The following is a 57,671-nucleotide window of genomic DNA, read 5'->3' as shown; positions in this document are numbered from 1 at the left end:
ACGGCCGGGGTGGCGGCGGCGAGTGCAAGTGCGAAAGCACCCGTAGCGGCGGCCGTCGTCAGCATCGTGCGAGTCATGAGGTGCCTTCTCCTGTGTGCAGAGGCTCTGGTCCGTCCAGAAGCACTGTTATGTGATATTGTACTATCTCTCTGTAGTCAAGTCGTCGCCCATCTGAATGGAACGGGTCCGGTTGGCGTGGACTCGGTACGTGGAATCGGAACGTTCCGATCGCGCGCGAGCCGTGAAGATCCCTTCCCGCAGCATCCCGGCATGGGCAAGGCCCGTCGTTCCAGGACCGCCGCCAGGTGAGGTGCCCGGGCGATCCTCCGCGGTCGTTTCGCCCGCCGGACCGAGGTCGGTGAAGACCGCCTCACGGAACGAGACGTACCACTCGGCGGCATGACACGGTGCAGCGGCCGGCATTGGTTCCTGGAGGCCGGGCGGCCGACCCCCGTCCCGGCCGGCGCGCGGCAGCTTCGGCGCCGTACCGGGGCTGCCAAGAGCTCTCAACCCGACAGCACCCGGGTGCGGCAAGGGGCGCGACAGACCTCGCGAGAGGGGCGGCAGAGCCTGGCCCGGGGAGCGGTCAGGTCGTCTGGACCTTGACGACCGCGTCCCCTGCCTCGGCAGCAGCGGCGTAGAACTCCCTGACCGCGGCCAGATCCGCCACGAGCTCAGCTGCCCACTCGGAGTCCCAGGAACCGGGGATCCCCCGCTCGGCAGCTTCCTCCGCCAGATCGGCATCGAGCCGCCCGACCAGTTCGTCGAACGCGATGCCCTGGAGGAAGGCGGCGACTTGGCGTACCTCCTGCGGGTCGACCGTCCAGATCCCGAACTCACCGTCATAGGGCACGTGCGCGGTGCCCGCGTACACCGCGAGCTGGGCATGCCGGAGCACGGGCGGCTCCGCTTCCATCAGCACCGAATGCATCAGGGCGGGGTGGCGTTCCACGCCCAGGATCGAGCCGGCCGCGAGCAGCCGACCGAACTCGGCGTCGAACCAGTGCGGCACCAGCGCACGGATCCGGTCCGGGTCGAGCCCGTCCGTCGCACCCGCCTCCACCCGCCGCCAGAAGAAGTCCACGCTCACCGCTGCCTCCACGTCCACACGTCGATCCGGCGCTCGACAGCCGGCCGGGCCAGAGGCTAACCGGTCACCCCGACAGGCCTCCGTCCCAGCTCACAGCGCCCGCCGCGCACGCGGCCGTCCGACCCGGCCGACCGTCCCACGCCCCGGTCCGCGGCCGGGTCGAGGCGGCGTGCTGCACCCCCAGCCCCCACGGGTCGGACGAGGTGGAGACCCGGGCGGCCGGCCACTCCCGCCGGGTGGGCAACGGCAGCACCACCAAACCCCGCTTCTTGTCTCTGCGGGTCTTCTCGCGGTGAGGGCGTTCCGTCCGGCTCGGGCCGACCCTCTCGGTCAGCTCCGGCGGGGAGCCTCCCTCCCGCCGATCGGGCCGTGGCGGGTCCAGCACGGGCGCAGCTTCGCGTTGGCCGCGCGGGCCTGGGCTTCCACCGGCAGCGACCGCCCCGGCGGCCTGCCACGCCTACCGGACCGTGTGACCCCGTGCCCCCGGCGCCCCCGCCCGATCGGCGGATCAGGCCGACGGCCGCGAGAGGGTGAAGCCGGTGTAGCCGTTGCGCGCCGAGGCGTCACATGCTTCGCGGTAGCGGTCGGCGCCGCCGACGTAGGCGAGGAAGACCCGTGGCTTGCCCGGCACGTTCGCGCCCAGGTACCAGGAGTCGGCGGCCGGATAGAGGGTCCCGGCGGCGAGCTCCGCGACGTGGGCCGTCCAGGCCGCCTCGGCCTCGGGCGTGGCGTCGATCTCCGTGACGCCGCTGCTGAGCAGCTGGGCGATGCAGTCGGTGATCCACTCCACGTGCTGCTCGATGGAGACGACCATGTTGGTGAGCACCGACGGGCTCAGCGGCCCGGTGACGGTGAACAGGTTGGGGAATCCTGCCGAGACCAGGCCCAGCTGGTTCACCGGCCCGTCCGCCCACTTCTCGCGGAGGGTGACGCCGCCCTTGCCCACGATGTCCGGGGCGAGCAGCGAGCCGGTGACGGAGTCGAACCCGGTGGCGTGGACGATCACGTCGACGAGGTGTTCCCGGCCGTCTGCGGTCCGGAGCCCCTTCGGGGTGATCTCCTCGATCGGGGTCTCGCGCAGGTCGACCAGCGTCACGTGGGACTTGTTGTACGTGGCGTAGTAGCCGGTGTCGAGGCAGGGACGCTTGGTGCCGAAGGGGAAGCCGCGCGGCGAGAGCCGTTCGGCGGTGGCCGGGTCAGCGACGATCCCGGCGATCTTGGACCGGATGAACGCGGCGACCGTCTCGTTGGCCTCCGCGTTCACCAGGATGTCGGTGTACGAGCGGAGTATCGCGCTCAGCAGCCCCTCCTGCCAGGCCGCCTCGTAGGCGGCGGTCCGCTCCTCCTCGCTCACCTCCAGCGCGGAGCGGGTCGGCATCTCGCAGACGCTGCCGCCCTTCGACCGCCGCTGGGCCGCCCGGAACTCCGGGTAGCCCGCCTTCCACTCGGCGACCTCGGCGGCGGTGAGCGGGCGGTTGTGGGCCGGGAGCGCGTACGCCGGTGTCCGCTGGAAGACCGTCAGCTCGGCGGCCTGCTCGGCGATGAGCGGTATGGCCTGGACGCCGGAGGAACCGGTACCGATCACCGCGACCCTGCGGCCGGTGAAGTCGGTCTTCTCGTGCGGCCAGCGGGCAGTGTGCAGCACAGGGCCGGCGAAGGTGTCGGCCCCGGGGAACTCCGGTTCCTTCACCGTGGAGGAGCAGCCCGACGCCATCACGAGGAACCGGCTGGTGACGCTCTCGCCGGTGTCGGTGGCGAGCAGCCAGTAATGCCGCTCCTCGTCGTACACCGCCCGGATGACCCGGGTGTTCAGCGTGATGTCCCGGCGCAGGTCGAACCGGTCGGCGACATGGTGGAGGTAGCGCAGGATCTCCGGCTGCGTCGCGTACTTCTCGCTCCACACCCACTCCTGGTCCAGCTGGGGGGAGAAGGAGAACGAGTACGACATGCTCTCGATGTCACAGCGGGCGCCGGGATAGCTGTTCCAGTACCAGGTCCCGCCGACATCGGCACCCGCCTCGAACACACGCGTACGCAGACCGAGTCCGCGCAACCGGTGGAGCTGGTAGAGGCCGGCGAGACCCGCCCCGACGACAACGGCGTCGAGCGAGGGCGCGTCCGTCGCTGACACGTCGACCGGCCGGGCGGTGGACTGCGGGGTGGTGGGCTGCTCGGCGGCGTTCATGGGAGAGGTCCTCCTGGGTCGCGGTGTGCAGGGGAGTCGCGTCGGCCCGGTGCGGAGCACACCGGCCCGGCCGACCCGGCCGGGATGACGCGCCGCCCGGGTGTGCTTCTCGCGAAACGGAATCCTTGTCCACCGGGAGTCACTTGGGAAGACCGCCTCCACGGGCTCGGTGGGCTTGTTCCTCCCGAACAGCTTCCGCTCCTTCACCACGGGCACCGGCAGCCACAACGGGCCGAGACCCTCCTCCTGGCATACCGCCGCACGGTCCGGACACCCCCCACCCCCACCCCCGCCTCGATGCACTCGGAGCCGAACCGCCCGCCGAGCGGCCCCTTGCACGTCCAGCACGGCAGGCGCCGCGCCTGCGCGGCCCGGCCGGCGGCCCAGGCCTCCTGCTCCTCCCGCGTGGCCTGGGCGGCCTCGCGCTTCTGGTGGCAGGAGTGGCAGGTCCCGCCCTCGCGGGACGACAGGCACCCGCCCTTCTCGCGAATGGAGACCTGCGCCCGCTCCGGGACCGCGCCGCAGTCCACATACGCCGGCAGCATCATCGCCTCCCGGTGTCGGCTTCCTTCTCGGCCCGGCGCTCGGCCCGGCGCAGCTCGTAGGCGGCGCCGGGCCTTCGAGTTGTCGAGAGCGTCGGTCAGGGAGCGCAGGCCGGCCCGGCCGGGGCGCCACCACAACTCGCCCACCAGCCCGAGTCCGCCGACTCGTGTCAGCAGCGGGTCTCGATCCGCAATCCTCCCCCGTGGTCACCCGGCGGATGGGCCCGCTCGCCAGCAGGTCGTGCGGCCCGCCGGGGGCGCCCCGGTCCGCCGCGTCGAGCCGGGCCAGTTGAGCGTCCGTCAGCTCGACCGCCAGGCACCCAGGTTGTCCTCCGACTGAGCGGGACCCGGCCTCCGCATCGTCCAGGCCAGCGCCACCTGGACCGGCTGTGCGCGCAATGACCGGGCCCGACCCACGGTTGGTGACAAGAAGCCTGACCCGTAGGGGCAAGAAGCACAGCCGACCAACCCTCACCGAGGCCGCCGCAGACGGGTGACGACCACTACGCCTCGCGCGCTGCTGGTGACGAGGCAGCGCGCCGAACCGTTGACAATCGCCCTGCTTCCCCCGCATGGCGTCGCAGTTCGGCAGGCGCTCCCGGTGAGGACCGTCGTGCCTCGGCCCAGTGGGGGGCCGCAGTCGGATCGGGCGGACGCCGGCACGTCGGCGCCAGGCACCGTGTCGACAGGTGGCCGTGCACGGGAAGGGCTGCTGTCCCAGGCGCTGGAGACGACGCAGTGGGCCCGGAGGCCCTGCATACACCGGCTGACCGGCGGCACGGACAAGACGGTGGGCGAGGCGGTCACCGGCCGGTGGCCGGGTGGTCGGCGTCATCGGGCAGGACTGGCAGCGGCCACGCGGGATCGGGAGACCATGCGGGCCAGCCACCGGCGAAGGGACCGGCGCGGTCGTCGAGCATGGCGACCACCCGGTCCTTCGCCTGCTCGACCTGGCGGTGGAGGTAGTCGTCGATCACCCCGAGGCGGCGCAGCTGGGCGTACTCCTCGCGGTCCTTCCAGTGGTGGCCCGACAGGTCGGGGGTAACGACCAGGTCCAGGCACAGGTCCAGGGTGTCGATCCCGGCCGGACGGCGGGTGTAGGGCTTCTCGAAGTTCACGTACCAGCGCAGCGGGTCACCGGTGGCGGCGTCCTGGAAGCAGTGGATCGAGAACCACTCCCCGGCCAGGAAGTGGGAGAGGAGCGCGGTGCCGGTCCAGCGGTGGCGGCCGAGCGTCCAGGTGCCGGCCGCGAGGTCGGCCAGCATCCCCTCACGCGCGGCCTGGTCGCCGGTTGTGGTGGAGTCGATCCAGGTCCTCGGGGCGAGGCTCTCGATCCCCGGCCAGTAGGCCAGGGTGAGCACGTGGCCGGTGTCCGCGACCACCCGTTGCGGCATCGCGGTCCACACCCGCCCGGCGTGGACGTCGCGGCGCACCACCGTGGTACCGGGCTGGAAGGGCAGGTCGGTATCGGTCACCGCAGGAGCCTTCCCGGCCGAGGCGGCGGGAAGTCCGCTCGAAGGTGTGACAGCGTGCCAGGCCCGGGCCGACTCCAGCCCCTGTCAGCAGGCTCAGCCCCCGGTCGCCCGGCCGAGCGTGGCCCGTGCGCCGTTCAGAACGCGGACCCGGATCGTGGCGCCTGCCGCCTCACCCACCCCAGGCGCACGGCCGCCAGCGATCAGTACGTACACCGATGAGCGTGTCCTCCGCCGGCACCCGCACCGCCTGGAAGGCTCCGCAGTCGAGCGCGGGCCGGGCTCGAGAGCGCAGCAGCACCAACGGGAGGCCGGGCGCCTCAGCTCGGCTCACCCGGTCCGATAGCCCGCTTCGGCGAGGATCCTGACGACCGCCGAGTCTGCACTGGCTGCGTCGCTTCCCGCGATGTCCAAGTCGTAGGTGGCGAGGATGAGGGCGAGGTATGCGTTGGTGTCGAAGGGCCGCTGGTCGACGGCAGCCAGGCATGTGCGGCCCCCTTCACGTGCACCGGTTCCGAACTTGTGCCAGTCCGCTTGGGCATCGGTGTCGGGGACACGGAAGTAGTAACCGTCCTCCCACGCACCAATCGCCGCGATGTCGACGCAGAGTGCCCGGATACGGCTCAGCGAGAGGTCGCGTTCCGCGGACGTGCCGTTCATCGGGACCTTCAGGACTCGCAGTTGGTCGGCGTACCGGATGGCGTTCGCCAGAAGGTACTGGCCGCCGTGGTCGTACCAGGCACGGACCTGTCTGGCTCGCGTCTCCGCAGAGACCGGTGGCTGTTGGACCAGCAGCCTCTGCACCTGACGCTGCGCCGTCGCGTAGTCGGGGCGAGAAGTCTGGTAGCCGGACAGGACCACAGGTTCACCTACTGCCAGCACGAGCACCATCGACGCGGATGTGGCTACGGCCGACCAGCGCGCGATCGGCCGCGCGGAGGACAGCTTGACGGGGTTCGCCTCGGTTCTGCGGTGAATCCTGCCTGCCACCTGCTGAAGGAACGCGGCCACGACGGCGGCCGAGCAGGCGACGAGCAGAACGGCGTTGACGAAGCCGAACACTTCGAACTTGGGGAAGACCCGCCACGCGGGGTGCCAGCCGCACGTGCTGCCACGAGAGCTCAACGGTGCGAGGCAGCCGTCGAAGGAGACGAGCAGACCCGAACCGACCAGGCCGACCGCAGCGGTGGTCTGCGCTGCGATGAGGGGTGCGAGGGGATGTCGGGCGCCGATCGCTGCCAGCGCCGCGAGAGCTGTCGGCCCGACCACGGCTGGGAACAACCCGCTCTCCACACGCACTGCCCAGTTGCCGCTGGCGCCCGCCTGCCACCCCTGCCCGGCGTGGAAGTAGGCCAGCACACCTGCGGCTGCGAACCAGCTGACCACACCGGCCACGAGGCCGGGCATCAAGGCCCGGCGCAGCGTCGGCGGGGCCTCGGAGCCGACGAGCCGGCCCGTGCCGGCGGGCCTCGCTCGCGCCGCCCAGCGGGGAGGGTTGGCGGGCCGTCCGAGCGCGAGGGCCAGCGTGGGAACCATCCAGGCGGCAGCGGCTGCCGCAGCGAACATCGGCCAGGTCATCGAGGTAGCCACCAAGGGGAGCACCGTGGCAAGGACGAAGACAGTGGCTGACCCCGCCTTCGGACCACCCGGGTACAGCTGTTCGATCAGATGGCGCCGATCGGGTGCGATCGTGCGGAAGTACTCCTCATAGGCGCCCTGCGGTGTCAGCCAGGCGAACCAGACCGCCGCCACGACGAAGGCGCCGACCAGACACAGGAGCAGGGCGGGCCGGAGTGACCGTCCACGCCACACGCCGACCCACAGGCGGGCACACAGGGTGAACCACACGGTGAACACGACGGCGGAAGCCGCGACCGTCGCCAGTCCGACGAAGCTGCCGCCCAACCACTGCGCGGACCCGGCGCCCCTACCGCCGACGAGGGATCCCGCAGCGAGCCCCACCCCCAGCCACCCGCCGGTACGCATCCCGATCGGAGGCCGAGCTCCCGTCAGTGCCGCGTAGGCCACCGATCGCCACAGCGCAGTTCCGAGCACACCGCAGACCAGCAGGGCAGGAAGCAGCGCCGCACCTTGGTAGACCCAGGGGATGAGTGGGCGGTACGCGCTCAGGGCGCCTATGAGGTTGACGTGGATGAGAACCGCGCTCACTCCCGTGAGCAGGGCCGGCGCTGCGTGCTGAGCGAAGACGGGCGCCGGGTCGGTGAGGGCCGAACGGCGGACCTGTGACTCAGGGTGGGTGCTCCACAGTGCCTTCACCGGGGCAAAAGTCCGACGGAGACGTCCGGCAACCGGCTGCTGGGCCGTGATGACGGCGCGGTGGAGGTCTGCGCCTGCGCGGATCGCCGTGAGGTCAGCGTGGATCTCCCGCACCCGCAGCACATCAGACCGTGCCAGGCCGACGAGTCCGGCCAGGACGAGGGGCAGCAGCAACGTCCGGACGTCCAGCGGCGACAGCTCCAGCCAGGCCGTCGCTCCGAAACCACTGATCTCGTAGCCGGTCCACACCAGGTACGGCAGCAGGACGAGCACGCCGAAGGTCCGCCACAGAGCCACGGTGGCGTAGGTGATGGTGATGTCCCGGTTGGAGATGTGGGCGAACTCGTGCAGCAGCACGGTGCGAAGGTGCGCGGGATCGCTGCTCCGACGGGCGATCAGGCCGCCGTGCAGGACGAGGACCGGTCGGCGGGTGCGGCCGAAGATCGCTGCCCCGGCCGTCGGTGCGGCCCGGTCGACGACGACACGCGGGACACGGACCAGTCCGGACACTGCCGCAGCCTCGTCGACCAGCCGGAGGAGGGCACCGTCGGAGTCGACGGTCTGCAGGCCCACCAGGCGCCGGCGGCGGATCTTCCATGCCGGCAGGAGCAGGAAGAGCAACGCGGCCACGGCCGCGAGCAGGCATGGGGCGACGGCAGCCTGCCACCAGGGCGGGACTGGCACGTACCGGTCCATGCAGGCCCAGAAGGGGAGCCACTGGCCGGACAGGCGGACGGATTCCGCGGACGTGCCGGCCCGCTCCGGGGCCCCGCCGGCCGCAAGGACGCAGCCGACTCCGTCAGCAGCGTGCAGAAGCCACAGGACGCTCAGAGCCATCGCCCCGGTGGTGACCAGCATGAGCACGAGCAGTACGGCGAAGCGCGCGCCGGTCCCGGCTCCGACCACCCTCTCGTCGACCGACGGCTGCGAGACCGCAGCACTCACTGTGGGGCACCAGCGGTCGGGTCCTCCCCCTCCGGCGGGTCCGAGGGGGGCGGATCCGCTGCAGCCAGCACCAGCGCCGCGACAACGGCGTCCGCGAGTTCCCGCGCGTCTTCGGCGGCGGACCCCCGCCGGACGGCCTCGGCAAGGACACGCTGGTGGACCTCCGCCAGCTGGTCCCGGCCCAGCGGCGGCAGGACGGCCGGCGGGGACGGACGGCGCAGGACCCGCCTGAGCCAACGGCTCGACCGTCGGGCAGCACCGGCTGCCGCCGCACCAGCGAGAGTCGACGCCATCTGGTTCAGCACCAGCCACACCACGGGCGTGACCAGGGCGGCAGCCTCGGCCAGACCGAACCCCAGTGGATCCTGCTTGTCACGCCCTGACAGCCGCCGCACAGCAGCGACGTCGTCGAGGACGCACAACCCCTCCACCAGGACGACCTCATCCGGAGCCACGCGTGCAGCGACGTCCCGGACGACGTCCCGGACGAGACGCTCACCTGACAACGCACCCGTCGAATCCATCCCCCACCCCCATGACGGACTGTCAAAGACAGGCACTCACCATGGCATGGCACGGGTCGTTGCACCATCCCGCCTGCCGGTCAGGTCCGGCGCCACCGGGCACTGGTGCGCTCCGCCTCCACGACGGCCCGCTCGCACTCGGCGGCCTCCGCGCCTGCCGGTCGGCCGCGCACCGTGAGTCGCCGAGCTCTCAGGCTGCCCCGGCCCTGCCCCACGCCCTCCCACCTGCGGCCGGTGACCGCCGCCCTCGCCCAGTTGCCTCCTGACGGACGATGGCGGGCGGCGCAGTCGAACCGGATGTGCCTGGCGCCTCTCCAGGCCCCGCGCAGGCGCCCTCCTGGCGCGCCGTCAGTGTTCGGGGGGAGCGTCAGTCCGGAGGAGCCGGCGATGTGATCGGCGACCTGCGGGATCGTGAGGTGTTTCCGGCGGCGCGGCGGCGGATCCGGGTGCGGGCCCCTCACCGAGCAAGCCCTCCTCGGAGTCCTCGCTCACCTCATCGTCCGCAGCCGTGCCGTGGTTCTCGACCCGACGCATCGGCAGGCGGGGCGGCAGCCTGTGCTGCCGGGTCGCGTAGAGACCGAGACGGGCACCGTCGACCTGACGGACGATCAAGTGGCCTTGGTGGAGCCGCTGCTCCTCCCGACTCGGGTGGGTACGAAGGACGGTCGGCGAGCGGAGCCGGCCCTGGTCCGCCACCGGGCCGACGTGCACACCGTGACCCGCGGCGCCGCGCCGTGACACACCGTCGGACCAGCCCCGGTGGCGCCGACCCACCCGGACAACGGCACCCCGCCGAACTCCCGCCCGGCGCCCGGCCTCCCACTGCCGAGGGCTCCACCCGCCGCAGCCCCCGCCCCGACGGACCGTCAGCCGCCGTACGCCGCCGCGCGTTCCGGCTTGCACCGCGACCGTGCCCCCACCGGCGGAGTCGGCCATGACCACCCTTCTACTTAAGATAGCCTTACCTAACTTGATGGCGGGTCGGCGGCACGCTCCACGACCCCCTAGCGCCGGGGGGCGACCAGTGGCACCCGTTGAACCCGCCGACCGGACCGTGCCCACGGCCGGCCCCCACCCCGACCCCGCCGCTCCCGCGCCGCCCTCCCGCCCGGGGCCGGGGCACCGGCGCGGCCACGTCCTGCGGGCGGGCGGTCTCGTGGTGGCGGTCCTGGTCCTGCTGCTCACCACGGCGGTCAGCATCGCGGTGGGCACCAAGTCCATCCCCCTCGCCGTCGTGCTGGACGGCCTGTTCGCGCCCGACGGGTCGGAGAACGCCGTCATCGTCCAGGACTACCGCCTGACCCGCACCCTGCTCGGCCTCGCCGTCGGCGTCGGCCTGGGCCTGGCCGGGGCCCTGATGCAGGCGCTCACCCGCAACCCGCTGGCCGACCCCGGCCTGCTCGGCGTCACCTCCGGCGCCTCCGCCGCCGTGGTGCTGTCGATGTGGGTGTTCGGCGTGACCGGCCTCAGCGGGTACGTCTGGTTCGCCTTCCTCGGGGCCGCCGTCACCTCGCTCGCGGTGTACGCCCTCGGGACCTCGGGGCGCGGTGCCGCCTCGCCCGTCCGGCTGGTGCTGGCGGGCACGGCGGTCAACGCCTCGCTGATCGCCGGGATCTCCGCGCTCACCTTCCTGGACCGCGACTCCTTCCAGGAGCTGCGGATCTGGTCGATCGGCAGCCTGGCCGGCCGGGACCACGCCGTCCTGGTCCAGGTGCTGCCGTTCCTCGGCGCCGGCGCCCTGCTCGCCCTGGCCCTGGCCGGGCCGCTCAACGCGCTGGCGCTCGGCGACGAGCTGGGCAGTGCGCTGGGCGCCCGGGTGGTGCGGACCAGGGTGCTCGGCGCGGTGGCGATCACCCTGCTCTGCGGGGCGGCCACCGCCGCCGTCGGGCCGATCGGCTTCCTCGGCCTGATCGTGCCGCACGCCGTCCGCCTGGTCACCGGGCCGGACCAGCGTTGGCAACTCCCGTACTGCCTGGTGCTCTCCCCCACCCTGCTGCTCGCCTCGGACGTCCTGGGCCGGGTGCTGGTCCGGCCGGACGAGCTCGCGGTCGGCATCATGACCGCCGCCCTGGGAGCACCCGTTCTGATCGCCCTGGTCCGCCGCAGGAAGGTTCCGCAGCTGTGACAGTCACCGCCCCGACGGCCGAGGGGCCGACCGCCCCGGCCGCACCCGCGCCCGTGCTGATCCCCGGGATCCGGGTGCGCGTCGGCAGCTCGGTCCGCCTCCGGATCGCCCCCCGGAGCGCCTGGACCGGCCTCGGGCTGCTGGCCGCCCTGATCGCCGTCGCCGTCACCACCCTGGGCACCGGCGACTTTCAGGTCTCCCCCGCCGACGTGGTCCGGGCCCTCGCCGGACAGGGCACCCAGGCGACCGACTACGTGGTCAACACCCTGCGCCTGCCCCGCCTGCTGGTCGGCATCGTGGTCGGCGCGGCGCTCGGCCTCAGCGGCGCGGTCTTCCAGAGCCTGGCCCGCAACCCGCTCGGCAGCCCCGACCTGATCGGCTTCGAGACCGGCGCCGCGACCGGCGCGCTGCTCCAGATCCTGGTCTTCGGCGGCGGCGCCTTCGCGGTGGCGGCCGGCGCGGTCGGCGGCGGGTTCGCCACCGCGCTGGTGGTCTACCTGCTGGCCTACCGGCGCGGGGTCCACGGCTACCGGCTGATCGTGGTGGGCATCGCGGCCGGCGCGCTGCTCTCCTCGGTCAACGCCTACCTGATGACCGAGGCGTCCATCGACGAGGCGCACGCCGCCTCGGTCTGGCTCACCGGCTCGCTCAACGGCCGGGGTTGGACCCAACTGGGCCCGGCCGCGCTCGCCGTCGGCCTGCTGCTGCCGGTGGTCCTGGTGCTCGGCCGCCACCTGCGCATCATGGAGACCGGTGACGCCGCCGCCAAGGCCCTCGGCGTCCCGGTGGAACGCTCGCGGCTGGTCCTGGTGGTGGTCGCCGTGCTGCTCTCGGCCGTGGCCACCGCCACCGCCGGCCCGATCGGCTTCGTCGCCCTGGCCGCACCGCAGTTGGCCCGTCGCCTGGCCCGCGCCCCGGGGGTGACACTGCTGCCGTCCGCCCTGATGGGCGCGGTCCTGCTCTGCCTCGCCGACCTGGCGGCGCAGCGGGTACTGGCCCCGGTCCAACTCCCGGTCGGCATCATGACCGCCGCCATCGGCGGCGTCTACCTGGTCTGGCTGCTCACCCACGAATGGCGGGCCGGCCGCCGCTGAGGCGAGTCCGACGATCCGTCAGGTGGCCGGAGCAGGGCGGTCGGTCGCCCGCTCGCCGCGCTGCTGGGGCCCCGGCCGGGGCTCTCGCCACCTCGGCGAGACCGACGGCCTCGTCCGCCTTCTAGAGGATCCCGTCGAGGTCGGCGGTCACTGCCATCGGGTGGGTCCCGTCGGGAGGTGTCTCCCCCGGCCGATCGGCCGGAGCGCGGACCCGCACCCCGGCGCGACACCGCCCCACCTCCCCCGGACACGGCCGGGGAAGGTGGGGCGGCGGGCTGTCGGGGCGTCAGGCCTTCTCGGGCTGCGGGCCGTCCTCGTCGTCGTCCTCGTCCGGCTCGTGGTGGTCGAGGTTGACGGTGCCGCGCTTCCAGTAGCCGTCCACGTCGGTGTACTCGCGGTCCAGGCCGAGGCCGCGCAGGTAGCGGCGGATCGGGCGCAGCTCGCCCGCCTCGCCGGTGATCCAGACGTACGGCTGGCCGGGCGGGAACTCCAGGGCCTTGATCGCCTCGAAGAGCAACTCGCCTTCGCCGTGGGCGAGTCCGTTGCGGTAGAGCCAGGTGATCTCGGCATCGGCCTTGGTCGCCAGGTCCTCCACCTCGCCGGCGTCGTCGACCTGGACGAACGCCTTGGCGACGGCGCCCTCGGGCAGCGACTCCAGCCAGCGGGCCAGGCCGGGCAGGCCGGTCTCGTCACTGGCGAAGAGGTACCAGTCGAAGTCCCTGGGCACGAGCACCGAGCCGCGCGGACCGGCCAGGCCGAGCAGGTCACCGGGCTGCGCGTTGGCGGCCCAGGCGGTGGCGACACCGTTGCCGTGCAGCACGAAGTCGAGGTCCAGCTCGTTCGCCTCGCGGTCGAAGCGGCGGGTGGTGTAGTCGCGGGTGATCGGGAAGGGCGGCTCGGTCGGCATCACGATGCCGTCGCCGTCCGGGTCCACGCCGGGCAGCACCGGGATCCGCTCCCCCGGCACCGGGAAGAACGCCTTCACGTGGTCGGCGGGGCCCTGGTCGATGAAGCCGGCCAGCTCGGGCCCGCCCAGGGTGACCCGGACCATCCGGGGCGTGGGCCTGGTCACCCGGAGCACCTCCAGGGTGCGGAGGGTGATGTCGTGGTAGACGATCTCGATCGGCTCGGTGTGGATGACGGCCATCGGTGTTCTCTCCAACTCTCTTGCGCAGAAGGGTGTTCGGCAGGTCGCGGGGTCAGACGCCCGGCGCGGCGGCGATCAGGCTCTTGGGCCGCAGGTCGGTCCACTCCCGCTCGATCAGCTCCAGGCAGCCGGCCCGCGGGGTGTCGCCGAGCCGGACCTCCCAGCCGCCGGGCACGTCGAGCCAGGCGGGCCAGAGGGAGTACTGGCCCTCGTCGTTGACCAGGACGTGGTAGTTCTGGGTCTCGTCCTCGAAGGGGTTGCTCACGGTCGTTCGCCTCTCGTCGGTGTCGTCGGTGGTGTCAGTGGTGTCAGTGCTGCCGATCCGGGTGGAGTGCCCGGTCGATCAGGGGGCCGATGACCGCGAGGGCCTCGGGGGTCATCAGCTGGTCGTGCGTCAGGTCGAGCACGTGCTCGGTGAGTTCGCCGTCCAGGAAGGGCGGCCAGACCTTGCCGGGGGCGTCGTCCGCCCCGGTGGTCCGCGCGGCGGTGAAGAACAGCACGTCGCCGCCGTGGGCCGGGGTGCGGCTGGCCGCCAGCAGGCGGACGCAGTGCAGGTTGGTGTCGACGATCGCGCCGAGCAGCTCCTCGTCGAAGCCGGCCAGCATGCCCTGACTGCCCCGGATGGCGGCGATCGCCTGCTCCCGGCTGACCGTTCCCCTCGCGGAGCCCGGAGAGCCCAGCGAGTCCGGGGCGCCCGCGACGTCCGCGCTGCCGAGCCCGGCCACCCCGAGCAGGAACTCGGCCTCCTCCGCCGCGAGTCGCTCCCGGAAGCGCGGGTCGTCGACGAAGGCCCAGTCCTCGTTCTCCGGCGGGTAGGCGTCGATCAGCCCGAGGAAGGCGACCCGCTCGCCGGCCTCCCGGAGCAGCGCGGCCATCGCGTGGGCGACGGTGCCGCCGAAGGAGTAGCCGAGCAGGTGGTACGGGCCCGCCGGCTGGACCTCGCGCAGCTCGGCGAGGTAGAGCGCCGCGAGCGCGTCCACGTCGGCCACCTCGGGCAGCTCGCCGCGCAGACCGGGCGACTGGATGCCGTACACGGGGCGGTCCCGGTGCAGGTGGTGCAGCAGCCCGGCGTACTGCCAGGCGAAGCCGGAGGCCGGGTGGACGCAGAACAGCGGGGCGAGCGTGCCGCGCTGACGCAGCGGCAGGACGGTGCGCAGCGCGTCGCGGCGGGCGTCGGTGCCGATCCGGGCGGCGGTGTCGGCCACGGTCGGGGCGGACATCAGGGTGGCCACCTGGACCGGGACGTTGAGCTCCTCGCGGATCCGGCCGGCCAGCCGCATGGCCAGCAGGGAGTGCCCGCCGAGGTCGAAGAAGTTGTCGTCCACGCCGACCCCGGGCAGGCCGAGCACCTCGGCGAACAGCCGGCAGAGCAGTGCCTCGCGGGCGTCGGCGGCGGGCCGCGAGCTCCCGGCCGAGGCCGGGTCGGGCCCGGGCAGCGCGGCCCGGTCGACCTTGCCGTTGACCGTGAGCGGCAGCGCGTCCAGCGGGACGAAGGCGCCGGGCACCATGTACTCGGGCAGCACGGCGGCCAACCCGGCGCGCAGCGCGGCCGGTTCGGCGCCGCCCACGGTGTGGGCGAGCAGCCGGCCGCCCCGGACGGTGACGGCGGCGGCCGTCACCCCCGGGAGGGCGAGCAGCGCGGCCTCGACCTCGCCGGGCTCGATCCGGTAGCCGCGGATCTTCACCTGCTGGTCGGTCCGGCCGAGGTAGTCGATCACGCCGTCGGGGCGCAGCCTGACCTGGTCGCCGGTGCGGTACATCCGGCCGCCGTTCGCCGCGAACGGGTCGGCGGTGAACCGCTCCGCGGTCAGGCCGGGGCGGTCGTGGTAGCCCCGGGCCAGGCCGTCGCCGGCCAGGTAGAGCTCGCCAGGGACGCCGGGCGGCACCGGGCGCAGCGCGGTGTCCAGCACGTAGGCGCGGGTGTTCATGACGGGGCGTCCGACGGTGGCGGTGGGGCTGTCGGGGACGGCCGCGCCGAGCGCGTTGATGGTGTACTCGGTCGGGCCGTAGAGGTTGTAGCCGGTGGTGCCGGGGGTGCGGTCCAGCAGCTGCCAGAGCGGCTCGGGGACGGCCTCGCCGCCGAGCAGCACCAATGCGGGCCGGTGCCGGTCGGGGTCCAGCAGCCCGGCCTCGACGAGCTGTTGGCCGTAGGAGGGAGTCACGTTGACGACGTCGATCCGCTCCCGGTCGTAGTGCGCGGTGAGGGCCGCCGGGTCCATCCGCAGCCGCTCGCCGATGACGTGCACCTCGTGCCCGTCGACCAGCCAGAAGAACTCCTCCCAGGACATGTCGAAGGCGAACGAGACGGTGTGCGCGATCCGCAGCCGCCGCCCGCCGGCCGCCGCGACGGCGGGGGCGAAGATCCGCTCGCGGTGGTTGGCCAGCATGGTGGTCAGGCCCCGATAGGGGACCACCACGCCCTTGGGCCGGCCGGTGGAGCCGGAGGTGTAGATCACGTAGGCGGGGTGGTCGAGGTGACGGGGCGCCAGCAGTTCGTCCTCGGCGAGCGGTGCGGCGGAGTACCCGGCCAGCTCCTCGGCGAGCCCGGCGGCGTCCAGCCGCAGCGGTGCGTCGGTCAGCCCGTCGGCCAGGCCGGCGACGCCGATCAGCAGGGCGGGCACCGCGTCGTCGAGCATCGCGGAGAGCCGTTCGGCCGGGTGGTCGAGGTCCAGCGGCAGGTAGGCGGCGCCGGTCTTGAGGACGGCCAGCAGGGCGATGACGAAGTCGGCGGTGCGCGGCAGGGCCAGCGCGACGGTGCGCTCGGGGCCGATGTCCCGGGCGATCAGCGCGCGGGCCAGGCGGTTGGCCCGGCCGTCGAGTTCGGCGTAGCCGAGCCGCTGCCCGTCGAAGACCAGCGCGGTGGCGTCCGGAGTGCGGGCGGCCTGCTCGCCGAACAGCTCGACCACCGTGCGTGCGGGCACCCGGTGGCCGCGGTCGTCGCCGAGCGCGAGCAGCCGGCCCCGCTCCTCGGCGCCCAGCGGGTCGAGCCGGCCGACCGGGGCGGCGGCGTGCGCGGGCAGCGCGCGGACCAGGGCGGCCAGCCGGTCGGCGATCCGCTGCGCGCCGTCCGGGTCGAACAGGTCGGGCCGGTACGCCACGCTCAGCTCCAGCTCCCGGTCGGGGGTGACGGCCAGGGTGAGCGGGTAGTGGGTGCCGTCCACGCTGTGGGTCCAGCCGATCGCGTGCCGCTCGGTGGCGGCCTCACGGGCGGTGTCGTCCAGCGGGGTGTTGCGGAAGACGTAGAGGGTGTCGAAGAGCCGGCCGACGCCGCCGCCGCTCTGGATGTGGCCGAGGCCGACGTGGTGGTGCGGCAGCAGGGCGGCGTGTTCGCGCTGGAGCCGGACCAGGAAGTCCCGCACCGGCTCGTGCGGGTGGAGGGTGACCCGGAACGGCAGGGTGTTCATGAACATCCCGACCATCCGGTCCACGTCCGCGATCTCCGGTGGCCGGCCGGAGACGGTGGCGCCGAAGACCACGTCGTCCCGGCCGGTCAGCCCGGCCAGGGTGAGCGCCCAGGCGCCGCTGAGCACGGTGTTGAGGGTGACGCCGCAGGCGCGGGCGAAGGCCCGCAGCCGGTCGCTGTCGGCGGTGTCCAGCAGCACCGGGCACACCTCGGCGAGCACCGGCTCGCGGGCCGGGTCGGCGGGCGAGACCAGGGTGCCCTGGTCCAGGCCGGCCAGGTGCGCGCGCCAGGCGGCGGCGGACGCCTCGCGGTCGGTGCCGGCCAGGAGCCGCAGGTACTCCCGGTACGGCGTCACCGGGGGCAGCGCGTCCAGGTCCCCGCCGTGCTGGTAGAGGGTGAACAGCTCCTCGAAGAACAGCGACTCCGACCAGCCGTCGGTCAGGATGTGATGCTGCGTCACGCAGAGCACGTACCGCTCGGCGGCGAACCGGTAGACCGTGACCCGCAGCAGCGGCGGGGCGGCCAGGTCGAAGCGGGTGGCGCTGTCGGCCAGCGAGAACCCCTCCAGCGCCGCGTCCTGCGCCGCCCGGTCCAGGTGGCTCAGGTCGACCTCCCGCCAGGGCAGCCGCCACTCCCCCGGCACCAGCTGCACCGGCCCGTCGAAGCCCTCGTGCCGGAAGCCGGCCCGCAGGTTGGGGTGCCGGCGCAGCAGCGCGTCGAAGGCGCGGCGCAGCGCGGCGGTGTCCACCGCGTGCAGCAGCTCGGTGAAGTTCTGCATCAGGTAGACGTCGAGTGCGCGGTCGTCGTAGACCGCGTGGAAGTACAGGCCCTCCTGGAGCGGGGCGAGCGGGAGCACCTCCTCGACCGAGGGGCAGAGCTCGGCGGCCAGCTGCTGCTGACCGGCCGTCAGGACGGGCAGCTCACGGCGGGGCCCGGCGGGCTGCTCGGTGCGCTGGGCGCAGGCGGCGGCCAGCCGCTCGGGGGTGCGGTGCTCGAAGACCTCGCGCGGGGTCAGCACCAGCTGCTCCTTGCGGGCCCGGGTGACCAGCCGGATCGAGCTGATGCTGTCGCCGCCCAGGGCGAAGAAGTCGTCCTCCACCCCGGCGTCGGTCAGGCCCAGCACCTCGGCGAAGACCCGGCAGAGCGCGGCCTCCCGCTCGTCCCGGGGCGGGCGGGAGCCGGCCGTGCCGCCGAGCTCGGGGGCGGGCAGCGCGGCCCGGTCGAGCTTGCCGTTCACGGTCAGCGGGAGCGCCTCCACCGTGACCAGCGCGGCGGGCACCAGGTGGTCGGGCAGCGTGGCGGCCAGCGCCCGGCGGGCCGCTGCCGGGTCGGCGGTGCCGGTCAGGTAGCCGACCAACCGCCGGACGCCGGGCGCGTCCTCACGGACGATCACGGCGGCGGTGGCCACCCCGGGCAGGGCGGTGAGGGCGGCCTCGATCTCGCCCGGCTCGATCCGGTGGCCCCGGACCTTCACCTGCTCGTCGGCGCGGCCGAGGTAGTCGATGACCCCGTCGGGCCGCAGCCTGGCCAGGTCGCCGGTGCGGTACATCCGGCCGCCGTCGCCCGCGAACGGGTCGGCGGTGAACCGCTCCGCCGTCAGGCCCGGCCGGTTCAGGTAGCCCCGGGCCAGGCCCGCGCCCGCGAGGTACAGCTCGCCGGGCACCCCGGGCGGCACCGGGCGCAGCGCGGCGTCCAGCACGTACGCCGTGGTGTTGCCGATCGGGCGGCCGACCACCGGCAGCTCGCTGTCGGCGAGGTCGGCGGCGAGCGCGTCGACGGTGTACTCGGTGGGGCCGTAGAGGTTGACCGAGCGCACCCCGGGGGTGGCCCGGACGGCGGCCCACTGGGCGGCGGGGACGGCCTCGCCGCCGAGCAGCAGCAGCGCCGGGCGGTGCCGGCCGTCGGCCAGCAGGCCCCACTCCAGCAGCTGTTGGGCGTAGGTGGGGGTGAGGTCCAGCGCGTCGATCCGGTGCCGGTCCACGTAGCCGGTGACCAGTTCGGCGTCCCGGCGCTCGATCTCGTCCAGCACGTGCAGCTGGTGACCGGCGATCAGCCAGAACAGCTGCTCCCAGGAGGTGTCGAAGCTGAACGAGGCGGTGTGCAGTGCCCGCAGCTGCCGCCCGGCGGCCTCCGCCGTCGGGTCGAGCAGCGCGGCCCGGTGGTTGGCGTACAGGTTCGCCAGGCCCCGGTGGGTGAGCACCACGCCCTTGGGGCGGCCGGTGGAGCCGGAGGTGTAGATCACGTAGGCCGGGTGCTCGGGGTCCGGGACCACCGGCGTACGACGCGGGGCCTCCGGTCCGTCCAGCAGGAGCACCGGCGGGCCGTCGGCGGGCAGCGCGGGGGCGGTGGCCGCGGTGGTGACCAGGCAGACCGGGGCGGCGTCGGCCAGCATGTACGCCAGCCGCTCCGCCGGGTGGTCGAGGTCCAGCGGCAGGTAGGCCGCTCCGGTGCGCAGCACCGCGAGGATCGCCGCGACGGTGTCGGCGGAGCGCGGCACGGCGAGCGCCACCACCGACTCCGGGCCGACCCCGGCGGCGGCCAGCCGGTCGGCCAACCGTTCGGCGCGGGCGTCGAGTTCGGCGAAGGTCAGCCGCTCGCCGGTGGTGACCACCGCGAGTGCACTTGGGTGCGCGGCGGCCTGCTCCGCGAAGCGGTCGGCGACCGTCCCGGCGGGCGCGGGGAAGCTCGCGCCCCGCGCGCCGTCCAGCAGGCGCCGGCGCTCCTCGGCGCCGAGGGTGCGCAGCCGGCCGACCGGGGTCTGCGGGTCCTCGGCGAGCTGACCCAGCAGGTCGGCCAGCCGGGCGCCGATCCGCTCGGCCTGACGGGCGGTCAGCACGTCGGCGCGGTGCTCCAGGTGCAGGGTGAGCCGCTCGCCGAGGTCGGCCGCGACGGTCAGCGGGTAGTGCGTGGCGTCCCGGGCGGTGACGCCGGTGACGGTGGTGCCGCCGGTCAGCGCGGCCCGGGCGGCCGGGTCCACCGGGTAGTTCTCGATCACCAGCAGGGTGTCGAACAGCTCGCCGCCGCCGGCCTGCTGCTGGATCGCGTGCAGGCCCAGGTGCTGATGGGCCAGCAGTTCGTTCTGCTCGTCCCGGAAGCGGCGCAGCAGGTCCGCGAAGGGCTCGGCCGGGTGGGTGGCGACCCGGACCGGCAGGGTGGTGATGAACAGGCCGATCATCGACTCCACCCCGGGCAGCTCCTCCGGGCGGCCCGAGACGGTGAGGCCGAAGACCACGTCCTGACGGCCGGTCAGCGCGCCGAGCAGCAGGCCCCAGGCGCACTGGAGCAGGGTGCTGGGGGTGGTGCCGAGGCGGCGGGCGGTGGCGGTGAGAGCCGCCGTCCGCCGCTCGTCCAGTTCGACGGTGTGCACGGCGGGCCGCACCGCCGGCCCGCCCGGGCCGCCGGGGCCGAGCAGGGTGGGGCCGTCCAACCCGGCCAGCGCCCGCCGCCAGGCGGCCTCGGCGGCCGGCCGGTCCTGGGCGCCGAGCCACCGCAGGTGGTCGCGGTAGGGGCGGACGGCCGGCAGCCCGGCCTCGTCCCCGGCCGCGTCGTAGAGCGCCAGCAGGTCGCGCACCAGCAGCGGCATCGACCAGCCGTCCACCAGGATGTGGTGCACCGTCACCAGCAGCCGGTACTCGGCCTCGTCGAGCCGGGCCAGCACCAGCCGCAGCAGCGGCGGCCGGTGCAGCTCGAAGCGCTCGGCCAGGGCGGCCCGTTCGAGCTCGGCCAGCGCCTCGGCGGCGGGGCGCCCGCGCAGGTCGGCCTCGGTGACCGGGAGCCCGAGCTCGGCGGGCACGAACTGCACCGGCTCGGGCACGTTCTCGTGCCAGAACCCGGCCCGCAGGTTGGCGTGCCGGCGCAGCAGGGCGTCGGCGGCGCGCCGCAGCCGCTCGGCGTCCACCGGCCCGGCCAGGCCGACCGAGACCTGCACGGTGTAGACGTCGACGGCGTGCTCGTCGTAGCCGGAGAGGAAGAGCATGCCCTGCTGGAGGGGGGAGAGCGGGAGGAGGTCCGCGAGGCGTGCCTGGTTCACTGCTGGGCCTTCCACATCTGTTCGAGCATGGCGATCTGGTCCTGGTCGAGGTCGATCAGGTCGAGGTCCGACGGGGTGTGGCCGCCGCCGTCCCCGCCCCGGGCCCAGGCCGCCAGCCCGTCCAGGGCATCGGTCCAGGCGTCGGTGAGGGCGGTGACGGTGGCGGACGGCAGGGCGGCGGCGGCGACGATCCAACGGGCCGTCAGGCGGGGTCCGCCGGGCCCCGGTTCGACCCGGGCCACCACCTCCAGCGGGTGGGAGAGCGGGGCGTCCGGCTCCGGGCCGACCGCCAGCGCGTCCACCTCGGGGGCCGGGCCCCAGTCGGTGTCCGGGGCGGCGGCGGTCCGGCCGAGGTAGTTCCAGAGGATCTCCGGGGTGCCGTCCGGGTCGAACAGCCGCGCGGTGGCGGCGTTGGCGTGGCGCAGCAGGCCCGCGCCGAGCCCGCCGTCGGGGACGGCCCGCAGTTGCTCCTTGACCGCCTTCAGGGCCGCCCCAGCGTCGGCGCCGCCTGCCGCGCCCGGGGCCACCGGGCCCGGGTCGAGCCGCACCGGGTAGAGCGAGGTGAGCCAGCCGACGGTGCGGGACAGGTCGGCCCCCGGCAGGTGGTCCTGCTCGCGGCCGTGGCCCTCCAGCTCGACGGTGAGGGCCCGTTGGCCGCAGACCCGGGCGGCGGCCAGGGCGAGCGCGGTCAGCAGCACGTCGTTGACCGAGCCGTGGACGGCGGCCGGCACGGCGTCCAGCAGCGGCGCGGTCCGCTCGGCGGAGAGCGCCACGCGCACCTCCCGGGCGGTGGCGGCGGTGTCCACCGCCGGGTCGAGCGGACGGCTGCCGAGCGGGCGCCCGGCACCCCGGGTGACCTCCGGCCAGTGGGCGGCCTCGGCGGTGCGGCGGGCGGTGTGCGCCTCGGCGAGCAGGTGCGCGGTCCAGGCCCGGAGCGAGGTGCCGACCGGCTCCAGGGCCGGTGCGGCCCCGCGGGCCACCGCTTCCCAGGCGGCCCGCAGGTCGCCGAGCAGGATCTGCCAGGAGACCTCGTCCACCACCAGGTGGTGCGCGACCAGCAGCAGCCGGCCGGGCTCGCCGGGGCCGAGGTCGAAGTGCACGCCCTGCACGGTGCGGCCCTCGGTGGGGCGCAGCCGCGCGGTGGCGGCGTCGGACTCGACGGTCACCGCCTCCCGCAGCGCGTCGGCGGGCAGGCCCGCCACGTCGACGGTGCGCAGGCAGTCGGCCGCCGTCAGCGCACCGACCGGCCCGGTCTCGGCGCTCCACACGCCCGGCCTGGCGATGGTCAGCCGCTGACGCAGCCCGGCGTGACGGTCCAGCACCGCCTGGAGGGCGGTGACCAGTTCGGCGTACCGGGCACCCGGCGGGAGCCGGAGCAGGCGTGCCTGCGCGAACCGGTCGACGGGGCCGCCGCGTTCGGCGAACCAGTGCGCGATCGGCGGCAGCGGCAGGTCGCCGACGCCGTCGTCCGGCGGCGCGGCTGCGGTGCCGGTGGCGGGGAGCGGGCCGAGCTCGGCGGCGGCGGCCAGCGCGGCCGGGGTGGCGTGCTGGAAGACCTGCCGGGCGGTGAGGGTGATCCCCGCCCTGCGGGCCAGCGAGACCAGCCGGATCGAGACGATGCTGTCGCCGCCCAGCTCGAAGAAGTTGCCGTCGGGCGGGACGGCCGGCAGGCCGATGGCCTCGGCCATCAGGGCGGCGATCAGCGCCACCGGGTCGGCGGACAGGGCGGGTTGAGGACCGGCGGACGGCACCTGGCCGCCCGGCCCGCCGATTACCGACGGCGCGGCGGCAGCTCCGGCCCGGGCCGGACCGCCGGGCTCGCGGTCGGCCGGTGCGGGCGAGGCGGTCGGCGCCGCCCGATCGGCCGGGGCCACGGGTGGCGCGGCGGTCGTCCCACGCACCGTCACCGGATCGGCGGGCGCGGCGGGTCGGGGTGCTGCCCCGGCCGGGGCGGGCAGGGCCCGGCGGTCCAGCTTGCCGTTGACCGACAGCGGCAGCCCGTCGAGCGCGACCACCACGGCCGGGACCATGTACGCGGGCAGTTGCTCGCCCGCCAGCCGGCGCAGCTCCGCCGGATCGGGTGCGGCGCCGCGCGCGGCGACCACGTAGCCGACCAGCCGGGGCCGGCCCGGCACGTCCTCCCGGACCGTGGCGGCGGCCTGGGCGACCCCGGGTGCGGACGCCAACACCGCCTCGATCTCGCCGAGTTCGATCCGCAGCCCGCGCAGCTTCACCTGCCCGTCGGCCCGCCCGAGGTAGTCCAGCCGGCCGTCCGGCAGCCACCGGGCCAGGTCCCCGGTGCGGTACATCCGGGTGCCGGGCGGCCCGTACGGATCGGCGGTGAACCGCTCCGCCGTCAGCCCCGGCCGCCCCAGGTAGCCCCGGGCCAGCTGCTCCCCCGCCAGGTACAGCTCCCCCGCCACCCCCACCGGCACCGGCCGCAGCCCCGCGTCCAGCACCCGGACGGCGGTGTTCCAGACCGGACGGCCGATCGGCACGCTGCCGCCCGCCGGGCCGGGCCGGTACCGCTCGTAGGTCACGTCCACGGCGGCCTCGGTCGGCCCGTACAGGTTCTCCAGGGCGACCGGCAGACCGGCCGCCGAGGCGGTGAACCGCTCGGCCAGCTCCACCGGAAGGGCCTCGCCGCTGCACACCACCAGCCGCAGGCCGGGGCAGTCGGCGATCCGCTCCTCCGCCAGGAAGGCGCGCAGCATCGAGGGCACGAAGTGCAGCACGGTGACCGCCTGACGGCGGATCAGCCCGGCCAGGTAGTGCGGGTCCTGGTGACCGTCCGGGCGGGCCACCACCAGCGGCACGCCCTCGGCGAGCGGCCAGAACAGCTCCCAGACCGACACGTCGAAGCCCGCCGGGGTCTTGTGCAGCACCCGGTCACCGGCGGTCAGCCAGTGGGCGTGCTGCATCCAGCGCAGCCGGTTGACGATCGCGCCATGGCTGACCTGGACGCCCTTGGGGCGGCCGGTGGAGCCCGAGGTGAAGATCACGTAGGCCGGGTGGCCGGGCCGCAGCGGTGCGATCCGGTCGGCGTCGGTCACCGACTCCGCCGAGAGCCCGGCGAGTTCGGCCTCCGCCGAGTCCAGCACCAGCCGCGGCGCGGTGGCCGCCGTCGGCAGCCGCTCGGCACCCGCGCGGTCGGTGAGCAGGCAGACCGGCCGGGCGGTCTCCACCAGGTAGGCCAGCCGCTCGGCCGGGTGGTCCAGGTCCAGCGGCAGGTACGCGCCGCCGGCCCGGACCACGGCGTGCACCGCCACCAGCAGGTCGGCCGAGCGGGGCAGGGCCACCGCGACCACCGACTCGGGGCCGACGCCCCGTCCGATCAGCAGCCGGGCCAGCCGGTTGACCCGCTCCTCGAAGGCGGGCCGGGTCAGCGCGTGGTCGTCCAGCAGCAGGGCCGGGCCGGTGGCCCGGGCGGCGCCCTCGGCGACGAGGTCGGCCAGGGTGCCGGGCGGCACCGGGTGCGCGGTGTCGTTCCAGGCCGTCAGCCGGTCCTGCTCCTCGGCGGAGAGCAGGTCGAGTTCGGCGAGCGGCCGGTCCGGCTCGGCGACCGCCGCGCCGATCAGCCGCACCAGGCGGTCGGCCAGCGCGCGGGCGGTGGCGGGCTCGAAGCGGTCCAGCGCGTAGCGGACGCCGCCGAGCAGACGGCCGGAGCCGTCCGGAGCGGCGCCGAAGGCGAACTCCAGGTCGAACTTGGCGCCCCCGGCGTCGAGTTCGACCTCCTCGGCGGGCAGGCCGAGCAACCGGGCCGGGCTGGCCGGCGCGGAGTGGAAGGTGACCATGGTCTGGAACAGCGGGTGCCGGGCCGCCGAGCGGGCCGGCGCGACCGCCTCCACCACCTGCTGGAACGGCAGGTCGGCGTGGTCGAAGGCGGCCAGGTCCGCCGCCCGCACCCGGCCCAGCAGCTCGGCGAAGCCGGGGGTGCCGGACAGGTCGGTGCGCAGCACCAGGGTGTTGAGGAAGAAGCCGACCAGGCCGTCGAGTTGCTCCTCGCCGCGCCCGGAGACCGGGGTGCCGACCACGATGTCCTCGCCCGCGCCGAGCCGGTGCAGCAGCGCGGCCACGGCGGCGTGCACCGTCATGAAGACCGTCGCCCCGTGCTCGCGGGCCAGGGCGGCCAGCGCCTCGGCGGTGGCCGCGGGCAGCTCGAAGTGCGCGACCGCGCCCCGGTGGCCGGGCAGGGCCGGCCGGGGGCGGTCGGCGGGCAGCGCGATCTCCTCCGGCAGTGCGGCCAGCGCCGCCCGCCAGTGCTCCCGCTGTCCGTCCACCGGCAGCTCCGCCTGCCAGAGCGCGAAGTCCGGGTACTGCACCGGGAGTTCCTCCCACTCCGGGGCGTGACCGGCCAGTCGGGCGGCGTAGCCGCGGTCCAGATCGGCCAGCAGCGGGCCGGTCGACGCCTCGTCACCGGCGATGTGGTGCAGGGCGATCACCAACAGGTGGTCCTGCGGGCCGACCCGCAGCAGTGCGGCCCGCAGCGGCGCCTCGGCGGCCAGGTCGAAGGCGGGGGCCAGCACCGCCCGGGCCGCCGCGTCCAGCTCCCCCTCGGCACAGTCGGCCACCGTGAGCCGCACGCCCGAGGCGCCGGCCGGCAGCACCCGCTGGCACGGCTCGCCGTCCCGCTCTCCGTAGACCGTGCGCAGCGCCTCGTGGCGGTCGACGACGTCGGTCAGCGCCGCGCCGAGGGCCTCGGCGTCCAACTCGCCGCGCAGCCGGACGGCCAGCGGGATGTGGTACGCCGCTCCGGTGTCCTGCACCTGGTGCTGGAGCCAGACCATCCGCTGCGCGGCCGACAGCGGCAGCGGGTCGGGACGGACGGCGGCGGGGGCCAGCGGCGGGCGGTCGTTCCCGGTCCGGTCGGCCAGCCGGGCGGCCAGGGCCGCCACCGTGGGCGCCTCGAAGACGTCCCGCACCGCGACCGCCACCCCGAGCACCGCGCGGATCCGGCCGGCCAGCCGGGTGGCGAGCAGCGAGTGCCCGCCGAGGGCGAAGAAGTCCTGGTCCGCCCCGACGGCGGCGAGGCCCAGCAGCTGGGCGTAGACCCCGCAGAGCAGTTCCTCCCGCGCGTCCCGGGGTGCCCGGCCGCCCTCGGCGGCCAGCGGCCCCGGTGCGGGCAGTGCGGCCCGGTCCAGCTTGCCGTTCACGGTGGTCGGCAGGGTGTCCAGCACGACCACCGCCGAGGGCACCAGGTGCTCGGGGAGTTCGGCGGCCAGCGCCCGGCGGAGCAGGGCCGGGTCGGCGTCGCCGGTGACGTAGGCGACCAGCCGGGGCAGCCCGGGGGTGTCCTCGCGGACGGCGGCCACCGCCGCGTCCACCAGCGGACGGCGGGTCAGCGCGGCCTCCACCTCGCCGAGTTCGATCCGGAAGCCGCGCAGCTTCACCTGGTCGTCGGTGCGGCCCAGGTACTCCAGCAGCCCGTCGGCCCGGCGCCGGGCCAGGTCCCCGGTGCGGTACATCCGGGTGCCGGGCGGCCCGTACGGATCGGCGGTGAACCGCTCCGCCGTCAGCCCCGGCCGCCCCAGGTAGCCCCGGGCCAGCTGCTCCCCCGCCAGGTACAGCTCCCCCGCCACCCCCACCGGCACCGGCCGCAGCCCCGCGTCCAGGACGTGGGCGCGGGTGTTGTCCAGCGAGCGGCCGACCACCGGGGTGGCGGCGTCCCCGATCCGGGCCACCAGGGCGTCGACGGTGAACTCGGTCGGGCCGTAGTAGTTCACCACCTCCACCTCGGGGTGCCCCGCCAGGGTCTGCCAGAGCGCGGGCGGCACGCCCTCGCCGCCGAGCAGCAGCACCCGGGGGCGGGCCTGCGGCTCCAACAGGCCGCAGGCGAGCAGCTGTTGGGCGTAGGACGGGGTCACGTCCAGGGCGTCCACGGCGTGCCCGGCGCAGTAGGCCACCACCGCCTCGGCGTCCCGGCGGTCGGTCTCGTCCAGCACGTGCAGCTCGTGGCCGGCCACCAGCCAGAGCAGTTGCTCCCAGGAGGAGTCGAAGGAGAACGAGGCGGTGTGCAGCGCCCGCACCCGGCGGCCGAGCCGCTCGGCGACCGGGCGGTAGAGCGTCCGGTCGTGGTCGTGGAAGAGGTTGGTCAGGCCGCCCTGGTCGAGCAGCACGCCCTTGGGGCGGCCGGTGGAGCCGGAAGTGTAGATCACGTACGCGGCGTGCCGGGGGTCGGTGGCCACCCGCACCGGTCCTTCTCGCCCCTCCGCCAGGGCCGTTCGGACCGCCGGTGCGTCCAGCACGATCCGGGCCGGGCCGTCTCCGGCGGCGGGCAGCAAGGCCTCCGTGGCGGTGGTGGTGAGCAGGCAGTGCGGCGCGGCATCGGCCAGCATGTACGCCAGCCGCTCGGCCGGGTGGTCCAGGTCCAGCGGCAGGAAGGCCCCGCCGGCCCGGAGCACCGCGAGGGTGGCCACCACGGCCTCGGCCGACCGGGGCAGCGCGAGCGCGACCACCCGGTCCGGGCCGACCCCGCGATCGGCCAGCAGCCGGGCCAACGCCTCGGTGCGGACGTCGAGTTCGGCGAAGCTCAGCCGCTCCTCGCCGCAGACCAGCGCGGTCGCGCCGGGGGTGCGAGCCGCCTGGGCGGCGAACAGCTCGGCGATCGAACCCCCGGGCACCGACCGGGCCGTGTCGTTCCAGGCCGCCAGCCGGTCGTGCTCCTCGGCGGAGAGCAGGTCGAGTTCGGCGATCGGCCGGTGCGGATCGGCCGTGACCCGGCGCAGCAGCCGGACCAGACGCTCGCCGAGCGCGGTGACGGTGGCGCGGTCGAACAGCGCCTCGGCGTACCGGATGCCGCCCGCCAGCTCCGTCCGGCCGGGGATCCGGCGCAGCAGGACGTCCAGGTCGAACTTGGCGGTGCCCGGGTCGACCACCAGCTCGGCGGTCTCCAGCCCGAACACCCGGCGGGTGTCGGGCCCGTCGGCCTCGAAGGCCACCATGGTCTGGAACAGCGGGTGGCGCAGCGGCGAGCGGGCCGGGTTGAGCGCCTCCACCACGCGGTCGAACGGGGCGTCCGCGTGCTCCAGCGCCGCCAGGTCCACCGTCCGTACCCGGTCCAGCAGTTCGGCGAAGCTCGGGCGGCCGGACAGGTCGGTGCGCAGCACCAGGGTGTTGACGAAGAACCCGACCAGTCCGTCCAGCGCCGCCTCCCCGGCCCGGCCCGCCACGGGGGTGCCGAGCGGGATGTCGTCCCCCGCGCCGTGCCGGTGCAGCAGTGCCGCGACGGCGGCGTGCACCAGCATGAACAGGCTGCTGCCGCGCTCGTGGGCCAGCTCCGCCATGGCCGCCGCCACCTCGGCGGGGACGGTGAACTCCACCTCGCCGCCCCGCCGGTCGGCGGCGGCCGGCCGGGGCCGGTCGGCGGGCAGCGCGATCTCCTCCGGCAGTCCGGCCAGTGCCGTCCGCCAGTGCTCCAGCTGTCCGTCCACCGGCAGCTCCGCCTGCCAGAGCGCGAAGTCCGGGTACTGCACCGGGAGTTCCTCCCACTGCGGGGCCCTACCGTCCAGCCGGCCGGCGTAGGCCTGCTGGAGGTCTGCCAGCAGCGGCGCGGTCGACCACTCGTCACCCGCGATGTGGTGCAGCAGCAGGAGCAGCAGCTGATCGCCGTCGGGGGCGTTCAGCAGGGTGACCCGCAGCGGCACCTCGGTGGCCAGGTCGAACGCGTACCGGGACGCCTCGACGGCCTCGGCCGTCAGCCGGTCCTCGGCCACCTCGGCGACCGCGAACGGGACCTCGGCCTCCGCCGGGGTGAGCACGCGCTGGTACGGCTCGCCGTCGCGCTCGCCGAAGACCGTCCGCAGGCTCTCGTGCCGGGCCACCACATCGGCCACGGCCGCCCGCAGCGCCGCTGCCTCCAGGCCACCGCCCCGCACGCGCAGCGCCACCGGGAGGTTGTAGGCCGCCCCCGGCCCCTCCAGCTGGTGCAGGAACCACAGGCTGCGCTGGTTCGCCGAGAGCGGCAGCGGCTCGGGCCTCGGTCCGGCGACCAGCGCGGGCCGGGTCCCGGCGCCTCCCGCGCCGCGCCGGGCCAGCCGCAGGGCCAGGCCCGCGACGGTCGGCGCCTCGAAGACGTCCCGGACGGTGACCTCCGCACCGAGTGCCGTCCGCAGCCGTCCCGCCACCCGGGCGGCCAGCAGCGAGTGGCCGCCGAGCGCGAAGAAGCCGTCGTCCGCCCCGACCTCGGCCGCGCCGAGCACCTCGGCGAAGACCTCCGCCACGGCCGTCTCGGCGGGCCCGGCCGGGGCCCGGCCGGTGGTGCCGGCGGGCTGCTCGGGGGCGGGCAGGGCGCGCCGGTCGATCTTGCCGTTGGCGGTCAGCGGGATGGCGTCGAGCGCCACCACGACGGCGGGCACCATGTACTCGGGCAGCACGGCCGCCACCCCGGTGCGCAGCGCGGCCGGCTCGGCGGTGCCGGTGACGTAGCCGACCAGCTGCCGTCGGCCGGGGACGTCCTCGCGCACCAGGACGACCGCGCGGGTGACACCCCGCTGGGCGGTCAACGCGCGCTCCACCTCGCCGAGTTCGATCCGGAAGCCGCGCAGCTTCACCTGGTCGTCCACCCGGGACAGGAAGTGCAGCACCCCGCTCCGGTCACGCCGCACCAGGTCACCCGTGCGGTACATCCGGCTGCCGGGCGGCCCGTACGGATCGGCGGTGAACCGCTCCGCCGTCAGCCCCGGCCGCCCCAGGTACCCGCGCACCACCTGACGCCCCGCCAGGTACAGCTCTCCCGGCACCCCCGGCGCGACCGGGCGCAGGGTCCCGTCCAGCACGTACGCCCGGGTCTCCGGGAACGGCCGCCCGATCGCCGGGGTGCCCAGGTGGCCGGCCCCGAGCTCGGCGCCGGTGGCCCAGACGGTGACCTCGGTCGGGCCGTAGACGTTGGTGGTCCGGCGGGTCGCCCGGGCCAGCCGCTCGGCCGGCTCGGCGGGCAGCGCCTCCCCGCCCACCAGTGCGTGCACTCCCGCCAGGGCGGCCGGGGCCCGCTCCGCGAGCAGCGCGTGCCAGAGCGTGGGCGTGGCCTGCACCACCTTCGGCCGGTGACGGTCGATCAGTGCGGCCAGCGCGCGCGGTTCGCGGACGGTGTCGCGGTCGGCGAGGACGACGGTGGCGCCGCTGATCAGCGGGACGTGGATCTCCAGGGCGGCGATGTCGAAGGAGACCGTGGTGACGGCCACCAGACCGTCCCCCGGGCCGAGGTCCAGCTCTCCGCGCATGGTCTCCAGGAAGCAGGCGAGCGCGCCGTGCGGCACCACCACACCCTTGGGCTTCCCGGTGGACCCGGAGGTGTGGATCACGTACGCCGGGCTCCCCGGGTCCACCGGCCCGGGCAATGCCGGTGCCGCATCGGCCAGTTCCGTGGCGGTCGCGGGATCGTCCAGCACCAGCACGGGTGCCCCGGCCGGCACCAGGTGCGCGGTCGCGGCCAGCGTCAGCACACAGACCGGCCGCGCGTCCTCCACCATGAACGCCAACCGCTCCGCCGGATAGTCCAGATCCAACGGCAGGTACGCCGCCCCGCTACGCAGCACCGCCAGCATCCCCACCACCAACTCGGCCGTACGCGGCAACGCCAAGCCCACGAACGACTCCGCACCCACCCCCCGCGCACGCAGCACCGCCGCCAACGCCCCCACCCGGGCATCCAGCTCCCCGTAGGACAGCCGCACCCCACCCGCCACCACCGCCGACGCATCCGGCACCGCCACCGCCCGCTCCGCGAACAGCTCCACCACCGAACGCCCGTCCCCCACCCGATCGTTCGCGTTCCACTCGATCAGCTGCCCGCGCAGCGTCTCGTCCAGCAGGTCCAGCCGGGAGACCCGGAGCGCGGGATCGGCGGTCACCTGGGCGAGCAGGGAGATCAGCCGGTGGCCCAGGTCCTCGGCGGTGGCCCGGTCGAAGACGTCCGAGGAGTAGAACACCCGGAGTCCGAGCTCCTCACGGCCGGCCGTGTCCGCGAAGGTGAACTCCAGGTCGAAGCGCGCCGTGCCCGGGTCGACCGGCTCCGTCCGGGCGGGGCAGCCGAACAGCACCGAGGTGTCCTGGGTGACGGTGTTGTGCGACACCATGGTCTGGAAGAGCGGGTGACGGCCCAGCGAGCGGGCCGGGTTGACCGCCTCCACCACCCGGCCGAACGGCGCCTCGGCGTGCTCCAGTGCCGCCAGGTCGACGGCGCGGACCCGGGCCAGCAGCTCGGAGAAGGCCGGGTCCCCGGACAGGTCGGCGCGCAGCACCAGGGTGTTGACGAAGAATCCGACCAGGCCGTCGAGGGCCCGCTCGCCGCCGCGCCCGCCGACCGGGCTGCCGAGCGGGACGTCGTCCCCGGCACCGTGCCGGTGCAGCAGCGCCGCCACGGCGGCGTGCGCGACCATGAAGACGCTGACCCCCGCCTCCCGGGCCAGCGCCCGGACGCCGGAGGCCAGTTCGGTGGGCAGCCGCAGCTCCACCAGGCCGCCGCGCCCGCTGGGCCGGGCCGGGTGCGGACGGTCCACCGGGAGCGGGACCTCCTCCGGCAGACCGGCCAGCGCCGTCCGCCAGTACGCCAGGTCGCGGGCACCGTCGAGTCCGGCCTGCCGGAGCGCGAAGTCGGCGTACTGCACCGGCAGCGGCTCCCAGGCCGGGGCGTGCCCGGCCAGCCGGGCGGCGTACGCCCGCTGGAGGTCGGCCAGCAGCGGGCCGCGTGACGCCTCGTCACCCGCGATGTGGTGCAGGGCCAGCACCAGCGCGCTGCTCCGCCCGCCCGGCGCGCGCAGCAGCGCGACCCGCAGCGGCAGGTGGTCCGCCACGTCGAAGGGACGGGCCAGGACCTCGGCGACGGCGTCGGCCAGGCCGTCGGCGGGGACCTCCCGCACGGTGACGGTGTCGGCCGCCTCGGCGGGGGTCAGGACGCGCTGGTACGGCTCGCCGTCGTGCGCGCCGAAGAGCGTCCGCAGGCTCTCGTGCCGGGCCACCACGTCGGCGGCGGCTGTCCGCAGCGCGTCGGGATCGGGGCTGCCCTCCAGGTGGGCCACGAACGGAATGGTGTAGGTGGCGCTCGGGCCCTCGACCTGCTGGAGGAACCACAGACCGCGCTGCGCGTACGACAGCGGCAGCGGCTCGGGGCGGGCGAGCGGGACCAGCGGGACGGGCTCGGGACGGGCGGCGGCGCTACGGCGACCGGCCAGCCGGGCGGCGAGTGCGGCCACCGTCGGCGCCTCGAAGACGTCCCGGATGGTCACCTCGGCCGCCAGCACGGACCGGGCCCGGCTGACCACCCGGGCGGCGGGCAGCGAGTGGCCGCCGAGCGCGAAGAAGTCCTGCTCGGCACCGACCGAGGGCAGCCCGAGGGCCTCGGCGAAGATCTCCGCGAGCGCGCTCTCGACCGGCCCGGCCGGGGCCCGGCCGGTGACCTCGGCCGTCCGGCCGGGGGCGGGCAGTGCACGCCGGTCGATCTTGCCGTTGGCGGTCAGCGGGAAGTCGTCCAGGACCAGGATTACGCCGGGCACCATGTACTCGGGCAGCACGGCCGCCGCCCCGGCCCGCAGCGCGCCCGGCTCGGCGGTACCGGTCACGTAGCCGACCAGCTGGGGCAGCCCCGGCACGTCCTCGCGCACCAGCGCGACCGCGCGGGTGACACCCGGCTGAGCGGTCAACGCGGCTTCCACCTCGCCGAGTTCGATCCGGAAGCCGCGCAGCTTCACCTGGTCGTCCACCCGGGACAGGAAGTGCAGCACCCCGCTCCGGTCACGCCGCACCAGGTCACCCGTGCGGTACATCCGACTGCCGGGCGGGCCGAACGGATCGGCCGTGAACCGCTCCGCCGTCAGACCCGGCCGCCCCAGATAGCCACGCACCACCTGACGCCCCGCCAGGTACAGCTCCCCCGGCACCCCGACCGGCACCGGCCGCAGCGCGCCGTCCAGCACGTGAGCGCGGGTGGTGGCGAAGGGGAGGCCGATCACGGGCACACCGGTGTGCGTGCGGTCCAGCTCGGCGCTGGTGGCCCAGACGGTGGCCTCGGTCGGGCCGTAGACGTTGGTGGTCCGGCGGGTCGCCCGGGCCAGCCGCTCGGCGAGCTCGGCAGGCAGCGCCTCCCCGCCGACCAGCGCGTGCACCCCCGCCAGCGCCGAGCAGGAGCCGTCGGCCAGCAGCAGGTGCCAGAGCGTGGGCGTGGCCTGGACCACCTTCGGGCGGTGACGGTCGATCAGGGCGCCCAGCGCCTGCGGGTCCCGCACCGTGTCGCGGTCCGCCAGCACCACGGCGGCGCCGGTGGTCAGTGGTCCGTGGATCTCCAGCCCGGCGATGTCGAAGGAGACCGTGGTGACGGCCACCAGCCCGTCCCCCGGGCCGAGGTCCAGGTCCGCGCGCATCGCGGCCAGGAAGTCGGCGAGCGCGCCGTGCGGCACCACCACACCCTTGGGCTTCCCGGTGGACCCGGAGGTGTGGATCACGTACGCCGGGCTCGCCGGATCCACCGGTGCGGCCACCACCGGTACGGCGGCGGCCAGTTCGGCTACCGTCTCCGGTCCGTCCAGCACCAGCACGGGTGCCCCGGCCGGCACCAGGTGGGCGGTCGCGGCCAGCGTCAGCACACAGACCGGCCGCGCGTCCTCCACCATGAACGCCAACCGCTCCGCCGGATAGTCCAGATCCAACGGCAGGTAAGCCGCCCCACTGCGCAGCACCGCCAGCATCCCCACCACCAACTCGGCCGTACGCGGCAACGCCAGACCCACGAACGACTCCGCACCCACCCCCCGCGCACGCAGCACCGCCGCCAACGCCCCCACCCGGGCATCCAGCTCCCCGTACGACAGCCGCACCCCACCCGCCACCACCGCCGACGCATCCGGCACCGCCACCGCCCGCTCCGCGAACAGCTCCACCACCGAACGCCCGTCCCCCACCCGATCGTTCGCGCTCCATGCGGCCGGCTCCGTCGCGGGGAGCAGGTCCAGCCGGCCCACCGGGGTCTCGGGGGCGGCGCCCGCCACCGACTCCAGCAGGCGGGCGAACTCGGCGCAGCGGCGGTCGAGTTCGTCCGCCGGGTAGGCGCTCGGGTTGGCGTCGAGCTCGAACCGCAGCCGGGTGCCGCCGTCCAGGTACAGCGAGAGGGTGAGGTCGTCGACCGGTCCGGCCGCGATGTTGTGCGGGGCGCCCGGGGCGCCGTCGAAGTCGAGTTGGTCGTCGAACGCCTTGATGTTGACCATCGGCCCGAGCGGTCCGCGTCCGAGACCGACCGCGTGGAGGTCGCGGCGGATGTCCTCGGCCCGGTAGCGCTGGTGCCGGCGCAGGTCGCGGACGGCTCGCACGCAGCTGCCCGCCAGGTCCGCCAGGGTGGTGTCCGGGCGCACCGGGACCCGCAGCGGCAGCACGTTGACCGTCATCACCGGCACCCGCAGCGCGGCCGAGCCCAGCCGGGACATCGCGGGCAGGGCGAGCAGCACCTTCCGGCTGCCGGTCATCCGGTGCAGGTAGGCGGCGAAGGCGGCGGTGGCGAGCTCGGCCCAGGTGGCCCTGGTCCGCTCGGCGAGCGCAAGCAGCGCGGCGGTCGGGCCGGTGTCCAGGGTGGCGCCCCGGCGCAGGAAGACGGGTGCGGCGGGGCGCGATCCGCCGGAGAGCGTCGCGACCTCGGGGCGGTCGGCCAGCCGCTCCCGCCAGTGGGCGCGGTCCTTGTCGTACTGCGGGGAGTCCCGGTAGGCGGCCTCCTCGTCGAGCACCGCACCGATCGCCCCGAAGGGAGTGGGACCCGGCTCGGTGCCGCGCCGCAGCGCGGTGTACACCTCGGCCACCCGCCGGGTGAACAGGGCGAAGCCGTAGGCGTCCAGGGCGATGTGGTGCACCCGCTGGTACCAGAGCACCCGGTCGTCGGCCACGGTGTGCAGCGCGAAGGCGAACAGCCCGCCGTCCGCCGCCGGATCGGCCGGCCGGTGCATGTCGGCGTGCATCAGGGCGAGTGCCGCCGCGTCCGGGTCGGGCTCGGCCCGCAGATCGGTGGCGCCCAACTCCCAGTCCCCGGGCCCGGTCCGCTCCTGGTAGGGCGTCCCGTCCCGCTCCCCGAAGGCCATCCCGAGCACCTCGGTCTCGGCGACCGTGCGGCGCAGCGCCCGTTCGAACAGCGCCCGGTCGACCTGCCCGCGGATCTCCACGTACTGGCCGACGTTGTAGGCCGGGCTGTCCGGGGCGAGCCGCTGGCCGTACCAGACGCCGGTCTGGGCGCCGGTGAGCGGCAGGCGGGGGTGCGGGCGGGCGTTCATGGTTCGGGTGCTCCAGGGTTCGGTTCGGGCCGGGCCTCGGCGGCCGGGCTGTCCGGGGGCGGGCCGCCCCGGCCGGGTGGGCCGGGGCGGACGCCGGTCGGGTCAGAGCGACTTGAGGACCTGCTCCAGCTGGTCGAGGATCTTGGACGCCTCGGGGTAGCGGCTGGTGAAGAAGTCCGGGACGGGGTGCACCTGCTTGGCCTTGGCGGCCTTCAGGGACTGCCAGTTGGTCTGCTTGAGCAGCTCGGCCGTCTCGGCCGAGGGCCCGCCGCCCTCGCCGCTGCCGTCGACCAGGATCACGTCGGCCGGCTCCAGCTTGCCGATCTCCTCGAAGGAGAGGTCGAACCAGGCGTCCTCGAACGTCACGCCGGGCAGCGCGGCGAAGGTGCCGCCCATGTCCTTGACCACCAGGCCCAGCCAGGAGGACCCGTCGTAGGCCGAGAACTTGCCCGCCTCACCGGAGTTGACGATGGCCCACTTGGTCCTCGCCAGCTTGTCGGCGTAGGCCGACTTGATCCGGGCGGCCTTGTCCTCGTACTCCTTCTTGACCTTCAGACCGCGCTCGGCCTGGCCGGCCGCCTCGGTGATCTTCACCGAGGTGGGCAGCAGCTCCTCCGGGTCCCCGATGCCGAAGGAGACCACCGGGGCGATCGGCTTGAGCTTGTCGATCTGGAACTCGACCCGCTTGGGGGCCGAGATGATGATCAGGTCGGGGGTGAGGCTCTGGATCTTCTCGAAGTTGAGCTCGTTCCCCTCCCCCACCACCGGGACGGCCTTGACCTTCTCCTTCTGCGCCGGCGACAGCGCGGCCTCGTCCACGGAGGTCATGCCGACCACCGGGATGTCGGCGTCCAGCAGCCACATCGCGGCGTAGGAGAGCCCGACGATCCGCTTCGGGGCGGCCGGGATGGTCACGTCGCCGTCCGGGGTCTTCACCACCCGGGTGGTGGCGGCGCCCGCCGAACCCGACGGAGCGGCGGCCGGGTCGCCACCCGTGGAGGTGGTGGAGCAGGCGGCGGCGGTGGTCACCACGAGGGCGGCGAACAGGACGGCGGCAGTACGCCGCATCCGCGCCGCGAAGCCGCGTGCTCTGCCGGGGGCGGTGATCGGGTGGGTACTCAACTGACTGCCTTTCTGGGGGTGTTCAGGGTGAAGGTCAGATGGCTTCGGGAGCCTTGGCGGCTCGGGCGAGGGCCTGCTCGTCGTCAGGGCGCTCGCCGTCAGGGTGCTCGTCGTCGGGGTGCTCGTCGTCGGGGTGCTCGTCGTCGTCCTGGTCGGGGGCCGGCAGGGTGGCGGAGCGCAGGCCGGGGACGGCGATCGCGACGGCCACCGCCGCGACCACGGTCAGCAGGCCGTTCACCACGGCCGCCCCGCCCGGGTTGAACCACCGGGCGATCAGGGCCACTTCGGCGTCACCGGCGATGTCGCCGGTGGTCTGCTGCGAGGTCATCACGCTCGCCATCCGCCCGCGCAGCCGGTCCGGAGTCCGGTGCTGGACCAGGGAGTACTCGAGGATCCCGTAGACCGTGCCCGCCGCACCGACCACCACCAGCGCCAGGTAGGCCGGCACCACGCTCGGGCTCAGGCCGAACCCGGCCACGGCGAGTCCGGAGACCAGCACCGAGGCCAGCAGCACCCGCCCGGGAGCGGCCGTCCGGCTGAGCCAGCCGCTCGCGACCGACATCAGCAGCGCCCCGACGGCGGGCGCCGTGTACAGCACGCCGAGCATCACCTCACCACCCCCGTAACGCCGGTCCACCAACTCCGGGAAGATCACCACCGGCACGTTGAACAGCGCCGTCACCCCGCCCAGCACCAGCAGCCCGCCGACCACCTTGTCCCGCACCGCGTGGCGCAGCGCCGCCATCGGCGAGCCGCCCTCCCCCGCGCCCTCCTCGTCCTCGTCCGGCACCGGCGGCAGCGGGCGCAGCCGGGTGAGGAGCAGGCCGGTGAGTGCGGTGGTGACGGCGGTGACGCCGAAGGCGAAGGCCGCACCACGGGCGGCCAGCAGGGCGCCGCCCAGGAACGGGGCGACCACGGAGCCGATCTCACCGGTGAGGGCGATCAGGGCGCCGGCGGCGGGGAGTTGGTCGGGACGCACCAGGGTCGGTGCGACGGCCATCAGGGCGGTCACGCTGACGCCGGAGGCCAGGCCGTCCCAGGCCACGCAGAGGTGGATTGCCCAGAGCTGGGGCTCGGGCAGCATCGCGTTGACGGCGAGCCCGGCGAAGCCGAGGGCCGCCGCGCTGCGGGCCGCGACGATCACCGTGCGCCGGTCCGTGCGGTCCGCGAGCACCCCACCGAGCAGCGAGCCGACCAGCACGCTCACGCTCATCACCATGCTGACCGCCGCCACCTGGAAGGTGGATCCGGTCAGCCGGTACACCTGCGAGGCCAGCGCCACGGTCGCCACGCCCAGCCCGAACAGCGAGACCGTCCGCGCGATGAACACCGCCCGGAAGTCGGGGCTGGCTCGCAGGGGTTCGACATCGATGAGGAAGTCACGCAGACGCACTCGGAAGCTCCGGATCGGGGGGTTCGACAGGGAAGTGGGGAACGGGCCGGTCCCGCCGACGGGGTGCCGGCGGGGTCGTGGTCAGTGGACGGAGGCGGTCTTCGGCACCCGGGCGAGCGGGACGACCAGCGGGGTGCCGGTCTCCGGGTCCGGGACCACCCGGCAGCGCAGGCCGAACACCTCCTCCACCAGCTCGGCGGTGACGATCTCGCGGGGCGCGCCCTGGGACACCAGCACGCCGTCGCGCAGGGCGATCAGGTGGGTGCCGTACCGGCACGCCTGGTTGAGGTCGTGCAGCACGGCGACCACCGTGCGGTTCCCGCCCTCCTGCAACTCCGCGCACAGGTCGAGGACTTCGACCTGGTGGGCGATGTCCAGGAAGGTGGTGGGCTCGTCCAGCAGGAGGATCGGGGTCTCCTGGGCCAGGGCCATCGCCAGCCAGACCCGCTGCCGCTGGCCGCCGGACAGCTCGTCCACCAGCCGCTCGGCCAGCGGCCCGGTGCCGGTGGACTCCATCGCGGCCAGCACGGCGCGTTCGTCCTCCGGGGTCCACTGGCGCAGCAGCCTCTGGTGCGGGAAGCGGCCCCGGGCGATCAGGTCCGCCACCGTGATCCCGTCGGGGGTGATCGGCGACTGCGGCAGCAGGCCGAGCCGGCGGGCCACCTCCTTGGACGGCATCGAGGTGATCTGCCGGCCGTCCAGCAGCACCGACCCCGACCGGGGCCGCAGGATCCGCGCGAGGGCGTGCAGCAGGGTGGACTTGCCGCAGGCGTTCGGTCCGACGATCACGGTGAACGAGCCGTCCGGCACGGCGATGCCGAGCCGCTCCGCGACCACCCGGTCCTCGTAGGCCAGCGTGAGGTCCTCGGCCCGCAGCCGTTCGGCCGCCACCGGGGTGGCCCTGGCCATCGTCACCTGCCGGAGTCTCATGTCACGTCCCCCGTCGGCCGGTTCGGCCCGTGGCCGCGCGGCGGTCCGCCCGCCCGGGCGCCGGTCAGCCGCACAGCAGTGCATGCCAGTCGTCGATGGTGGGGCGCTCCGCCAGGTCGACGAACGCCACCTCGACGCCCTCGTTGCGCCAGCGCTGGACGAGGCTCATCAGCCGGATGGAGTCCATGCCCTGGTCGATCAGGTACTCGTCGTTCAGCAGTTCCTCGGCATCGAGGTGCAGTACGTCCGACACGTCCTGGCGTATGCGTTCCAGGCTCAGCGCCTGGGGCTGGGCGGGATCGGACATCGTCGGCGGTCCTCTCGGGAAGGAAGGCACCGGGACGGTGACGGACGGCCCGCGCAGGACAGGGCGATTCCGTCGTCCGCACACGGACGACGCCCACCCCCCTGGCGCCTCGTCACTCCCGGGCTACTAAGGTAAGCCTTACCTAACCTTTCGGAAGGTGGCTGTGTCAAGGCGCCCTGACCTGGAGCGCCCCTTACCGTGACGCACCGTCAGTCCCGCCGTTTCACCACCCACTTGACGCGCCGCCCGGGCAGGGCGCCGCCGACTCCGACGCCACGATGCCGTTCGTCTGCGCGGCCTCCCGCGGCCGGTCCGCCGTGGTACGCGAGCCGGGCGCCTCGTGGCCCTCGCCACGCGACGGGGTTGTTGTGGACGAGCGGGCGGGGGCGGCGGCCGTCCGGTGGACGCCTGCGGCCCCGACCGCACGGCCGATCGGAAGCCGGGTGGTGGGAGTTCGGAGTACCGGGTCCGCTTGTTCGAAGCCGCCCGTTAGGATGCCGTCCTGACAGCCCGTCAGGGGCGCTCGCGTACACAGGGGTGGATGGCATGGCGGACGACATCGAGTGGATGAAGCGCGGGTTGGAGGGCCCGGCGATCGAGCGGGTCGACCTGCGGATCGACATCCCGCACTCGGCACGGATGTACGACTTCTGGCTCGGCGGCAAGACCAACTTCCCGCCGGACCGGGCCCTCGGCGACGCGTTCGAGCAGGCCATCCCGAGCATCAAGGTGATGGCGCGTGAGAACCGGAAGTTCCTGGGACGCGCGGTGCGCTACCTGGCCGGTGAGGCGGGCATCCGCCAGTTCCTCGACATCGGCACCGGCATCCCCACCGAGGGCAACACCCACGAGGTCGCCCAGGCCACCGCGCCCGACAGCCGCGTCGTCTACGTCGACAACGACCCGATCGTGCTCGCCCACGCCCGTGCACTGATGGACAGCACCGGCTCCGGCCGCACCGCCTACATCCACGCCGACCTGCTGGAGCCGGAGAAGATCCTCGCCGACCCGGTCCTGGCCGACACCCTCGACCTCGACCAGCCGGTGGGCCTCACCCTGATCGCCGTCCTCATGCTGCTCGCCGACAGCGAGGACCCCTGGGGCAAGGCCCGGGTGCTGATGGACGCCCTCGCCCCCGGCAGCTACGTCGCCATCACCCACCCGGGGTCCGACTTCGACCCCGCCGCGATGGCCTCGGTCGTCCAGGCCGCCGCCAGGGGCCAGATGACCCTGGTGCCGCGGACCCGGGAGCAGGTCGCGCGGTTCTTCGGCGACTGGGAGCTCATCGAGCCGGGCGTGGTCCCCGTCATGGGCTGGCGCCCCGAGGACGGAGCACCCGACGACCCCGCCGCCGCCTACTACTGGTCCGGCATCGCCCGCAAGCGCTGACCTCCTCCTGTTCCGAATGCCCCGAACGCCCCGGCTCGCGGCTGCGAGAACGGCGACAGCCCTTACCGGAGGAACGGCAGGGCGCGTACGAAGGACCCGTGCGGGCACGTCTGCCCCGGACGCCCTCCCGACCGCCGCTGAGCACCCGTCAGCGGCGGTCGGTGCCCGGTGCTCTGACGGCACGACGTCCCGGGGAATCGGGTGCCCGCCGCCCCGTCGCCGACGAAGGGCCGAGCAGCGTGACCACAGGCGGAGGCGGTGACAGGCCGACGTGCCCCGCCCCACGCAGTTCCGCCGCGCCGCCGTCCACACTGCTCGCCCTCCGGGTCCGACCCGACACCGCCCCGGCACCCGGGCTGTCGCCAGCTCGATGACGGCGGCCCGACGGCGCCCGCCACCGAGAACGCGCTACCGGCCCGCGCGCCCCGGGACCCGCCTCGGACCGGAGCGCCACCGACACCGGCACCTGCCGCCACACCGCTCCCGCCGAGGAGTTCGTGCCCGAGGCCCGGCGGGTACCAGCACCCACGTGCCGCGCGCACGACCCGCGACAGGCCCGGGGCATCGCTGCGACCGGAGCAGTCGACGCCCCACGCGCCAACCGTCCGGGAACTGCCACATGCCCGCCCGCACCCGCTGAACCCCGCGCCGCACCCATATGTCCGCCCGCAGTCGCCTCCCGTCCGCCGTGCCCCGTACGGACCCACCCGGCCCACGGGCCGCACCGGCCGTCCCCGGCTGCCCGCGAACGCCACCACGAGCGGACCACCCGCCGAGCGCCCGCGAGCACAGCGGCGCGCTGACCTGCTCCCTCGCGCACGCAGATCGCCCCCAGGGGCATCACCGGACAACCGACCCGGTGCGCGGCCGACGCCCGAACGGCGCTGCCACCACGATGCACTGACGGACGATCAACGGCGGCCGGCCGGGGTGTGGCTGGCCACACCCCGGCCGGATGGCCCGCCGCGGTGACCCGGCGCCCGGGTTCCACCAAGGTGAGGGGCATGACCGGGGCGGGCCCACCACCCGCCTCCCGCCACCCGAGCCGAAGGACCGCTCCGTGCCCGCTCGCCACCCCCTGCACCGAACCGCCCCCGCACCCGGGCGGGCCGTCGCGGTGCTCACCGCCAACGCCGTGGTGCTGGGCACCGCCTTCGTCCTCGCCCCGGCCAGGCTGGCCGCGATCGGCTCGGGCGGCGGCCTCTCCGAACGGCAGGGCCTGGCCCGGGCCTTGGGCCCGGCGTTCGCCGCGTACTGGGAGTCCGGCGGCCGGGCGTTCCCGCCGGACCTGGCACGGGTGGTCGACTACTGGGCCCGCTACCACGTCGTCAAGGCGGTCCTGGCGGCGGCGCTGCTGCTGGTGCTCGCCGCGCTGGTCGGCCGGCTCCGGAAGGCGTTCCTGCGACCCGACGGCCCGGGGCCCGGCCTCGGCCGGGGCCGACGGGCGGGCTGGGCGGCGGCCGGTGTCCTCGCGGGCGGGGCCGCGCTCGCGGCGCTGGCGGCGGTGATGGCGAACATCCAGGGCGCGGCAGCACCCTTCTCCTCGCTCCTCCCGATGCTGACCTCCGACGGAGCCACCCGAGCCGCCGGAGCCACCGGGACCCCGGACCGGATCGCCGGGGTGACGGAACAGATCAGGCAGGGCCTGGCCCACTACCCCGGCACGGGTAGCCGGGAACCCGGCGCGGCGGCCCTGCGGACGATGGTCGAGGACTTCGGCCACTATCACGCGGTGCTCGCCGTGACGGCGGCGGTCGTTGCGGTCGGGCTCGCCGGCCTGAGCGTACTGTCGTGGCGACGCCTCGGTACGGCCGGAGCCGCCGGTGACGACGACCACCGCAGGCGGGTGCGGCGTACGGCGGCGGTCCTCGGCACACTCCTCGGCGTCCTCGCGGTCGGCACGGCCGTGGTCGCGGCAGCCAACACCGGCACCGCGTCGAACCCGGCCCCCGCCCTGCTCGCCTTCTGGGAGGGCAGTTGGTGACCGCAGCCCATTCGACGTGGTCGCGGTGGGCTGCGTACGGCAGAGGCCACCATCCGGCCACAGGGCGCGGCGGTCGATGCCCGCCCTGGGCCCACCGACGAAGGTCGCCGACAGCGGCCGGGCCGACGCGGGACCCGCCGGGGAAGTCGACCGCCGTCGCACGACATAGCCCCCGCCACCAAGTCCCCCGGATCCGCCGCCGGATGACGCTCCCTCAGGCCCCGAGGTGAGCCAGGACCGCGAGCACCCGGCGGTGCTGCGCCTCGTCGGGCGGCAGGCCGAGCTTGGCGAAGACGTTCCCGATGTGCTTCTCCACCGCGCTGCCGGAGAGCGCCAACTGCCGGGCGATGGCCGCGTTCGAACAGCCCTCCGCCATCAACCCCAGCAGCTGGCGCTCACGCGCCGTCAGCGCGTCCAGCGAGGCCCTGCGGCGCTGCCCGGTCAGGAGCCGCGCGACCACCTGCGGGTCCAGGACCGTCGCACCGCCCGCCACCCGCTCCAGCGCGTCGAGGAACTCCCCGACCCGCGCCACCCGGTCCTTCAGCAGGTAGCCGACCGCCCCCGAGCCGTCCGCGAGCAGCTCGGCGGCGTAGGACACCTCCACGTACTGACTGAGCACCACGATCGGGGCACCCGGCATCCGGGCCCGGATGCCGACCGCCGCCCGCAGCCCCTCGTCCGTGTGCGTCGGCGGCATCCGGACGTCCACCACCGACACGTCCGGCCGGCACCGCAGCACCGCCTCCACCAGGGCGGGCCCGTCACCGACCGCCGCCACCACCTCGTGCCCGCCTTCGGTGAGCAGCCGCACCAGGCCCTCACGCATCAACACCGCATCGTCCGCGACCACGATCCGCAACGGACCCTCACCCTCCACACCAGACCCACCAGACCCACCCGCCACCGTGGTCAGCGACACGGCACCTCCCCCGTGACCACCGTCGGCCCGCCCTCGGGACTCACCACCCGCAACCGGCCGCCCACCCCCCACAGCCTCTCCTCCAGGCCCCGCAGCCCGTGCCCCTTCACCACCGCCGCACCACCCACCCCGTCGTCCCGCACCCAGACCCGCAGGACCCCGCCCCCGTGGCGCAGCCCGATCTCACAGTGCCCGGCACGGCTGTGCTTGGCCACGTTCGCCAACGCCTCCGCCACCACGAAGTAGGCGGCCGTCTCCACCGCGGCCCCGGGCCGGTGGCCAAGCCGGCCGAGGTCCAGCTCCACCGGGATGACGCAGTACGCGGCGAGCGCCGCGACTGCCGCCGGCAGGCCCCGGTCGGTGAGGAGGGGCGGGGCGACCCCCCGCGACAGGGCCCTCAACTCCGCGATCGTCTCCTCCGCCTGAACGAGCGCGCCCGCGATCGCCTCCCGGGCGACCTGCGGCCGGGCCTCGAAGTGGTACTCCGCCCGGCCCAGATCCATCGCCAACCGCACCAACCGCTGCTGCGGCCCGTCGTGGATGTCACGCTCCAACCGGCGCAGCGCCACCACCTCCGCCGCAGCGCCCGGCCCCTGGACCGCACGCCAGCCACCGCCCGACCTGTCGAGCCCCCGGAGCGGCGCACCCGGGTCACCCGGCAACAGCCGCCCCAATCCCGCCTGGACGGCGACGCACGCCCGCGTCACCAGCGGCAGGGTGAGCAGTGCGGAGCAGCCGAGCACGACCGCGAAGACCGCCCGCTCGGCCGGAGCCGTCAGCCCGAGGCTCACCGCGAGGTGCGACTCCGGGCCGCCGACGGACAGGCTCATCGGGCGCAACGGCCCGGCCACCACCCCGCCCCGCACCGGGGAGGTCAGCGCGGCCAGTCCGACGAACCACCACAGCGCCGTGAGGGACGAGGTGACGACCGCCACCGGGACCACCAGCAGCGCGTGCCCCACCGTCCGCCACACCATCCGCCCGGGTCGGCCACCCGCAGCGGCCGACCACCGGGCCTCGTCCCCGGGGCGGACCCACGCGATCCCCGAAACCCACGAGATCCACCACCGCTCGGCGTCCGCCGGCCACCGGGCCAAGAACCGGGCACCCGCCCTCGACCACTCCCCCGGCCGGGCCCCACGCGGCGAAACCCCGGCCACCACCCCGGCCACCACCCCGAGGCACGCCGCTCCGACCAGCGCGAGCAGCCCGCACCCCGCCCGCACCGGCCCGCTCAGCAGGTAGCACGAAGCCCGCACCGTGCGACGCCCCAGACGCGTCACCCGGTGACCGACCCGCCACCACCGATCCGACACCACCACCCCCAGGGCCAACGGTTCAGCGCCCCGCCCCGACTCCCGGTTCAGGCCAGGTCGGTGAGGAGTTGCAGCTCCGGCGGGGCGGCCAGCAGGGTGGCTCCGGCCGCGAAGGCCTCCACCATGTGCGGCGCCGCCAGATGGGCATCGAACTCCGCGCGGCTCGCCCACCGTTCGACGACCACCCACGCACCGGGGTCCAGCGGGTCCTGGAACGGACGGTAGAACAGGCACCCCGGCTCGGCGAGTGTCGGCTCCACCAGCGACAGCGCCTGCAGGCGGACCCCCTCCTCCTGCCCCGGCGCCGCCTTCAGCCTCGCCACAGCCGTCACCGGCACACCCATGACATCCCCCTCGACACTCCACCCGCCACCGGCGAACACCGGTGATCATGCCGCACCAACAAGCGCCCCACCACTGCCCATTCCCGATCGGCCCCCGCCCTGAGCCGCTACCCGGGCCCCACCGCCGCACCGCCGGAGCCCGTACCCCCGCCCCCCGGTGACGACCGGTCAGGACCGATCGGCACCGGGGGCGGGTACGGAGACCCGGGTACGGGTCAGCGCCGCAGACCGCGGTCCAGGGCGGTGATCAGCGAGCCCTGGTCGTCATCGGCGTCCAAGGACCAGACCATCACGCCGCCGAGGTCGTTGTCCCGGGTGTAGCGGGCCTTCTGGTTGGCGCTGGCCGGAGTGTCATAGCTCCAGAACTCGTTGCCGTCGTACTTCCAGGACGCGCCGGTCCTGCGGTCGACGGTCACGGTGCCCGGCAGGTCCTTGATGGCCTTGTAGGGCAGGGCCCCGCCGCCGAGCGGGGACAGTCCGGTGGCGGGCTGGTACAGGCCGTTCTTCGTCCCGGCGGGCACTCCCGTCCAGCCCGGACCCCAGAACGGCACCCCGAGCACCGCCTTGCGGGCCGGCAGGCCGCCGGCCAGGTAGTGCTGCACCACCTTGTCCGCGCTGTAGCTCTCGGCCGGACCGGAGGGGTCGGCCGGGTCGGTGTAGAGGTTCGCCTGGTGGTTGGTCGGGCCCTGCGGCTCCCAGGAGCCGTGGAAGGTGTAGGTCATCAGGTTCAGGAAGTCGACGTGACGGGCGACCTTCCGCAGCTCCAGCCGGTCCGCGATCTGGGTCGCGTTGGCGACCGCCGCCGTCAGCAGGTGGCGCTGCCGCCCGCGGTTGCCCTCCGCGTCCAACTGCCGCCGGAACTCGGCCAGCAGCAGGGTGAAGTTGCGGCCGTCCTCGGGTCGGACGTGGTTGTCCGGCAGGCCGTCGCCGCCCGGGTGTTCCCAGTCCAGGTCGATGCCGTCGAAGACGCCTGCGGCGCTGCCCGGGCCGCCTCCCGGCGCGTCTCCCAGTTCCGGCAGGTTGCCCTTGATGTAGAGGTCGACGCAGGAGGCCACGAACTTCTTCCGGGCGGCGTCGGTGGCGGCCACGTCCGAGAAGTACTTGGACCAGCCCCAGCCGCCGATCGAGATGACGACCTTCAGGTGGGGGTTCTTCGCCTTCAGCTTCCGCAGCTGGTTGAAGCTCCCCTTCAGCGGCTGCTCCCACGCGTCGCCGACACCGTCCACCGAGTCGGCCGCGTCGAACGGGCGCTGGTAGTCCACCCAGGCGTCGGCCTGGTCGGCCACGTTGCCCGCGAAGCAGGTGCCCTCGGGGGAGATGTTGCCGAAGGCGTAGTTGATCACCGTCAGCTTGGCCGCCTGGCCCGATTCCTGGACCTTCTTCGGGGAGAAGCCGCTGTAGGCGCTCCACGCGGTGAAGTAGGCCACCCGCTGGCCGGGCAGCCGGCGGCCGTCGTCGGAACCGCCGTGCGCGGTCGCGGGGACCGCCACGAGCGAGGCGAGCAGGGTGGTCGTGAGGAGGACGGAGGTGCGTCTGAACATACGGGTGGCCTTCTCTGAGTGGGGTCAGGTGGTCTGTACCAATCGTGAGAAGAGATCTAGTCCATGCGGCATGACCGACACAAGAGCACGACCCGGCGAAGTGCCCCGCCACCGCCGGACTCTGATGGACCGTCAGGCCGTTCGAACGGTGCGCGCACCGCCGCCGGCCCTGCCCGGCGGGCCGGTTGACCACCGGGTTCGTCCACCGCACCGTGCGCGCCCGGGCCCGCGACGGCACCTTGTTGACGGGGGCACCCCGCCCCTACGCTCGGGCCGGGTGCACGAACGGCCACCTCCGGTGCACGCCACCGGGGCCGAGCGGCAGGGGAGTTGGTGGTGGTGACCAGTGGGGCGTTCCGGTTCGCGGGGCTGCGCGAGCACGATCCCGAGGGCTTCGGCGGGTTCCGGCTGCTGGCGCGGCTGGGTGAGGGCGGGATGGGCCAGGTGTTCCTGGCCCTGTCACCCGGCGGGGTGCCGGCGGCGGTGAAGGTGATCCGCTCGGAGTTCACCCGGGAGCCGGAGTTCGCCGACCGGTTCGCCCGGGAGATCGCCGCCGCGCAGCGCGTGCGCGGTGCGCACATCGCCTCGCTGCTGGACGCGGACGCACGGGCGGCCCGGCCCTGGCTGGCCACCTCGTACGTGGCCGGGCCCTCGCTCCGCGACCTGGTGCTCGGCACCGGCAGGCTGCCGGAGCGTCAGGTCCTGCTGCTGGCCGGGGGGATCGCCCACGCGCTGACCGACATCCACGCGGCCGGGGTGGTGCACCGCGACCTGAAGCCGGCGAACATCGTGCTGGACGAGACCGGGCCCAAGGTCATCGACTTCGGGATCGTCAAGTCCCTTTCCCAGTCGGTGACCCAGGTCAGCCACTCGACCCGGATCGGCACCCCGCTCTACATGTCTCCGGAGCAGGCCATGGGCCGGGCCGTCGGACCGGCCTCCGACGTCTTCGCCCTCGGCTCCACCCTCTACCACCTGGCCACCGGCCGGGAGGCGTTCGGCGCCGAGAACGAGTGGGCCGTCGCCCACCGCGTCGCCGCCGACGCCCCCGACCTGAGCACCGTCACCGCACCCCTGCGGCACCTCATCGCCGACTGCCTCGGCAAGGATCCCGCGCGCCGGCCCACCCCCGAGCAGATCCGCCTGCGGTGCGAGGCACTCCTCGGCGGCGCCCCGAACCCGGGCGCCTGGCGGGGCATCGACGGGGCGCACGCGGCGGTCCGCGAACGCACCGACGCGCTCCGGGCCCTCACCGCACCCACCCGGCCCGGCCCGCCGGGCGGACCGGACGGCACCCGGCCGAAAGCACCGGACAGCCTGCCGCCGGAGCCCCCGTCGCGCCGCACCGCACCCGGTGAACGCCCACCGCAGTCACCGCCGGACCGGCCCGCCGACGCCCCACCCGCCGAACTCACCAAGTCCCTGCTCCTCCTGGCCGTCCCCGCCCTCGTCTCGGCGAGCAGACAGCCGGTCATGGAGCAGACCTTCACGCTCGCCTCCACCGGAGCGGAGAAGGTCCGGGTGCTCCTGTCCCTCGACTGGCACCGACCCTTCGCACCGACCGGCACCAGCCCCGATCCGGGGGACTGGCTCATCCCGCCCCTCGGCGTCATCGGTACGGCGGTGGCGATCGTCCTCGCCGCCGCCTGGCGGTACGGCACGGCCCGCAGACCCGGAGCCCTGGCGGACGCCGCCGGCGTTGGCGCCATGATCTGGGCCGCGCTCGCCGTCCTCTTCTTCGTCACGTTCCCGCTGGACCACGGAGCAGACACCGGGTACACCGCCGTGGACCGGCACCTGATGACCGGCGGATGGCTCCTGCTCGTCGCGAACCTGCTCGTCCTGGCCACCGGCGGCGTCATGCTCTGGTGGGAGGAGATCAGACCGACCTGGAGACCGAAGCCGACGGCGGCAGCGTCGGACTGAGCCGACGGCCCCGGGCCGCACACCGGGTGCGCCCCGCCGGCTCAGCGGGCGGACCAGACCGCGAACGGCCGGAAACGTCCCGGCGCAGCAGGTGGGGCACGAGCAGGACCATCCCTCGGTGGCGCGGCCCGCGACGGTGCAGCCGAGGCCCTCGACCCGCTCCGGCTGCCACCCCAGGTCCCCGAGCAGGGCGGTGACGGTCCGTCCGACGGACGGGTCGTCACCCGAGAGACGGGCGGTCGGCGGGGTGGCCGGCGATCGCCGACACCATCCGCGCCCGGTTCGCCCCGATGGCCGGCCCCGGACACCGCAGGGTGCCACAGGGCCGCGACGGGGACGGCCCGCACGGGCAAGCGGTACCGACCGCCCCCGTCGGAGCCCAGCACCCGGCACCCGGCACCCGCCGGTCCGGTCGGCGCCCGCGAACCGGCGGTGCGTCAGGAGTGGTGCAGCCCGGCCTCGTTGAGGTAGCGCAGGCGTCGGATGCAGCCCTGTGCGGCGATCCGGTCGAAGTAGAGCTCGATCTCCCCGTCTCCGGAGGCCACCCACAGGTCGGTGACCTGGTCCCAGACCGCCCACGGCCGGCGGCCCCAGCCGTCGGCGGGCAGCACCACCGGCACCCACCGCGCCACCGCTCCGGTCGGTTCGTTCTCCCCCATGATGATCGAGCCTACGCGCGTCACCCCGACCGCACACCGACAACTCGCATACCGGCAGGACGCCCTGACGGCCCGTCGAACACACCGTCGAATCCGCCGTCGCCGACGGACGGCGGCCACCGCGCGGCGCCCCCGCTACGGGGCCCGGCCGGAGTCACCGGAAGGGCCCCCGCCGTCGAGGAGCGCCCGGAGCAGGCGGTCGAGGTCGAGGTGGTCACGCTCGGAGCCCGGCGGCACCTGCTCCCAGGTGGCCTCCAGGAAGCCGGCCACCGAGGTGACCGGCGCCTGGAGCACCACCGGGCCGCCGTCCCCGGCCAGGACGATCTCCAGGGCCCACGGGTCGCCGCAGCGCCGCACGGTGACGTCGCCTTCGCCACCGGACCGGATCAGGCCGTCGTCCAGGATGTCGCGGCTGAACATCCAGGTGACGGGTTCGTCCAGTTCGAGGTGGGTGTCGAAGTACACGGCGTACGGGTCGGCCCGGTGGTACCGGAGGCGGGCGTCGATGCCGACCCACCGGCCGCCTGCCGTCTCCAGGTGGACCTGGAGGGCGAGTGAGCAGTCGGCGGCCCCGCACCACAGCCGCGCGGAGCGAAACGTCATCAGGCTGCCGACCGGAGGCGTACGGCGTCCGGGTGCGCGCTCACGGGCGCACGCCCGCCGCGGAGCCCACCACCGTCGAGCCGACCGGCGAGGCGCCCACCGGCGAACCGCCGGGCGCCGGGATGCGGGCGCCGGCCGCGCGGACGGTGGCGGCGTCCCGTGCCACCGAGACGATCAGGTCCCGGAGTTGCTCGACGTACACCGCCATGCTCTTCGCGGCCACCGGGTTGTCCGGGTACCGGCTCGCGAACTGCAGACCCTCGTGGAGCCTGGTGGTCCAGGCGCACACCTGGTCGCCGTAGGAGACCCGCAGCAGCGCGTACGCCTTCCAGTCCTGCCAGTGCTCCGCACCGGGGATGCTCCGGGCGTCCACGAAGGACACGATCGAGTACAGGTCCGGCGAGGTCGGCCGGAAGTCGGAGCCGACCAGTTGGAGCACCCGGGCGATCGGGATCCGCGACAGCGGCCTGGTCTCCCGCAGGGCTGCGCGGACCATGCCGAGCACGCTGTCGAAGTCGGGCGCCTCCCCGACCGGGATCTCGATCGGGGCACCGCCCACGTACCAGCCGACCGAGTCCGCCCACTGGGAGTGGGCCCGGGTGTGGAAGGGGACGACCGTCCGGTACACCTGCCGCCCGCCGTGGTCGTGCGCGATCAGGGCGGTGGCGGCCAGGATGCCGGCCAGGCTCCCGCCCCACGGGCGGCAGTAGGCCTCGAAGTCCGCCGCCACCGTGGCGTCCACCAGCATCTCCTGGCCGAACTCTTGCTCCGGCAACGGACCGGCGGGGTCGAGGCCGAGGTCGAGCGGGAAGTTCGGCAGCTTCCCGTCACAGCGCTTGATGAACTCCCGCCAGCGGGCGACGACGGCGTCGGTGTCCTCGATCCGGTCGGCGCTCGCCCGCTCCGCCGCGCAGAAGTCGACGTAGCTGGCGACCGGCGTGCGCTCCACGGCACGGCCCTCCAGCCCGGCCGCGTAGAGCTCGTGGATCTCGGCGGCGATCCGCTGGAGCGAGTACGCGTCCACGTTGGTGTGGTCGAAGGCCAGGTAGACGCTCGCGCCGTCCTCCCGGACGACGGCGGCGAAGATGAAGTTCGGCCAGCTGAGCGCATCGGCCACGTGGTCGAAACGATTCTGCAGATAGCGCGTCAGTTCGTCCGCGTTCGGGAAGTCGCCGATCTCCTCGCGGTGCAGCCGGACCGCGTCGGCGTCCAGCGTGAAGCGCCGCATCTCCTCCCCCGCCCAGCGCAGCCCGCTGCGCAGCGTCTCGTGCCGCAGGGTCCAGGCGCGCAGCGCCTCCTCCAGGACGTCGAGGTCGACGGTGCCGGGGATGTCGAACGCGGTGCCGATCCAGGTCGGCACGAACAGGCCGCCCTGCCGCACCGCCCTCGCCGTGCGGACGTGGGCCTCCTGGATGTAGGCCGGCGGGCGGACGTCGTCCGGTAGCGCGCCCGCCGCCCGCACGGCCTCCTGACGGAGCGTCCACTCCACCAGACGGCCGGACCGGACCTCGCACCGCTGGATGTCGGTCACTCGCATGAAATCTCCGTTCACGTGCCCCGACGGCACCGACCGGGCGGGCGGGACCGGGCCCGCCCTCCGTCGGCTGCTCCCTCGGTACCGCCGACCTGTAGCCCGCGGGCATCGGCCGGCGGTCGTCGGTTCAACGATCAGATGATCTCCAGGACACGCCCCCACCCCGCCTCGCACTCCACCGGACGGCGCCCGGCACTGCGGGCCCCGCCGCGAGCGCCACCGGCGCCCTTACCCTGGGGAGGTCGTCATGGGTCCGCCGGGAGCGGGTAGGCGGCCGGGGACGGGCCGAGTCGAAACGGGAGGTGGGCGGATGGACGGCGGGGGTGTGTTCTGGTGGCTGGCCGGCGCGGCGGTGGTGGTCAGCCTGGTGGTCGCGGCGGTCCTGGTGGTGAAGCTGGTCCAGGCCAGGAAACTGCTGACGGCCTCGGGGATCCCGATGTCGAACAAGGTGCTCTTCTGGGGGTCCATCGCCTACCTGATCAGCCCGGTCGACCTGCTGCCCGATCCGGTGCTGCTGGACGACATCGGACTGCTGCTGATCGCGCTGCGCTCGCTGCACAAGGCGGCGGCGGAACTCCGACCGGGCCTCGGCCGGCCCGCCGCCGGGGACGGCAACGGCGACGCCCTCTGACGCCGGCCGCACCGTCGCCGGGCGGGCCCGGTCCCGCCCGGCACCGGGCACCGGGCACCGGGCACCGACGGACCGTCAGACCGGCAACGGGGAGCGGTCCGGGCCACCCGGCGGCGGCACTACAGGCCCACGATCAGCTGGATGCAGACGATCTTGACCAGGATGGCCAGGGCGAACAGCGTCGAGTACCCCGTGTTCACCCGGGCGTCCGAGGCACGGGTGTTGGCGTACGCGGTGATCGCCGGGTTCCCGACGTAGCCGGCCAGCAGGCCCATCGTCCGGGGCCGACTCTGGCCCAGCAGCCGGGCCGCCAGGACCATCAGCGCGTAGCTCAGCAGCGCACTGATCAGCAGGACGGTCAGCAGCTTGAGGCCGAAGAGCGAGAACGCGTTCTGCCGGAAGGCGTAACCCGAGGTCAGCCCGACACAGGCGAGGAAGAGCAGCAGGCCGATCTGGCGCAGCGTCAGGTTCGCCCGGGTCGGCAGGGTCCACACCAGCGGGCCGGTGCGCCGGAGCCAGCCGAGCAGCATGGCCATCACCAGGGGGCCCGCCGCCGTCCCGAGCGAGAGGGTGGCCGAGCCGATGGTCAGGCTGGGGATGCCGATCAGGAAGCCCAGGGCGAGGCCGATGCCGAGGCTCACAGCGCTGACCTCGCTGACCTTGGCCTCGGTGTCGCCCAGGTACCGGCTGACCTCGTCGGAGCGCTCGCGCGGCATCACCACCCGGAGCCGGTCGTCGAGTTGCAGCAGCAGGTCGTCGTGGGCCAGGAGTTCCTGGTCGCCGCGCCGGACCCGGGAGACCATCGCCCCGAACCGCCCGGCCAGGTCGAGCTCGGCCACCGTCCGGCCGGCCAGGTCGGGGTTGGTCAGCAGCACCCGGCGGTAGTCGACCCGGTCGCGGCGGTCGAGCAGGTGCTCGTCGGCCCGGTCGCCGAGCTCGGCGACGGCGGCCCGCACCGCGTCGGGGCCGCCGACCACCACCACCCGGTCGCCGGGCACCAGCCGGCCCACCGCGTGGGCGACCTCCGGCGGGCCGCCGGCCCGCTGGACGACGCTGGCCAGCACCCGGCCCCGGTCCGCGCCCGGCACCTCCGCCCAGTCGACGGCCCTGCGGACGGCCACCGTCAGGGTCTCCAGCCGGCGCGGCAGGTCCTCCCCCGGGTCGCGCCGCCCCGGCCAGGAGCGGACGGCGGCCAGCCCGGCGACGAACAGGATGGTGACCACCACCGCCAGCGGGTAGCCGATGGCGTACCCGACGGCCGGCTGCGCCGGGTCCTCGGAGGCGGCCTGGGCCGCCGCCAACCCCGGTGTGGTGGTGCCGATGCCGGCGTAGCCGCCCGCCAGGTACGGTCCGCTGATGCCGAACACCTTGCTGCCCAGCAGGCCCACCACCACAGCGGTGACCACCAGCGCGACCACCGCACCGGCCATCACGGCGAGCTGTGGTCTCAGCTCGCGGAAGAACGCCGGGCCGGACTCCAGGCCCACGGTGTAGACGTACAGGGCGAGGCCGAGCACGGACACCCCGGCGGGCACGGCGGGCCCGATGTCCGGGTCGAGCGCGCCGACCAGCAGGCCGGCGAACAGCACTCCGGCGGCGCCCAGCCGGACCGGGCCGAGCCTGGCCAGGCCGAGCAGGGAGCCCGCCGCGATCACCGCGAAGACCGTCACCCAGGGGTGATCGGCGAAGAACTGCCACATCCCCCCACTCACTCACGCCGCCCCGGCCGGGTCCACACCCCTTGGACCGTTCGGAGCAAGCCGGTCCCCCTGACGGGCCGTCAACGCGTCTGCGGCACCGCTCGCGAGGGCCCGGCCGAGCGAATCGGGCACACCACGACCACCCGACCGCGAGGCCGCCGGATCACTGAACCACCACCGCCCGCCAGACCCAGCCCGACCGAACCGAACCCAGCCGGACCGGACCCGGCCGAACCGAACCGCGCAAGTACACCGGGCCGCAGCCGAGTTCTCCGTCGGCCGGGCACCGGGCCGGTCAGCGGCCGACCAGCGCCCGCCCGGCCTCGCGGGCCGCGCCGAGCGCCTCGGCGTGGTGCCGGGCCGCCAGGTCCTTGAGCTCCTCCATCCCGGGGGTGGTGGCGGCCAGCGTGAGCTCCCGCTTGATGACGGTCAGGTCCGCCTGCCACACGTCGGCGAGGATGCGCTCCAGGTAGGGGGTCGAGTGGTCCCAGCCCTCGCGCGGGGTGCCGGGGCCGTAGCCGCCGCCGAGGGTGGTGACCAGCACCGTGGGGGTGCCGGCGAGCAGCGGGGCGGTCGGGCCGGCTCCGGCGATGACCAGGTCGGCCCAGACCTTGAAGTGCTGGGAGACGCCGAAGTTGTAGAACGGGACGGCCAGGATCACCGCATCGGCGGCCCGCAGCTCCTCGGCCAACTCCCCTGCCAGCGCCAGGGCTTCGAGCTGGGCCGGGGTGCGCTCCGCCTCTGCGGTGAAGGCGGCCAGGGTGGCCAGGGCCCAGGCGTCGGCGGGGAGCGGGCTGCTGCCCAGGTGCCGCCGGGTGACGGTGGAGCCCGGGTGCGCGGCGGTCCACTCCGCCTCGGCGAGGTCGGCGAGCTCGGCGCTGGTGGAGCTGCCGGGCAGGATGCTGGCGTCCAGACGGAACAGGTTCATGGCGTGATTCCTCACAGGCTGATGGCAGTTGGCGGGCAGCCGAGGGGCGCGGAGCGCCCCGGGGCATGCCGGAGGAAGGGCGCGGCACACACCCGCACCCTCGAAACGGACTTTACCCCGCTTCTGATTCCCAGGATAGATTGGCCCCGTGGATCATCCGTCCGTCGTACCCTTCGGGAAGCCGCGCGCCGAGCGCGCCGACGCGGTGCGCAACCGCGAGCACCTGCTGCGGACCGCCCGCGAGCTGATCGCGGAGCTCGGCGTGGAGAAGGTGACCATGGACGGCCTGGCCGAGCGGGCCGGTCTGGGCAAGGGCACCGTGTTCCGCCGCTTCGCCACCCGGGCCGGGATCTTCAAGGCGCTCCTGGACGACGCCGAGGTCCGCTTCCAGGAGCAGGTGCTCTCCGGCCCCCCGCCCCTGGGCCCCGGGGCCGAACCCGCCGCCCGGCTGGTCGCCTACGGCCGGGCCCGCATCGGCTTCCTGCTGGAGCACCGGGCCATCGCCCGCGCCGCCATCGACCGGAACGACAACCCGGCGGTCATCTCGGTCACCCAGGTCCACCTGCGGATGCTGCTCGGCCGGGCCGAGGTCCGGATGCCCAGCCTCGACGGCCTCGCGGTGCAGCTCACCGCCGCCCTGGAGAGCCCCCTGCTGCACTACCTGTCGATGTCGGAGACCAACGCGCCGCCGGCCGAGGAGGTCGGCCTGCTGCTCGCCGACAGCTGGCAGGCCCTGATCGAACGCATCACCGCCTGACGGAGGCTCAACCCGCCGCCCCACCCACCCCGCCACGCGGCCGAACGGGGTGGGTGGGGCGGCGGCTCAGTGAAGCGCCAGCTCCCAGGTCTGCCCGACCACCTCGTGCCCGAAGCGCTGCTCCGGCGACTCGCTCCGGACCAGGGCGAACCCGAGCCCCCGGTAGATCCGCCGCGCCGAGGCCTGGCTGTCCGTGGTCCACAGCGACACCTTGCGGTACCCGGCCGCCCGAGCGAAGTCCACGGCCTCCTGGACCAGTTGAGTCCCCAGACCGAGCCCCCGCGCGACCGGTGCCACCAGCAGGACGCGCAGCTTCGCCACCCCCGGCCGCTCCCCCGCCACCAGCATCACGCAGCCCGCCCGCTCGCCCTCGACCTCGGCGATCCAGGCCGTCTCCAGCGCCGGGTCGTGGCCCGCCGCGTACCCGGCGACGATCGAGGCGACCAGCGCCTCGAACTCCGCGTTCCAGTCGAACTGCGCGGCGTACAGCTCGCCGTGGGCCATCACCATCCAGCCGAGATCACCCGGCCGGTCGGCCCTGCGCAGCTCGGCCTTCCGCACGGCGGTTCCCTCCGTCATCACACACCCCTGAGCATTCGCGACGCCCCGTTACTGACACGGTCGTGTCAGTGGGCATAGGCTAGGCCCGTGCCCGCACGAAAGCCAAGCCCGTCCACAAGCCCGTCCCCGAGCCCCGCCCCGACCACCGCCCCGTCCCCCCGCCGGACCGAACTGCTCGAAGCCTCCTACCGCTACGCGCTCACCCACGGCCTGACCGACCTCTCGCTCCGCCCGCTGGCGGAGGCGGTCGGCTCCAGCACGCGGGTGCTGATGTTCCTCTTCGGCAGCAAGGACGGCCTGGTCCGCGCTCTGCTGGAGCGGGCCCGGGCCGACGAACTCGACCTGATGGCCGGGCTGCGCGGGGCCGGTGGCCCGGCCGGGCTGGCCACCGCCGCCGAGCGGCTCTGGGACTGGCTGGCCGACCCGGGCCACCGGCCGCTGCTCCGGCTCTGGGCCGAGGCGTACAGCCGTTCGCTGATCGAGCCCGACGGTCCGTGGGCCGGCTTCGCCGCCGCGACGGTCCGTGACTGGCTGGACCTGCTGGCCGACTGCCAGTCCGACCGGGAGCGGGCCGCCGACGACGCCGCCGTCCGCCGCACGGCCGTGCTCGCGCTGCTCCGGGGGGCACTGCTGGACCTGCTCGCCACCGACGACGGCCCCCGGGTGACGGCCGCCGTCCGCACCCACCTCGCCCCGCTGACCGGCGGCCACCGCCCCGCCCGCTGAGGGACGAGCGCCCCACCCGGCGCCAACCTCGCTGCGCCGTACGGGTGTTGCCGCACCACCCAGCGGTGTGGCGAACCGCCCGGCCCGCCCCGCAGCCAGTAGCTCTGTCAACGGACGGCCGCCGTCCGCACCCACCTCGCCCCGCTGACCGGCAGCCACCGCCCCGCCCGCTGAGGGACGAGCGCCCCACCCGGCGCCAACCTCACTGCGCCGTACGGGTGTTGCCGCACCACCCAGCGGTGTGGCGCACCGCCCGGCCCGCCCCGCAGCCAGTAGCTCTGTCCACGGAGTACCAGGCGGACAGGGAGCGGTGGATGAACCGACGGTGGTGGACCGGTGCGTGGCGGGCGGGCACGGCGGTGGCGCTCTGCCTCGCGGCGACGGGCACGACGGTGGCCGAGGCGGCTGCCCCCGGCTCCGAGGACGAACGGCCCGAGGGCCTGCGGGTGGTGCACGTCTCCGTCGACCGGGTCCGGGCCCACGGCAGCACCACGGTCCGCGCGCTGATCGCCAACCACGGTCCGTCCGCCGTGGCCCGGGACTTCACCGCCACGGTGCGGGTGCCGCTGCGCGCCCTGGCCCTCGGCGGGCACTTCCCGCGCGACTGCCGCATCGAGGAGGCCGAACTCGCCTGCACCTTCCCCAAGGGCCTGCCGCTGCTGCGCACCGCGACGGTCCTGATCCCGGTCCGGCTGGCCGAGGACGTCCGGGACGGCGAGCGCCTGGGCGGCGGCTCGGTGACCGTCCTCGACCCGGACCGCCCCGGCCGGACGCACAGCCGGGCCTTCGTGATCGACGTCGGCTGACCCCTCGTCAGCACGGCTCCCCCACCCACGACCCACCGCACGACACCCGCCGAACGGAGCCCCGTGTCGCTTCCCCGCCGGGCCGCAGCCGCCCTGCTCCTGCTGCTGCCCGCCCTCCCCTCGGCGCCCGCCGCCGCAGCCCAGCCCGTCCGGCAGCAGAGCCTCACACCCCTGCGCGCCACGCCCGGCACCCCGGTGGCGGCCACCCTCACCGTCCGCTCGGCCTCCTGCCTCACGGTGGACGAACTCGGCGTCGGCGTCCGGGACGCGGACGACGCCAACCTCGACTTCCCGGGCTCCACCGGCCGGGTGGAGATCTGCCCGGGCGGCCGGACGATCACCACCGGCACCCGGACCTTCGCGGCCGGCACCTACCGCCAGTTCGGCTTCTACCGGATCGGCTCCCGGTACTTCGACCTCGACAGCCGTCCCCTGGTGGTCGCCACCCCGCAGATCCGCCAGCGCGCCCTGACCCCCACCACCGCCCTGGCCGACCGGCCGGTGGCGGCCACCCTGACCCT

The 57,671-nt window shown here is 74.7% G+C and carries 34 protein-coding genes (2 of these 34 running past the window's edge); 10 read left to right on the top strand and 24 right to left on the bottom strand.

What is annotated here, in order from left to right; genetic code table 11:
• From ACIRBX_RS33890 to ACIRBX_RS33865, 6 genes are all read right to left on the bottom strand, one after another.
• On the bottom strand, positions 1 to 77 hold the 5' end (the start) of the coding sequence (locus tag ACIRBX_RS33890; RefSeq protein WP_402303253.1) for a hypothetical protein. Its footprint begins 385 nt before the window's first position; the window shows 77 of its 462 coding nt (coding positions 1–77); it begins with the start codon at positions 75 to 77; its stop codon lies beyond the left edge, outside the window.
• A gap of 509 nt (positions 78 to 586) precedes the next feature.
• Positions 587 to 1,090, bottom strand: coding sequence for a DUF1877 family protein (locus ACIRBX_RS33885; protein WP_402303250.1), 504 nt, complete (start codon positions 1,088 to 1,090; stop codon positions 587 to 589).
• Between the two features lie 508 nt (positions 1,091 to 1,598).
• On the bottom strand, positions 1,599 to 3,275 hold the full coding sequence (locus ACIRBX_RS33880; RefSeq protein WP_402303247.1) for a flavin-containing monooxygenase: 1,677 nt from the start codon (positions 3,273 to 3,275) through the stop codon (positions 1,599 to 1,601).
• A gap of 1,345 nt (positions 3,276 to 4,620) precedes the next feature.
• The gene (locus ACIRBX_RS33875) at positions 4,621 to 5,292 is read right to left on the bottom strand and encodes a DUF402 domain-containing protein (protein WP_402303245.1); all 672 of its coding nucleotides are present in this window, start codon (positions 5,290 to 5,292) and stop codon (positions 4,621 to 4,623) included.
• A gap of 327 nt (positions 5,293 to 5,619) precedes the next feature.
• A complete protein-coding gene (locus tag ACIRBX_RS33870) occupies positions 5,620 to 8,511 on the bottom strand; it encodes a M48 family metalloprotease (protein ID WP_402303242.1) in 2,892 nt (963 codons plus the stop codon).
• Entirely contained in the window at positions 8,508 to 9,035 is a 528-nt protein-coding gene (locus ACIRBX_RS33865) for a hypothetical protein (protein ID WP_402303240.1), read from the bottom strand. The genes ACIRBX_RS33870 and ACIRBX_RS33865 overlap by 4 nt, the downstream gene beginning before the upstream one ends.
• A gap of 1,024 nt (positions 9,036 to 10,059) precedes the next feature.
• On the opposite strand from ACIRBX_RS33865, the gene ACIRBX_RS33860 reads away from it, so the two are divergent.
• Both ACIRBX_RS33860 and ACIRBX_RS33855 read left to right on the top strand, forming a co-directional pair.
• Positions 10,060 to 11,160 (top strand): FecCD family ABC transporter permease, encoded by a 1,101-nt coding sequence (locus tag ACIRBX_RS33860; protein WP_402303238.1) that lies wholly within the window; start codon positions 10,060 to 10,062, stop codon positions 11,158 to 11,160.
• Positions 11,157 to 12,254 carry a FecCD family ABC transporter permease gene (locus ACIRBX_RS33855; protein ID WP_402303235.1) on the top strand — a complete coding sequence of 366 codons (1,098 nt, stop codon included), beginning with the start codon at positions 11,157 to 11,159 and terminating at the stop codon, positions 12,252 to 12,254. Before ACIRBX_RS33860 ends, ACIRBX_RS33855 begins: the two co-directional genes overlap by 4 nt.
• 286 nt (positions 12,255 to 12,540) lie before the next feature.
• On the opposite strand, the gene ACIRBX_RS33850 is transcribed toward ACIRBX_RS33855, so the two are convergent.
• From ACIRBX_RS33850 to ACIRBX_RS33815, 8 genes are all read right to left on the bottom strand, one after another.
• A complete protein-coding gene (locus tag ACIRBX_RS33850) occupies positions 12,541 to 13,401 on the bottom strand; it encodes a siderophore-interacting protein (protein ID WP_402303233.1) in 861 nt (286 codons plus the stop codon).
• Positions 13,402 to 13,453: 52 nt separating this feature from the next.
• Positions 13,454 to 13,666, bottom strand: coding sequence for an MbtH family protein (locus ACIRBX_RS33845; RefSeq protein ID WP_402303230.1), 213 nt, complete (start codon positions 13,664 to 13,666; stop codon positions 13,454 to 13,456).
• A 43-nt stretch (positions 13,667 to 13,709) separates the two neighbouring features.
• The gene (locus ACIRBX_RS33840) at positions 13,710 to 20,834 is read right to left on the bottom strand and encodes an amino acid adenylation domain-containing protein (protein WP_402303228.1); all 7,125 of its coding nucleotides are present in this window, start codon (positions 20,832 to 20,834) and stop codon (positions 13,710 to 13,712) included.
• The gene (locus ACIRBX_RS33835) at positions 20,831 to 35,074 is read right to left on the bottom strand and encodes an amino acid adenylation domain-containing protein (protein WP_402303225.1); all 14,244 of its coding nucleotides are present in this window, start codon (positions 35,072 to 35,074) and stop codon (positions 20,831 to 20,833) included. Before ACIRBX_RS33835 ends, ACIRBX_RS33840 begins: the two co-directional genes overlap by 4 nt.
• Before the next feature lie 102 nt (positions 35,075 to 35,176).
• Entirely contained in the window at positions 35,177 to 36,196 is a 1,020-nt protein-coding gene (locus ACIRBX_RS33830) for an ABC transporter substrate-binding protein (protein ID WP_402303223.1), read from the bottom strand.
• Positions 36,197 to 36,230: 34 nt separating this feature from the next.
• Positions 36,231 to 37,589 carry an enterobactin transporter EntS gene (gene entS / locus ACIRBX_RS33825; RefSeq protein WP_402303220.1) on the bottom strand — a complete coding sequence of 453 codons (1,359 nt, stop codon included), beginning with the start codon at positions 37,587 to 37,589 and terminating at the stop codon, positions 36,231 to 36,233.
• 81 nt (positions 37,590 to 37,670) lie between these two features.
• Positions 37,671 to 38,498 carry an ABC transporter ATP-binding protein gene (locus ACIRBX_RS33820; RefSeq protein WP_402303308.1) on the bottom strand — a complete coding sequence of 276 codons (828 nt, stop codon included), beginning with the start codon at positions 38,496 to 38,498 and terminating at the stop codon, positions 37,671 to 37,673.
• 85 nt (positions 38,499 to 38,583) lie between these two features.
• Entirely contained in the window at positions 38,584 to 38,826 is a 243-nt protein-coding gene (locus tag ACIRBX_RS33815) for a phosphopantetheine-binding protein (RefSeq protein ID WP_402303217.1), read from the bottom strand.
• 546 nt (positions 38,827 to 39,372) lie between these two features.
• Between ACIRBX_RS33815 and ACIRBX_RS33810 the strand changes: the two genes are divergently transcribed.
• Together ACIRBX_RS33810 and ACIRBX_RS33805 are read left to right on the top strand one after the other, a co-directional pair.
• On the top strand, positions 39,373 to 40,215 hold the full coding sequence (locus tag ACIRBX_RS33810) for an SAM-dependent methyltransferase (protein WP_402303214.1): 843 nt from the start codon (positions 39,373 to 39,375) through the stop codon (positions 40,213 to 40,215).
• A 1,060-nt stretch (positions 40,216 to 41,275) separates the two neighbouring features.
• Positions 41,276 to 42,199: a hypothetical protein gene (locus ACIRBX_RS33805; RefSeq protein WP_402303212.1), complete on the top strand. Its 924-nt coding sequence runs from the start codon at positions 41,276 to 41,278 to the stop codon at positions 42,197 to 42,199.
• Positions 42,200 to 42,413: 214 nt separating this feature from the next.
• On the opposite strand, the gene ACIRBX_RS33800 is transcribed toward ACIRBX_RS33805, so the two are convergent.
• The 4 genes from ACIRBX_RS33800 to ACIRBX_RS33785 all read right to left on the bottom strand — a co-directional run bounded on the left by ACIRBX_RS33800 (position 42,414) and on the right by ACIRBX_RS33785 (position 46,319).
• Positions 42,414 to 43,058, bottom strand: a complete 645-nt coding sequence (locus tag ACIRBX_RS33800) for a response regulator (RefSeq protein WP_402303210.1) — start codon at positions 43,056 to 43,058, stop codon at positions 42,414 to 42,416.
• A gap of 50 nt (positions 43,059 to 43,108) precedes the next feature.
• Positions 43,109 to 44,080 carry a sensor histidine kinase gene (locus ACIRBX_RS33795; protein ID WP_402303207.1) on the bottom strand — a complete coding sequence of 324 codons (972 nt, stop codon included), beginning with the start codon at positions 44,078 to 44,080 and terminating at the stop codon, positions 43,109 to 43,111.
• A gap of 401 nt (positions 44,081 to 44,481) precedes the next feature.
• Positions 44,482 to 44,778: a putative quinol monooxygenase gene (locus tag ACIRBX_RS33790; RefSeq protein WP_402303206.1), complete on the bottom strand. Its 297-nt coding sequence runs from the start codon at positions 44,776 to 44,778 to the stop codon at positions 44,482 to 44,484.
• 215 nt (positions 44,779 to 44,993) lie between these two features.
• Positions 44,994 to 46,319 (bottom strand): glycoside hydrolase family 18 protein, encoded by a 1,326-nt coding sequence (locus ACIRBX_RS33785; protein ID WP_402303203.1) that lies wholly within the window; start codon positions 46,317 to 46,319, stop codon positions 44,994 to 44,996.
• Positions 46,320 to 46,658: 339 nt separating this feature from the next.
• Here ACIRBX_RS33785 and ACIRBX_RS33780 point away from each other — a divergent pair, with 339 nt between their 5' ends.
• Positions 46,659 to 48,245 carry a serine/threonine-protein kinase gene (locus tag ACIRBX_RS33780; protein WP_402303200.1) on the top strand — a complete coding sequence of 529 codons (1,587 nt, stop codon included), beginning with the start codon at positions 46,659 to 46,661 and terminating at the stop codon, positions 48,243 to 48,245.
• A 437-nt stretch (positions 48,246 to 48,682) separates the two neighbouring features.
• Here ACIRBX_RS33780 and ACIRBX_RS33775 read toward each other — a convergent pair whose 3' ends face one another.
• The 3 genes from ACIRBX_RS33775 to ACIRBX_RS33765 form a co-directional block, all read right to left on the bottom strand.
• Positions 48,683 to 48,904: a hypothetical protein gene (locus tag ACIRBX_RS33775; protein ID WP_402303198.1), complete on the bottom strand. Its 222-nt coding sequence runs from the start codon at positions 48,902 to 48,904 to the stop codon at positions 48,683 to 48,685.
• A gap of 135 nt (positions 48,905 to 49,039) precedes the next feature.
• The gene (locus ACIRBX_RS33770; RefSeq protein WP_402303196.1) at positions 49,040 to 49,507 is read right to left on the bottom strand and encodes an SsgA family sporulation/cell division regulator; all 468 of its coding nucleotides are present in this window, start codon (positions 49,505 to 49,507) and stop codon (positions 49,040 to 49,042) included.
• Positions 49,508 to 49,547: 40 nt separating this feature from the next.
• Positions 49,548 to 51,044, bottom strand: a complete 1,497-nt coding sequence (locus ACIRBX_RS33765) for a condensation domain-containing protein (protein WP_402303194.1) — start codon at positions 51,042 to 51,044, stop codon at positions 49,548 to 49,550.
• Between the two features lie 307 nt (positions 51,045 to 51,351).
• On the opposite strand from ACIRBX_RS33765, the gene ACIRBX_RS33760 reads away from it, so the two are divergent.
• Complete coding sequence (locus tag ACIRBX_RS33760; RefSeq protein ID WP_402303192.1) at positions 51,352 to 51,672, top strand: DUF1232 domain-containing protein; 321 nt, start codon at positions 51,352 to 51,354, stop codon at positions 51,670 to 51,672.
• A gap of 119 nt (positions 51,673 to 51,791) precedes the next feature.
• Here the strand turns inward: ACIRBX_RS33760 and ACIRBX_RS33755 are convergent, their stop codons facing one another.
• Positions 51,792 to 53,372, bottom strand: coding sequence for an aspartate:alanine exchanger family transporter (locus tag ACIRBX_RS33755; RefSeq protein WP_402303189.1), 1,581 nt, complete (start codon positions 53,370 to 53,372; stop codon positions 51,792 to 51,794).
• Positions 53,373 to 53,667: 295 nt separating this feature from the next.
• A complete protein-coding gene (locus ACIRBX_RS33750) occupies positions 53,668 to 54,300 on the bottom strand; it encodes an FMN-dependent NADH-azoreductase (RefSeq protein WP_402303185.1) in 633 nt (210 codons plus the stop codon).
• Positions 54,301 to 54,448: 148 nt separating this feature from the next.
• Between ACIRBX_RS33750 and ACIRBX_RS33745 the strand changes: the two genes are divergently transcribed.
• Positions 54,449 to 55,057 carry a TetR/AcrR family transcriptional regulator gene (locus ACIRBX_RS33745; protein WP_402303182.1) on the top strand — a complete coding sequence of 203 codons (609 nt, stop codon included), beginning with the start codon at positions 54,449 to 54,451 and terminating at the stop codon, positions 55,055 to 55,057.
• A gap of 66 nt (positions 55,058 to 55,123) precedes the next feature.
• Here ACIRBX_RS33745 and ACIRBX_RS33740 read toward each other — a convergent pair whose 3' ends face one another.
• Positions 55,124 to 55,636, bottom strand: coding sequence for a GNAT family N-acetyltransferase (locus ACIRBX_RS33740; protein ID WP_402303179.1), 513 nt, complete (start codon positions 55,634 to 55,636; stop codon positions 55,124 to 55,126).
• A gap of 69 nt (positions 55,637 to 55,705) precedes the next feature.
• Here ACIRBX_RS33740 and ACIRBX_RS33735 point away from each other — a divergent pair, with 69 nt between their 5' ends.
• The 3 genes from ACIRBX_RS33735 to ACIRBX_RS33725 all read left to right on the top strand — a co-directional run.
• Complete coding sequence (locus ACIRBX_RS33735; RefSeq protein ID WP_402303177.1) at positions 55,706 to 56,344, top strand: TetR/AcrR family transcriptional regulator; 639 nt, start codon at positions 55,706 to 55,708, stop codon at positions 56,342 to 56,344.
• 314 nt (positions 56,345 to 56,658) lie between these two features.
• Complete coding sequence (locus ACIRBX_RS33730) at positions 56,659 to 57,150, top strand: hypothetical protein (protein ID WP_402303174.1); 492 nt, start codon at positions 56,659 to 56,661, stop codon at positions 57,148 to 57,150.
• 63 nt (positions 57,151 to 57,213) lie between these two features.
• Positions 57,214 to 57,671: the 5' portion of a hypothetical protein gene (locus ACIRBX_RS33725; RefSeq protein ID WP_402303171.1), read on the top strand. 952 nt of this gene lie beyond the right edge of the window; only the first 458 of its 1,410 coding nucleotides appear in the window; its start codon is at positions 57,214 to 57,216; its stop codon lies off the right edge, out of view.

The sequence above is a fragment of the Kitasatospora sp. NPDC096147 genome, from assembly GCF_044763225.1.
GTDB lineage: Bacteria > Actinomycetota > Actinomycetes > Streptomycetales > Streptomycetaceae > Kitasatospora.
This window is presented reverse-complemented; position numbering and strand designations above follow the sequence as displayed.

What these genes read in the sequence shown, in the direction of transcription:
- ACIRBX_RS33785 (WP_402303203.1), bottom strand. Translation starts at nt 46,319, where the DNA reads ATGTTCAGACGCACCTCCGTCCTCCTCACGACCACCCTGCTCGCCTCG.
- ACIRBX_RS33865 (WP_402303240.1), bottom strand. Translation starts at nt 9,035, where the DNA reads ATGGATTCGACGGGTGCGTTGTCAGGTGAGCGTCTCGTCCGGGACGTC.
- ACIRBX_RS33815 (WP_402303217.1), bottom strand. Translation starts at nt 38,826, where the DNA reads ATGTCCGATCCCGCCCAGCCCCAGGCGCTGAGCCTGGAACGCATACGC.
- ACIRBX_RS33760 (WP_402303192.1), top strand. Translation starts at nt 51,352, where the DNA reads ATGGACGGCGGGGGTGTGTTCTGGTGGCTGGCCGGCGCGGCGGTGGTG.
- ACIRBX_RS33810 (WP_402303214.1), top strand. Translation starts at nt 39,373, where the DNA reads ATGGCGGACGACATCGAGTGGATGAAGCGCGGGTTGGAGGGCCCGGCG.
- ACIRBX_RS33730 (WP_402303174.1), top strand. Translation starts at nt 56,659, where the DNA reads ATGAACCGACGGTGGTGGACCGGTGCGTGGCGGGCGGGCACGGCGGTG.
- ACIRBX_RS33820 (WP_402303308.1), bottom strand. Translation starts at nt 38,498, where the DNA reads ATGGCCAGGGCCACCCCGGTGGCGGCCGAACGGCTGCGGGCCGAGGAC.
- ACIRBX_RS33770 (WP_402303196.1), bottom strand. Translation starts at nt 49,507, where the DNA reads ATGACGTTTCGCTCCGCGCGGCTGTGGTGCGGGGCCGCCGACTGCTCA.
- ACIRBX_RS33765 (WP_402303194.1), bottom strand. Translation starts at nt 51,044, where the DNA reads ATGCGAGTGACCGACATCCAGCGGTGCGAGGTCCGGTCCGGCCGTCTG.
- ACIRBX_RS33750 (WP_402303185.1), bottom strand. Translation starts at nt 54,300, where the DNA reads ATGAACCTGTTCCGTCTGGACGCCAGCATCCTGCCCGGCAGCTCCACC.
- ACIRBX_RS33880 (WP_402303247.1), bottom strand. Translation starts at nt 3,275, where the DNA reads ATGAACGCCGCCGAGCAGCCCACCACCCCGCAGTCCACCGCCCGGCCG.
- ACIRBX_RS33755 (WP_402303189.1), bottom strand. Translation starts at nt 53,372, where the DNA reads ATGTGGCAGTTCTTCGCCGATCACCCCTGGGTGACGGTCTTCGCGGTG.
- ACIRBX_RS33850 (WP_402303233.1), bottom strand. Translation starts at nt 13,401, where the DNA reads ATGGCCGTCATCCACACCGAGCCGATCGAGATCGTCTACCACGACATC.
- ACIRBX_RS33775 (WP_402303198.1), bottom strand. Translation starts at nt 48,904, where the DNA reads ATGGGGGAGAACGAACCGACCGGAGCGGTGGCGCGGTGGGTGCCGGTG.
- ACIRBX_RS33740 (WP_402303179.1), bottom strand. Translation starts at nt 55,636, where the DNA reads ATGACGGAGGGAACCGCCGTGCGGAAGGCCGAGCTGCGCAGGGCCGAC.
- ACIRBX_RS33835 (WP_402303225.1), bottom strand. Translation starts at nt 35,074, where the DNA reads ATGAACGCCCGCCCGCACCCCCGCCTGCCGCTCACCGGCGCCCAGACC.
- ACIRBX_RS33790 (WP_402303206.1), bottom strand. Translation starts at nt 44,778, where the DNA reads ATGGGTGTGCCGGTGACGGCTGTGGCGAGGCTGAAGGCGGCGCCGGGG.